Source organism: Hymenobacter terrenus (assembly GCF_000972495.1).
GTDB classification, from domain to species: domain Bacteria; phylum Bacteroidota; class Bacteroidia; order Cytophagales; family Hymenobacteraceae; genus Hymenobacter; species Hymenobacter terrenus.
The window spans coordinates 288,358-345,264 of record NZ_LATM01000002.1 but is presented as its reverse complement, the minus strand read 5'-3'; the positions used below and the strand labels follow the sequence as shown (position 1 = coordinate 345,264).

The window sequence follows — 56,907 nt, the reverse complement described above, 5'->3', positions numbered from 1 at the left end:
GGCAGGCCTTTCTTTTTCAGCTCACTTTGCAAGTCGCGGGCGGTAAAATCGATGCCCAGGCCGATGGCGTCGAAATAGGTGTGCGCAAACTGCTCGTCGATGTGGCGGCCGTTTTTGCTCACGCGCAGCACCAGTTCCAGCTCGTGATGAATGTCTTGCGAAAATTCCGGAATAAAGAACGGCTGACCGCGTTGCAGCAGCGCCGTTTCGGGCTTGAGGAAAATGACGGGCGCTGACGGTACCTCGTTATGCAGCTCGGCAATATGGTCGGCATAGTTGCGGCCGATGCAAATAATTTTCATGGTGGAAGGACGGGCGAAACAGAAAGAAGTCAAAACTACGCCCCGGTAATGGCTTGCGGCAACCAACTGGCTGGGTTTTCCACTTTCGCAATTTGCACTACCCGAACATTTATATGGGCTGCTGCCGTATAGACGGCCGCCACTACCTCGGTTCAGGCTCCGCCTAAGGTCAGCGCGGCTAAACGTGCGCCCTGCCTCGGCAGTTGCCCTTCTTTTTCCTACTCCAGTTTAGTCTCATGCTGAAAAAACTCACCCTCGTCGCGGCCCTGTCGTTTACGGGCGCCTGCACCACAGTGCCCATCACGGGCCGCAGCCAGCTCAGCCTGGTGAGCGACAGCGAGGTCAATTCCCTGGCCGCCACTCAATACCGCGAGGTTATCGCCAAGGGCCCGCTCTCTACCAACTCACAATACGTGAGCATGGTGCGACGCGTGGGCCAGCGCATTCAGGCCGGCGTTGAAACGTATTTCCGCCAACAAAATGCCCAGGACCAGCTCACCGGCTATAAGTGGGAGTTCAACGTTATTCAGGACGATAAGCAGCAGAATGCCTGGTGCATGCCCGGCGGCAAGGTAGCAGTATACACCGGCATCCTGCCCGTCACGCAGGACGAAACCGGCCTGGCCGTGGTCATGGGCCATGAAATAGCCCACGCCGTAGCCAAGCACGGCTCCGAGCGCATGAGCCAGAGCCTCATTCAGCAGCTGGGCGGCCAGGCCCTTTCCGTGGCCTTGGCCAACAACGCGCCCGCCACTAAGGAAATGGCCTTGCAGGCCTTCGGTGTAGGCTCGCAAGTGGGCCTGCTGAAGTACGGCCGCAACCAGGAAACCGAGGCCGACCATCTGGGCCTGATTTTCATGGCCCTGGCGGGCTACAATCCCGATGGCGCCGTAGCGTTCTGGCAGCGCATGGACGCCAGCGCCAGTGCCGCCGCGCCCCCCGAATTCCTATCCACTCACCCCTCCAACGGCACGCGCATCGCCGATATCCAACGGGAGCTGCCAGAAGCCCGCAAGTACTACAAGCCTCGCTAGAATGGGGCAGACAAAGCCCTTTCTTAGCTGCAGCTCTACAGCCCAGTTACATAGCACATTCACTACTATACTTATTTAATGATTAAATTGCATTTGCAACCAACACTCATTAAGTCATGTCCCCTTCGCCCATTCCCTCATTGAATATGAAATACTTTCCTCGCCTGCTCGGTTTAGGTTTATTAGGCCTATTGATAAGTTTGCTGGTCATGGCGTGCGAAACCACCAAGCATACCACCAACGAATTTGGCAGTCTCAATCCCATCGAAGGCGATGTAATTCTGCGGCCCGAAAGCCGACAAATCGTGCATTTCACCGACAGCTCGGCCGAGTACAAAACACCCCGCAGCGAATTGGCGCAGGCCTTCATCCGGCAGTTTGGCGACGGCACGGTAGTCGATAAAATTCTGGTGCGCAAGGCACCAATTGGCCCACAGGGCCCGGTGGTCTACTACCTCATTGGCGTGGGCCTGCGCAACGGCATGTTCCGGGCCATGGCCCTGCCCCTCACCAGTGGCGGCGACAATACGTTTTACCTCAGTCCCACGGCGGCCCGCTACACCATCACCAGCGTGCGGTGCCCGGCCTGTTTCTTCAACTTTGAGAATGGCCGCATCGTGGGCACCAGTTGCGGCGAAAACTCTACTGGCAGCAACTGTGACCTCAAAATAGACAGCAACAACTCCCTCTTCGCCTCCTCTCCCACCCCCTCCCGATGAGTACTTCCGGCAAATGGCTCCTGCGCCTCAGCCTCACGGCCCTGGCCTTGCTTATCACCACCGACCGACCACGGCGGCCCGCCCCTAAAACCCCAAAAAAGCCCGCCGAATAGCGGGCTTTTTTGGGGTTTTAGGGCTTGGCTAAGAATACGACAGCGCAAAGTCCCTGATGCGGGCGGCTAAGTCCGCAATATCAACCTTCTCGATGGGGTGGGGCGTGTTGGCTAATACTGCGTAGTGCGCTTGTGGCAAGTGCTCAGCTAAGACCTTGCTTGCGTTGCCCCTGTTGGCGGTCAGGTCGCCATCACCTATCAGTACCTGTACGGGCACGTGTAGCCCCGAAAAGTCGGCTGCTGCCAGAGGCGGGGCATCTCCTGCAGCAGTCATCAGGGCGGCAACGGCATGCACTAAGGCGGTCCAGTCAGCCGGCGCGTGGCGCTGGCGCAGCACCTCAACGAAGGCCGGTACTTTGGCCAGCATCTTCTCTGGGTCAAGCAGCCGTATTTCGGCCGCTGCCGATTCCGGCGACCAATCCAGCTTGGTACCCAAGGTGGTGATGGAAGCGAACAGGCCCGCTTCCCAACTGGCTGCCAGCAGTGCCGCGTAGCCGCCCATGCTATAGCCAAATACGTGCGCCGGCGCTGTTTCGTACTCCGCTAAAAAGGCTCGCACCTCCTCGGCAAAATGCGGCAAGCTAACTGTTTCAGTGTTCACTTCCCGCCCACCGTGGCCAGCAAAGGCGAAGGTCTTTATCGTGAATTGAGCAGCCAGCCTTTCGGCCAAGGGCTGCAGGGTATCGGGGCTCCCCAAAGCGCCGTGCAGCATTAATAGCGTTGGCTTTTCCATCTCAACCGGTGATTTCAGCCGCCAGAGCAGCCAAGTCTAGGCCATCGAACGTGCCCGACGACATAAGGAGCAGGTTGGCATTGGCCCACTCCTGCGCCCGCAGAAAAGCCGCCAGCTCCGCGCTATCGGTAATCACCCGGATATCGGGGCGCTGGAAGGCCTCGGCCACCGTAGCGGCGGCCAGCGGCGGCAGGCGCTTGTGTTCCAGTACGTGCGGATTGAAATACACCACTGCGACATCGGGCGCGTCGAAGCAGTGCGCGTACTGCGGCAAAAACGCCGGATTGAGGCTGCTGAACGTGTGCAGCTCCAGGCAAGCCACCAGCCGCCGCTTCGGAAACTGCTGCTTCAGGGCCGCAGCAGTGGCTTTCAGCTTGCTGGGTGCGTGGGCAAAGTCCTTATACACCACCGATGTGGCACCCTGCCGCACCAGTTCCAGCCGCCGGGCCGCACCAGGAAACGAAGCCACCGCTCTAAAGAAATCCTTGCCCTTAATGCCCAGCTGCTTGCACACCTCCTTGGCGGCCGAGATATTGCGCAGGTTGTGCTCGCCAAACACTTGAATGGGCACCTCTTCGTCCTTCTTGTTCAGCAGGAACGTGTGCCCGTCGCGAATAACGTGTTCGTGCGGCCCGTAGCCGATGTAGGTCACGTCGGGGTTGGTGGGCACGGCAATGAGTTGGGTTTGCTCGTCGTCGCGGTCGTAGATGAGCACACCAGCTTTGGGCGTCATATCGGCGAAAATACGGAACTGCTCGCGGTAGATTTCCTCGGTCGGAAACACGTTGATGTGGTCCCAGCTAATGCCGGAAATCACGCCGATGTGGTGCTGATAGAGGTGGAACTTGGGTCGCCGGTCTACCGGCGACGACAGGTATTCGTCGCCTTCAATGATGATGACCGGAGCATCTTCAGTGAGTTGCACCATCAAATCGAACCCGGCCAGCTGCGCGCCCACGGCGTAGTCGAACTGCCGGTTGTGGTAGCGCAACACGTGCAGAATACAGGCCGTAATGCTGGTTTTGCCGTGCGAGCCGCCGATGACGATGCGCTGCTTATCGCGGCTGGCTTCGTAGATGTACTCGGGGAAGGAATACACTTTTAGGCCCAGCTCCTGAGCGCGCAGCAGCTCGGGGTTGTCGGGGCGGGCGTGCATGCCCACAATCACGGCGTCGAGGTCGGGGGTGATGCGGCCGGCGTCCCAGCCTTCCTGGGCGGGCAGCAGGCTGGCCGCGGCCAGGCGGCCGCGGGCCGGCTCAAATATTTCGTCGTCGGAGCCCGTCACGTGGGCGCTGCGGCGGTGCAGGGCCAGCGCCAGGTTGTGCATGATGCTGCCGCCCACGGCAATCAAATGAATCCTTTCGGGTTGCTCGTTTCTAGTTGCTGGTGCCAAAGGAGTGGTTGCTAATTGTCGGTTGCTGTTGCCGGTTTCCAGATAGTTGGCTGTCACTTTTTAGCTGCTGCCGATGCAGTAGACTGACAACTAGCAACTGACGACCAACACCCGAAAACTGACAACTGAAATTGCCGGACCGCGAAAGTACAAACTCCTAGCTGCCGGGGGCATTCCATAGCCAAAAGAAACGATTTTACCAGCCAATCTTTTACCCGGCTTAGAGGTTAGCTTTGTGTACATCGTGGGCTGCCCGGTTTTCGAAACATTACCGTAAGCCTATTTCTCTGTTGCCCCAATACCCTGAGATTCTATGCAAGACCGGATGGACGACCGCCTGAAGCAATCCGCAGCCCGAGCCAAAGCGGCTTTGGCTAACCGCGGACCTGCCGGGCTCGTACCCTTCAATGCTAGCGCGGCCGGCAAGCTGCCGCCCCAGGCTCCCGAACTGGAAATGGCCGTTCTCGGTGCCCTGATGCTGGAAAAAGACGCGCTCACGTCGGTTATCGACTTGCTCAAGCCTGAGAGCTTTTACAAGGACAGCCACCAGCGCATTTACCGGGCCATCATTCGGCTGTTTGATAAATCAGAACCCATCGACCAGCTCACCGTAGTGCACGAGTTGCGCGAAATGGGCGAGCTCGAAGCCTGCGGCGGCCCCTTCTACGTGGCCAACCTCACGCTGAAAGTGAACTCGGCGGCCAACGTCGAATACCACGCTCGTATCATCACCGAAACGTCTATCAAGCGCGAACTGATTCGGATTTCGAGTGAAATTCAGCGCGACGCCTTCGAGGACACTACCGATGTTTTCAAGCTGCTCGACGATACCGAATCGGCCTTGTTCGAAGTATCCGAGTCGAACATCCGCAAGAACTTCGACGACATGCGCAGCCTGATGGGCAAGGCCATCAAGGAACTCGAAGAAAAGAAAAACCAGAAGGACGGTCTGACCGGTGTGCCCACCGGCTTCACAGCGCTGGACCGCGTTACGAGCGGCTGGCAACCATCTGACCTGGTGATTATCGCGGCTCGGCCAGGCATGGGAAAAACTGCCTTCGTGGTCTCAGCTATGCGCAACGCCGCCGTGGAGTTCAAGCGCCCGGTGGCCATTTTCTCGCTGGAAATGTCGTCGCTACAGTTGGTCAATCGTCTGATTTCAGCTGAAGCAGAGTTAGACTCTGACAAAATTAAAAAAGGCACGCTCGCCGACCACGAGTGGCAGCAGCTTAACCACAAGATTACCGACCTCTCGGCCGCACCGATTTACATCGATGATACGCCGGCCCTGAGCATTCGGGAGCTGCGCACGAAGTGCCGCCGCCTGCGCTCGCAGAAGGACGTGCAGCTGATTATCGTCGACTACTTGCAGCTGATGAGTGGCAACACCGACGGCCGCGGCGGCAACCGCGAACAGGAAATTGCCAGCATCTCGCGGGCCCTCAAAGGCATTGCCAAGGAACTGAACGTGCCCGTGCTGGCCCTGTCGCAGCTTTCGCGCTCAGTGGAAACCCGCGGTGGCGAGAAGCGCCCGCAGCTGAGTGACCTGCGTGAATCGGGCTCCATCGAGCAGGACGCCGACATGGTAATCTTCCTCTACCGCCCCGAGTACTACGGCCTCGACCAGGACGCCGAAGGCAACTCGACTCAGGGCGTGGGCGAGGTCATCATCGCCAAGCACCGGAACGGCTCGCTCGAAACCGTGCAGCTCAAGTTCATTGGCCGCTTCACCAAGTTTGCCGACCTCGACGGCGCTGGGGCCTTCGACACCAGCGGCTACCAGCCCATGGGCCTGCCCGCCAGCACCTTCGACAGCGAACCCAGCGGCGGCTACGCACCCAATACCATCCGTCTGGGCTCAAAAATCAACGAGTCGCCGGTGCCGTTCCCGAAGGGTAATATGAACACGCACGAAGACCCGCCATTTTAATACATGGAGCATCCAGTATCGCCCGCAAGCGTCGCGGTTGGCTTGCCGCTGTACTCGGCGCGGGCGATTCGGATGTTTTCCGTGTTACCCAGCTGCATTGTCGGCGGTGCTCTGACGGCACAAAACCTCCGCGATATAGGCCAGCGTAAAGCAGCGCGCAGGGCCTTGTGGGGCAGCATCAGCTACAGCATACTGCTACTGTGGCTCACCAGCTACATACCCAATTCGATGAGGAACGCCTGGATTCCGCTGGTCACCATCTACGTCGGAGGCGGATATGCGGGAGGTTCCGGCTTGGAAGCGTACTTCAGTCAATTTGTAGAAAATCGTGCTGGGTTCCCTGCCAAAAGCATCGTCAAGCCATTGGTCATTTGCTTGTGCATTTTCGGGCCGCTGTATGTCTTTATCGTTTGTGCACTCATGAGTATTCCGTGGTAGACTGGGCTTCCTGATTCTCATCCCCAAACCGGAGTTGTTTGCCTCCCCTTCGAAGCCGATATAGCTCGTTACTCCAGTGCCGAGGTGAGGTTGCAGGTACTATCGAAGCGTAGCAGCTCCGGGCTCATCTTGAAGCCCCGGCCGCCGAAGCTTTTGCTGTATAGCTCGATGTCGGCCGAAGGGCGACGCCAGCCCCCGCTGCTGCTTTCGGGGCTGGAAGAGTCGCTGGCTTCGAGTACGGCACCGCGACGCACGTGGAGGGCGGCGCACATTTTATCGGCGGTTTTCGCGGCATCGGCCAAGGCCAGTACGTCGGCTTCGCGGCGCAGGCTGTCGGCGCGGCTGTGCCCGTAGCTCAAATCCTTGATGCGGCTGATGCGGGTGGCCAGCAGCTCTTCGAGGTAGGGCGACAGGCGGCGCAGGTCGTTGACGCGGACCGTGACCGACTGCGAGGAGTTGAAGCCGGTGAAAACCTCCTTGCCGCGCACGTAGCCAAACTCCTTGTTCGAAGAAGTGCTGCTCACGCGTACGTCGTTGGGGCCGGGGGCGTAGCGCTTGGACATGGCCAGCACTTGGTCGACCACGGCTTGCACTTCCGCCACGGCATCCTTCAGCCGGGGGCGGGTGAATTCGGCATCCACCGTCAGCTCGGCGTAATCCGGATACACGGTCACGCTGCCGTAGCCCACGCTACGCACCTGGCGGAGTGGCGGAGCCGTAGCGGGCGCAGCCTGGCAGGCAGCTAAAGCAGCCAGTAAGAGAAAGGAGTAGCATTTCCACAAGGTCATCATACAGGCTGGCTTTAAAGCTGAAGTGCAATGTTAAGATTAAAATTGCTGACGTGGCCAAGCCTGCCGACGCCCGAAGACCGCGCAGTACTTTTGCCGCATGAGTGTTGCGCTGCTATTGCTGTGTTTTTTCGCCCTCCTGGCCGGTTTTATTGATTCCATCGTGGGCGGCGGTGGGCTGATTCAATTGCCGGCCATGCTGTTGCTGTTGCCCGGTGTGCCGGTGCCCACGGTGTTTGGCACGGGCAAGGTATCGAGCCTGGCGGGCACGCTGGCAGCCCTGCGCCGCTACCTCAGCGGCCCCGAGCAGTTGGCTGTGCGCTGGCGGGTTATTGCGCTCACAGCGCTGGTGGCGGGTGGATTCGCGCTGTTGGGCTCCCGGGCGGTGAGCCTGCTGCACAAAGAAGCCGTGCGGCCCCTGGTGCTGGGACTGCTGGTGATAATGGCCATTTACACCTTTTGGCGCAAGGATTTTGGTAGCCTTCACGCCCCGCGCCTGCGGGGCCGCCGCGAAATTGTCACGGGCCTGACTCTGGGTGCGGCCATTGGCTTCTACGATGGATTTTTCGGGCCAGGCACTGGCAGCTTGCTGTTGTTTGCCTTCGTGGGCTTGTTTGGCTACGATTTTATCGCGGCCTCCGCGTCCGCCAAGCTGGTGAATGTGGTCACCAACCTAGCCAGCCTGTTCTACTTCGCCAGCACCGGGCAGGTACTGTATAAAGTGGCCCTGCCCATGGCCGCGTGCAACATTCTGGGCTCCACCCTGGGCGCCCGGATGGCGCAACGGCATGGCACGGGCTTCGTGCGGGTGCTGTTTTTGCTGGTCGTCAGTGCCTTCATCCTCAAGCTAAGCTGGGATACGCTCACATAACAAGGTGCGCAGCTATTCCGGCTCCTCCCTCAGACGGCTTGCAGCTGGCGCTGTTTTTTACGGTTCTTACGCACCCGATTCAGCCACAAGATGGTGCCGGTGATGGGAAACGTGGCACCCAGCAGACTAATTACGAAAGCGAGCAGCTTGGTGGGCCAGCCAAATATCGCGCCCGTATGCACTGGCTTAAACAGGCCACGAATCCGCTGGCCCACCGGACGCTGCTCATAGGTTTGACTACGGATTACGCGGCCGGAATATTGGTCGAGATACACCTCGCTGGTAGCATTTTCAGCTATGGCACCGGGGCGCAAAATGGCTACCCGGATGCTGCCGGTAGACTCTTTAGGCAGTTGCAGAGCATACGATTCGGCAGCGGGCTCTTGCAGGCGCACCAGAGCCAGCACGGCATCGGGCCCAAAAGTCGTGGCCGGCGCAGTGCCCATGGCGGGCAGGGCCGAAAGCGGCGGCTCGGGCCGTTTCATCGGCGAATGAGTGAGCTTATTAATGCCCGCGCCAACCCAGTCGAACGACATCCCCACGCCCGTCAAAGCCAGAACAAACAAGAACAGTGAGGCATAAAACCCCAGCACAATGTGGAAATCATGGTTGAGACGCTTCCAGCCGCAACCCCATTTCACGCGGACGCGTGCCGTGAGGGCCTTGCGGGTAGCGGGCCACCACAGCACCAGGCCCGTACCCAGAATAAACAGGAAGATAGCGGCGCTCACGCCCATCACGAGCTTCCCGATTTTACCCGCCACCAGCCCACGGTGCAACTGCTCCACGGTGTGAAAGAATGAGTTGCGGGGATTCACTTCGCCCAGTATGGCAGCCGTATACGGGTTCACGTAAACCCGTGGACCACCTCCTTCGCCCTTGCCTTTGCCCTTTTCAGGGCCTTCGCGCATGTGGTTGGGGCTTGCCTTGGAGACGCTAGGATGGCCTTCACGGATAGCACCAGCCCGGTCGCCGCGACCTTCGCCCCTCCCGCCTTCACCGGGGCCGCCAGCCAGGCTTACCTCCACACTACGAGTAGGGTCGGCATATACTTTCAGCCCTCCGATTTTGGCTTTGGGCTTGTAGGTCTTTACCGCTTCTACCAACCGGGCCAACGGCAGGGGCGCCGTAGTGGCGGGTGCCACAAAGTAGCGCTCCGGGTGCCAGGCCTGCTCTATTTCCTTCTCGAAAGCCAGGATGCAGCCCGTCAGGCACACGAAAACAATGACTAGCCCCGAAGCCAGACCCAGGTAGAGGTGAATGCTCCGTATCACGGATTTAGCCGGATTCATGGGATTTCACTGATTATTGGTTGAGCGAACGAGTGCGTAGCGGAAGTTGATGGAAAGGGTGCGCAGTTCATAATTGCTAAACAGCCTCAACACGGATTACCGACGACCCAACACAAACGAGACGGTTGACCAACCGATAATCCGCAAAATCTGAGTAAGTGCGGTTAAATCCGTGATTAGAGCTTATAGCTCAGGGTGGCGGAGAAATTGCGCGGTGCGATGGGATTCACGCTATTGTCATCGTGCAGGTTATAGCTCAGCTCGTCGAGGAGGTTGGCCATCTTCAGGCGCAGCTGAACGTTGCGGTAGTTGTAGCCCAGCGAGGCATCGAGGAGAAAATAGTTGGGAACGGCGATGTACTTATTCACGTCACCGTTAGCGAAGGGCTTGCCATCCGTGGGGTTCACCAGGCGCGGGTTGCGGCCCGCCAGGCGGTCGCCCACGTAATAGCTCGTCACGCCCGCCGACAGGCCTTTCAGCCAGCCTGTGGTGGCGAGGCCCTGGCCAAAGTTGTAGAACAAGCTCAGGTTGGCGGTGTGGGCAGGGTTGTAGCGAAGGCGGCTGCCTTCGGCGTAGAGGTTGCTACGGGTGTAGGCGGTGTGGTTGTAGCTGTAGCCCGTAATGAAGGACCAACCTTGGTAGGGCTTGCTTTGCACATCCACTTCCATCCCCTTGCTGGTCACCTGGCCGGCCAGTTCCTGAGCATTGTTGGGGTTGGGCTTGTCGCTGGTAGGCAGAATGGTCTGGGCCTGGTTGCTGTTCACGATGCGGTAGGCCGTTACGTTGGCCGACAGTGCCCCCTGAAACAAGTCGTTCTTGATGCCCACTTCGTACTGGTCAATCAACGATGGGGGCAGGGCCTCGTTGTTCGCATCCACGCCCGAGTTTGGGGTAAAGGAGTTTGAGTACGATGCAAATATTGCTGATGTCTTGACGGGCTGGTACATTAGGCCCAGACGCGGCGAAAAGGCATTATCGTAGCGGCGATTCTCCCTAACAGTCACGGCCGGCGATGTGGCCGTCAGGCTGGGGTACGTATACACGTCGCTGGGGGTCTCCTGGTAGCTCCAGCGCACGCCGGCCAGCACTTTCACGTGCTCGATAATGCTAATCAAATCCTGCACGTAGAAGCCGGCACGGCGGGTATTGCCCAGCGTGCGGGTATTGTAGCGTAGGTCGTTGTAGCCGCTCACGGCCTTAGCGGGCTGGCGCAGGGCGAGGTTTGGATTGAAAATATTGAGCGAATCGAAAGGCTGGCTGATGTAAGTCAGGGCATTGGTATTGTACTGGTCGGCATCGGCGCCTAGCAGCAAAGTGTGGCCCACACTACCGGTGCGCAAGGTGGCCGTCAGGTCCAGCTGGGCCGTGTAGTAGTTCTCGGTGGTAGCGGTGCGCTGCAAGTTGCGCCCTAGGTTGCCGTAGCGAACCGACTTGGGCGAAACCGCCGCAAACGTGGTGGGCCGGGTGGCACTGCGCAGTTTGTTGTCGTAGCGCTGAAATCCGGCCACGGCCCGTACCTGCCAAATGTCGCTCAAGCGGCTCGACAGGGTGGCAGTGGCACTGGTTTGCTGAGTAGCGTTACGGGCGTCGGTGGTATTCAGAAAACGCGTGCGCGACTCCTGAATCTGGTAATTGATGGCCCCAATGCCAAAGTCCGGCGTGCGGTTGTCGCGCAGGTAGTCACCTTCCACCACCAGGCTGGTTCTGGGGCTGAGCTGGAAAAGCAGCGACGGGTTGACGTAGACTCGGTTCGACTGCACGACGTCGCGGAAGCTGTTGGCTTGTTCGTAGGTCCCGTTTAGGCGAAACGCTACTTTGTTGCTCTGGCCTACGGCGCCGTACACGTCAAACATGGGCTTCACGAAGCCAAAGCTGCCCACGCGCAAACCCACTGAGCCGCCCCGCTGAAACTGGGGCTTTTTGGTCACAATATTCAGTACGCCACCGGCCGCCACGTTGCCGTACAGAATAGCCGCGCTGCCCTTCAAAACCTCCATGCGCTCCAGCGAGCTGACCTCCGGCATGATGCCGTTGTTGAAACGGACACCGTTTTTAAAGGTATTGGCGCTAGTGTAAGCAAAGCCCCGGCTGGCAATTTCTTCCTGTGTGCCACCCGTCGCGCCCATCACGTACACACCGCTCACGTTGGTCAGCACGTCGCTCAGGCGCAGGGCCTGCTGCTGCTCCAGCACTTCGCGCTCAATGGTTACGGTGCTCTGAGGGTTGTCGAGGGGGGCAATGGGTAGCTTGCCCAAACTGGTGGGGCGCTGGTTCATGCTTTTAGTACCAGTCACGGTTACCTCGTTCAGTTGCTGCTCACCGCGCGCCAAGGTCAGCGGGGGGAATTCTGTGATTTGGCCATCCTTCACTTCCACCGGCACTTCCTGCGCGGCGTATCCAAGGCCACTCACCAGCAGCACATGCCAGCCCGCCGGGGCCTTCAGCTGAAAGCGGCCGTCCGCGGTCGGCGTGGTGCCGCGCCCACTCCCCTTTAGGCGCACCGAAACCTGGTCGGCCGATTGCCCATCAGCCAGTGTTATGCGGCCGGCGACTGTTCCGGCCGAACCATTACGATGCTCGTGCTGCCGATGATGGCCATCGGATTGCGCTAAACCAATAGCTGGTGCGAAAGTAGCAGCGAGAAGAAGAGTATGTAGAAGGTAGCGCATGGGCTTATTTAGAACGATTCAAAATATGCTGCAAAGGTGCGCGTTATTTAGAATCATTACAAATAAAATTTTTCACCCTAGCCTAAGTTCTTCGTGGCTATTCTGCCTTATAAGCCTTGGGCGCAAACCATAGCACTTTGATTATCAATAGAAATGCCCGGCTATTAGACCGGGCATTTATATTAGACAGCCTGCAGCGCAGATTAGCTAGACAACCCACAGGGAGACTGTGGCTGGCTGCGCTGCTACTTTATGAGTAACCACCTATTCAATAGCTCCGCAGCTAGCTGGCAACTAACTCGGTTTCCTGCTTGGCGGCTGTAGGGGCCAACGCAAAGGCTTCCGCCAGCAACTCGTAAGAGCGGAGCCGGTCCTGAAAATCGGCGGTGATGGTGACGGCCGTTATTTCATCCACGGCGTAGTCAGCCGCTATTTTGCTGAGCTGGGCATGCACCTGCTCGGCGGTACCACTTACCACGCGGCCGCGGTTGTGGCGCAGGTGGGCCTCATCTTCGGCCGAGAAGTGGTAGCTGCGCATCTCCTCCCGCGTAGGAAATGCGCCGCGCTCGCCCTTGCCGAAGCGAAGCAGCACTAGGTCCATGGCGGCGCGTAGCTCCTGTGCCTTGTCCTCGGTGTCGGCACAGAGGACGAACACGGCCACATTGGCCAGCGGCGCGGTCAGTTCCAGAGAGGGCCGGAACCGCTCGCGGTACTGGTGAACGGCCTGCGGGCCGCCGTGGCCATTGATAAACTGCGCGAAGGAAAACGCCATGCCCAGATGTGCCGCAAACAAGCCGCTCTGGCCACTAGAGCTCAGCAGCCACAACTCCGGCGCGGCGGGGGCCTGCGGAATGGCCATCACCCGCTCGTGAATGGTGTCGGGCACTTTTTCGTCGCGCAGATAGGCTTGCAGGTCAAGCAACTGCTCCACGAAATCCTGCTCGCTGAAGGTGTTGCTGGGGTTGAGGGCGTGGGCCGTGAGGCGGTCGCCGCCGGGGGCGCGGCCCATACCCAGGTCGATGCGGCCGGGAAACAGCGTCTCGAGCATGCGGAAGTTCTCGGCCACTTTCAGGGCGCTGTAGTGGGGCAGCATCACGCCACCCGAGCCCAAGCGGATGCGCTGGGTCTGGCTGCCGAGGTGGGCAATGAGCACCTCCGGCGTGGACCCGGCCAAGGTATTGGTACTGTGGTGCTCAGATACCCAAAATCGGGTGTAGCCCAGGCGGTCGGCTAGCTGGGCCAGCTCCACGGTTTCGAGAACGGCCTGGCGCGCCGTGGCCCCCGGCCGAATGGGGGACTGGTCGAGCACATTGAGGCGAAGTTTCGGGGATGTTGTCATGTTCACAAGGAATAGAAAGCTGAAACCGATGGAGTGGCCCAGCGGTTTCCCAGCGCCTTGCATTATCCTCATTATCCGACTACATCGGCCCGGCTTGCTTCATTACCTCAGCCTTTCATCCGGGCTTAATTGCCCACCAGTTTCTCCTGCCGATGGCGGCGCCGAAACTCCGTGGCCGTGCTTCCCACGCGCTGTCTGAAGGCTTTATTTAGGTGGCTTTCGTCGGTGAAGCCTACTTCGTCGGCAATCTGGGAAATGGTGAGGTCGCTGAACTGCAGGCGGGCTTTCACTAGGTTCAGCTTGTAGGAAAGGATATAATCCTTGATGGTTTCCCCCGTTTGCGTCTTAAAATACTGGCTGAGGGTGGTTTTCGACTTGTAAAACGCTTCGGCAATGGCTTCCAGGCGCAGCTTATCATTATCATAAATGTGCTGCTGAATGTAGCTGCTGATGTCGTACGCCAGGTTTTGGGGATGAGCCACGGTGAACTCCAACCGGTTGTTTTCCTGGATGGCGCGGGCCACCTGGTGCAGCAACAGTGCCACCAAGTGCTGCACCATCGCCTCGTGCAACACGGGCTGCTGCTCCACTTCGGCCATGAGGCGGTGCATGAGTTGCTGCATCCATTGCCGGTCGGCGGGCTGCCGCACCGGCTCCCCGTTGGTTTGGTTATGGTTTAGGAAGATATATTCCAGCTGCTTGTGCATAGAGCCGGCATCAGAGGCCGAAGAGCGGGCCGAGTTGCGGACGTACAGCTCCGTGACCACCAGAATGCAGAAGCGGCTGGGCTCGTGCACAACAAACGTGTGGGCATCGTGCGGAGTGAGCAGGTACAGGCTGCCCGGCCCGTAGGAGTAGCCGTTGCTGTTGATGGTGTGCGTGCCACGGCCCTTCAGCACGTAGATAATCTCCAAAAACTGGTGGCGGTGGGCCGGTAATTCCCACTCGTCGACCTCGTAAATCGTCAGGTCCAGCGCTTGGTGGGTGGATAGGGTAATCATGTGGTCGTTTCTACCGGTTATTCCGGCTTTTTTACCTGTTGCGGACCTGGGCATCGCCCGAATTTTGCATCATCGAAACGGACAAAATTTCCCCGTTTCACCAGCCCCGATGCACCGTTTGTTTTGCACCATTTTCCTGGCAGTAGCTACACTGTCAGCTTCCTGTGCCTCCGATTCGCAAGCCGTTCGCCCAGACAAGGGTCAAGTGTACGTCTTCGAAAGCGACGCCAGCGGATTCAACACGAAAACCGTTTTCTATGACGACGGCCAGCAGGTAGTTGCCTTCGACGCGCAATTTACCGAGGGAGCCGCCGACCAGGCCATCGCCTTCCTCAAGCAGAAAACCAGTCACCCCATCAAATATCTGGTAGTCACCCACCCCAACCCCGACAAATTCCTGGGCGTCCCGGCCTTCAAGAAAGTGGGGGCCACGGTCATCATGTCGGAAGAAACGGCCCGGCACATGCCCGCCGTGTACGACTACAAGAAGTACTACTTCGTAAACATCGCCAAGTCGTTCACCGATAGCTCCTTTCCCAAGCCCGTTACGGCCGACAAAACCTTCGCCGATACCTACACCATCCCAACTGCCGGCGGTGGCACCATCGAGCTGCGCGAGCTGCACCAGACCGGCATCTCCAGCAACCAGACGGTGGCCTACATCAAACAAGCCAACACGTTGATTGTCGGCGACCTGGTGCATCATCGTGCGCATGCCTGGCTGGAGGGTCCCATCGTGGAGGGCAAAGCTGCCTACCGCACCCAGCCCTGGGTGAGCGTCCTGCAAAGCCTGCAAAATCAATTCCCCACTACGGCCACCGTGTACGGGGGTCGTGGTGAAGCCGCACCGGCCGCGGTGGCCTTCGCCGACCAAATTAAATACCTCACGCAAGCCGAAACCATCACCCGGAGCTACGTCGAGTCGCTGCCCGGCAATTCGCTGACCGAAAAGAAGGCCAAGGTGGATTACGCAGCCCTCACAAAGGCTTTTGAGCAAGCCTTCCCCGGCTACGGCCTGAGCTACATGATAAGCTACGGAGCTTATGGACTGGTAGGCAGCTTATAATGACCGTGACATACCACGAGGCGTAGATTGCTAAGAAGTAATGGAAGACCAAGCGGGGTAGACTCGCTTGGTCTTTTTCGTTTTAGTATTTGAAGTTCCAGCCCGTCCTGCATTTCGGCAAACAAACGAGCCTCTTCTTGCTTAGCCACTCAACTTCTTAACTTATTCTGGAATGAGCGACCAAAACTTCGTAATCCTGTCAGTGGCGGACGGCACTGAAATGCGCGCCTACACGGCTTTCCCTTCCAGCACGGGTCCGGTGGCCGGCATTATTCTACTTCAGGAAGCTTTCGGCGTGAACCACCACATCCGCAGCGTAGCCGACCGGCTGGCGCAGGCGGGCTACGCCGTGGTCGCGCCCGAGCTGTTTCACCGCACGGCTGAGCCGGGGCTGGAAATCCCCTATTCAGATTTCGCCAGCGCAAAGCCGCATTTCAATGCCATCAACAGCGAAGGCCTGACCGCCGACTTGCAAGCGGCCCACAACTGGCTGACAACACAGCCGCTGGTGGTGGCCGAAAAAATCGGCAGCATCGGCTTCTGCCTGGGCGGGCGGGTATCATTTTTCGCCAACGCGGTGCTGCCGCTGGCGGCGGCGGTGTCTTACTACGGCGGCGGCACGCACCAGCTGAAGGACCGAGCCAAAGACCTGCACGCGCCGCACCTCTTCTTCTGGGGTGGCTTGGATGCGCACATCAGCAAGGAGGACATCACCCAGGTGACCGACGCGGTATCCGCAGCCGGCAAGCCGTTCATCAACACCGTCATTTCCTACGCCGACCACGGTTTCAACTGCGACGAGCGGCCCAGCTACAACGCCGAAGCTGCCGCCGAAGCCTGGGCGCTGACGTTGGCGTTCTTTAAGGAGAAGCTGGGGGCGTAAGGGAGTATCCAGAACATTTCACGGAACGTCATGCCGAGCACAGCGCCGCATGACGTTCTTTTTGCATTTATACACCTAAACAGCCACTGGCTCGGCCACTGCCTACCGCCCCAGGTACTGCGCCATGCTGCTGGCGAGGATAATCTGCAAGGCGTGATAGAGCATGAGGGGAAGCAAAATCAGCCCAGTGGCGGCGCTGGCTGGGAAGAGCAGGCTTGCCATCACGCTGCCATGTACCAATGACTTTTTGGAGCCGCAGAAAACAGCCACAACCTGGTCGGCACGCGAAAAACCCAACGTCCGGCTCGCGCTCCAGATGACGCCGAACACCACCAGGTACAGCCCCACCATGCCCGCACTCAGCTTTACAACGTCGGCGGGCTGGTAGCGGCTGAAAATACCCTCGGCGAATGAGTCGCAGAAAGCAGTGAAGACGATGAGCAGGATGGTGACTTGGTCGAAGATGCGCAGGCGGGCTTTTTGGCGCTCGGCGAAGACGCTAAAACGGGAATTGAGCAATATCCCCGCTCCTACTGGCAGCACCACTTGCCATAGCAACTGCCCTGCCAGGCGCCACAGCTGACTGCCTCCCGTGCCGGTGTGCAGAAACCAGCTTGTGAACAGCGGCGTGAGCAGAATGCCCAACAAGCTGGAAACACTGGCGTTAAAAATGGCCGCCAGCAGGTTGCCGCCCGCAATGCTCACCATCACCACCGACGTGGAAACCGTGCTGGGCAGCGCGCACAGAAAGAAAATGCTCTGCCAGAGCAAGTCCCCTTTTTCGGCTCCAAAAAATGGCCGCGCCAGCAGGGCCAGCGCCGGAAACAGTCCGAATGTGGCGAGCTGCACGAGCGTGTGCAGCCGCCAGTTGCGCATGCCGGCACGCAGCTTTTCGACACTCAACTTCAAGCCATAGAAAAAGAACACCAGGGCCACCCCCACGGTAGTAATGGTCTTCCAGGGCACGGGGCTGGCCTTGCTGCCCAGGCCGGGCTGGAAGTAGGCCAGCGCGACCACCCCAATCAAAGCCAGCAAAAACCAATCGAGGCCGGCACGGACCAGCAGGGTGACGAAGCGGTTGGGAGTGGACGCAGGAGTTATCGGTTGGCTCATGCGGCACATACGCCAGCGCAAAGCTTACGACCATGCTTCGGGCTTTAAAAAGGCGAAAAGTCAGCCTGGCTGGTGGCGCCTTACGCGCAGGGAGCGTGCCCAGGCTGCGACGACTTTCGCTGGACGTTCTTTACTGGTCGCCGGCCCCGCCACCGCCCAGGCCGGGCGGCGGAGTGCCCTGCACACCCTGCGCGTTGGGTACGCCCATTTTCTCTTCGCGTTTACGCTGGTACTTATCAAATTGCGCGGGGACCAGCACGTCTTTGATAGCGGAAAGGCGCGAGCTACTCACGCTTTCGATGACGCCGGCCAGCTTGCGTGGGTCGGTGCGGTAGCGGATGCGGGCTGACTCGACCGCATCGATGCTACGGCGGTTGATGACGCGCACTTTCTCGGTTTGCTGGGGCGAGAGGGCCAGGTTTTTCTGCATATTGGCCGTGAGGGCGTTGGTCTTGGCATCGATTACCTCATCGGAAGGCGGCGCGACGGCCGGCGGGGCTTCGGCTACCGGCGTGGTTTTGGTTTTAACGCTGGGCTGCCCCGCGGGCTTCACTTTGGTTTTGACCGTGACCGGGGAAGAGGATTGCGCCAGCACAACAGGCGCGGCCGCTAGCATTAGCAACGAAGAGAGCAACAACAGTTTCATCAGAGGGGGACGGGGAAACACTATCACAGAAAAGCGGGGGCAAGGGCGGGGTAAATATCGGGTGGAAAACCCTTCCCGCTGCCGCCCCAACGCGGTGTTAGCCACGTTTCGTGCCAGAGCAGCCCACAAAAACCGAGTACCGGGCGCGGCAGCGCAACCTTTAGGCCCCTTTTGGCATACAATCGACTATGAAACACGACAAACGCACCAACAAGAACTGGCTGCTGGCCGCCGGCCTGGGCGCTGCGGCGCTGGCCGCCACCCTCTGGGGCAACCGCCGCGGCTCCTACGACCTCAATGGGCGCGTGGTACTCATCACCGGCGGCTCGCGCGGGCTGGGCCTGGTGCTGGCCCGGCAGGCCGTGGCCGAGGGTGCCCGCGTTGCCATTTGTGCCCGCGACGAAGCCGAGCTGGCCCGCGCCCGCCAGGACTTGCTGCTGGTTGGGGCGGCCGAATCCGACGTACTCACCCTCGCCCATGACATCACCAACGAGGCCGCAGTGCGCACCATGGTAGCCGAGGTCGAGCGTCGTTTTGGCACCGTAGATGTGCTGGTTAACAACGCGGGCATCATCCTCGGGGGCCCGCTCGACAACATGGACTCGCGCGACTACAAAGACTCTATGGCCATTCACTTCTGGGCGCCGCTGCACGCCATGCAGGCGGTGCTACCCGGCATGCGCCGCCGGGGCGAGGGCCGCATTGTCAATATTTCGTCGCTCGGCGGCAAGGTGGCGCTGCCGCACATGGCCCCCTACAGCGCCAGCAAATTTGCCCTAGTGGGCTTGTCCGAAGGATTTCGGGCCGAACTCAGGCAACATGGCATCAGCGTGACCACGGTGTGCCCCGGCCTGATGCGCACCGGCAGCCCCGACCACGCCCTGGTAAAGGGCCAGCAGAAAAAAGAGTTTGCTTGGTTTACCATTGCCGGCTCGCTGCCTGGCCTCACGATGAGCGCCGAGGAGGCGGCCCGCCAAATCTGGAACGCCTGCCGCCGCGGCGATGGTGAAGTAATCCTCTCCCTGCCGGCCAAATTCCTGGCCGCTTTCCACGGTGTTCTGCCCGGCACCACCACCGACATCCTGAGCTGGCTAAACCGGGCCCTGCCCGCCACCGGCGAAAGTGCCGCCGCCAACGTGCGCCGCACCGGCTTCGAAAGCGAAACGAAAATTACCCGCTCGCCCCTCACCACGCTCACCCGCAAAGCCGCAGCAAAGAACAACGAGCTAAACCCCGACCCCCAATAGCCCAGCTTACCCTTCGGCCCGAGCCGTAGGCCCGGTAACCGCGCCCGTAAGTCCCTCCCCAAACCCGGTAGGTCTGTCCCCGCTGCCCGTATGCTCGGCTTCGGCACCAGTACGGGCAGCTTCTGCTCCCTAAAGGCCGTCAACCATGCCCGTAAGCTCAGAAACAGTTCCCGTACGCTCAGAAACAGCAATTTTTTAGCTTAATATTGTATTTTATTCAGTAAAACAATCTACAAGGCCTCGAACTGCTAGCCCCAACGGAAGGTCCCGTTGGGGCTGGAAGGAACAAAATCCTGAGGGGGCAGCATCCGGTAGACGAGCCCCACCAATGGGCGGCGCATCGGCTTCAAGCGGGCATAGGTCCTTATCCCGGCTACTAGTCGCACCCACAAAGCGACAAGGAACAACGAGCAGTAAGACCGAACATCATAGCATGAGTAGCACTTCGGCCCGCGCTGGGATAGTTGCGCCAGAAATTTCTGCGCGAGCCGAAGCACCGCTTTGGGAATACTAGAGCCTGGTGGGTGCATCTTCGCGCCATGCATTTCCCCGTTGAGCTTGCGCTGGGCCCGGCGCGTCTGCCCGTACACCTGCTGTGCGAAGCGCTGGCGTACACATTCGGCTACCGCCTCTACGCCCACTTGCGCGCCCGCAAGGCCGACCCCATCAGCAGCGCCCACCGCCAATGGATTTTTGTGGGTGCGGCCGCCGGCGCCCTGCTCGGCTCGCGGCTGCTGGGGCTGTTGGAGCACCCGGAGTTGCTGCTACACCCGCCCGGCGGCTGGCTCTACTATTTCACCAATAAAACCATTGTGGGCGGCTTTCTGGGCGGCCTGATTGGTGTAGAGCTGACCAAAAAGCGCTTGGGCATCACGGTTTCCAGTGGTGACCTCATGGTGTTTCCCCTGCTGCTGGGGCTGGGCATCGGGCGCATTGGCTGCTTCCTGAGCGGGCTCGAGGATGGCACTTACGGCACCGCCACGGCCCTACCCTGGGGCATCAATTTTGGCGACGGCATCCGCCGCCACCCCACCAACCTGTACGAACTCCTGTTTCTGGCAGCGCTGGCACTCTTGTTGGGGCTACTGGAACGGCGCGGGCCTTTGGCCGACGGGCGGCGGTTTCAGCTGTTTCTGAGCAGCTATTTGCTATTTCGGCTGCTGGTGGAATTTATCAAGCCCACGGCGGCGCTGCCGGGGCTGGGGCTCACGGCTATACAGTGGGCCTGCGTGGCGGGGCTGGGATATTATGCTTGGGCGTGGCGCAGAAACAACGGCTTACCGCTGGCTCAGTAAATACTTAACACCGCTGCTTTGGTCAGCTCCTATTCATTGGCAAAGTCCTTTTTTGCGTAGCACTTGTGAAGCCTTTCATGCTTTGCTTAAGCTATTTAATAACTGACTATACCCCCGTTTCTTATATTTTTCTCGTTGCCAGCACCTCGTTTCTACTTGGCGTTTTGCCCACCGGTATCAGGGTTTTAAAATATTTTTGGCTTTTCTCCGTCATAATTGATGCGCATTGGGCGACTGGCCTACGTATGCGCTAACGGAACTGCCCTTGCGAGGTGTGGTTCATTCTCCATTCTAAAAGCTTTTATGCGATTTTTTAAACTGCCGCTGGCCTTGGTGCTGTGTGGCCTGGCCCAGACTGGCGCTGCTCAGGTAGCTGCCGACTCTGCTTCCAAAGCGGCCACCTCTACCGGTGGCCCTAATAAAAAAAAGACTGGTAGGTTCGCCCGCTTGTTTGCGCCCAGCGAAAAGCCGAGCTTTATACCTTACCCATCCGTGTTTTCGCAGCAGGAAACCGGCTTGGCTTTCTCACTCAGCATGCTGCCAGTATGGCGCTTTGGCGAGGATACGACCACGCGCAAATCGAACGCACGACTGGGCGGCTGGATTAGCCAAAAAGGCCAGACTTCCCTGCAGATAACCCACAACATCTTTACAAAGGGCGAAAAAGTCTATCTGCTGGGTGAGGCTAGCTACTACGACGTAAACTACTTCTACTACGGCATCGGCAACAATACGCGTAAGGTTGACGAATCGCAAGTGGAGTACACGACGATTATTTTCAACCAGCGAGTAATGCCCCGCATTGCGCCCAATTGGTTTGCCGGATTACAGTACCGCTTCACCAACCTGCGCAACATCAAGTACGACGAGGCCGGCGAAGAAGGAGGGGCTAATAAGTTTCGAACCGATTTGGAGACCGGCCAACTATCGGCGCGCGAGGGTAAGGGCGGTAATACGTCAGGCTTTGGCCCGGCCGTGCTTTACGACGGGCGCGACAACGTGCTCGCCACCTACCGCGGCCAGTACCTGCACGCTCACGGCTTGTTTGTGGGCAAATATGCGGGCAGCGACTACTCATTCAACCGCTACCAAATTGATGCCCGGCACTTTCAGCCACTCTTTAACAATACCAATACCATTCTGGCGATGCAGTACCTCGGCCAGTTCCATACTGGCGGGAAGGTGCCATTCCGCGAGCTGAGCGCATTTGGAGCCGACCTGGGCGGATCCATCTACAATTACGCCACGCTCATGCGCGGCATTTACGAAGGCCGGTTCCGCGACCGGCAGATGATGACTTTTCAGGCCGAGGTTCGCCAGAAATTGTTTTGGCGCATTGATGGGGCCGTCTTTGGGGCGGTGGCGGAGGTCACGAATAAATTCTCGGACTTTTCCCTTAATGATACCAAATTCGCAGCTGGCTTTGGCGGTCGCTTCCGCTTCAACCGCCGCGACCGGCTGAATCTCCGACTCGATTACGGCATCGGCTCGGGCGGTAATTCCGGGGCGTACTTCGCAGTGGGCGAGGCCTTCTAGTGTATTAGCCGCACCGTTTTCTTTACCAATAATAGCCGGTATCGCACCCGATAGCGTCGGACCGAGCAGGGCGGCACATCGGCAATTCAAAGTTTCATTTTTGTAATTCCTAGAAGCCTGGGGGCGTCATTCGTAAGCGAGTGTTGCCTCCAGGCTTTATTGCTTCCGTTCAGCCGCAAAGTTGGGATATTTGATGCGCTTCAAGTCCCCTCTATCAAAGTTTGCATTACTTTTCGCCGAACATTTGTAGCAGCGCAAATACTCGTGCCGCTGCCGTCTAGGGCGATTATCGTCAGCGGTGAAACTTCGAGTAATAGAGCTTTGCATCATTTAAGGGTATTTCAACCGCTTTCTCAGCCATCACTATTTCTGTAAATTCAATGCCCGAACGTCCCTACACCTACTACGATTTCACGCTCAGCCTGTGCCCGCAGTGCCTGCGTCGCATCGAGGCCAAAATAGTCTTTGAGGATGGGAACGTGTTCATGCTCAAGCGCTGCCCCGAGCACGGGCGACAAAAGGTGCGCATCGCCACCGACATTGAGTACTATAAGGGCATCCGCAACTACGTGAAGCCTAGCGAAACGCCGCGCCGCTTCAACATGGCCACGCATTTCGGCTGCCCGTACGACTGCGGCCTATGCACCGACCACGAGCAGCATAGCTGCCTCACGGTCATCGAAATAACGGACCGCTGCAACCTCACTTGTCCCACCTGCTACGCCGAAAGCAGCCCCACCCACGGCCGGCACCGCACTCTGGCAGAAGTAGAAGCCATGGTGGACCTGGTGGTGGCCAACGAGGGCGAGCCCGACGTAGTGCAGATTTCCGGCGGCGAACCCACACTGCACCCGCAGTTCTGGGAAATCCTGGACATGTGCAAGCGCAAGCCCATCAAGCACCTAATGGTGAACACCAACGGCGTACGTTTGGCCAAAGACGAGGCCTTTGTGGCGCGGCTGGCCACCTACGCCGGCGCCTTCGAGGTATACTTGCAGTTCGACTCCTTCCGCGAAAACGTGCTGCTGACTATGCGCGGCCGCGACCTGCGCGAGGTGCGTCAGCAGGCCATTGAAAATCTGAATAAGTACAACCTGAGCACCACGCTGGTCGTGACCTTGCAAAAGGGCCTGAACGACGATGAGATGGGCGACATCATTGACTACGCCCTGAAGCAGCGTTGCGTGCGCGGCGTCACGTTTCAGCCCACCCAGGCAGCCGGGCGGCTCGATAATTTCAATCCGGAAACTGACTCGTTCTCACTCACCGAAGTGCGCCAGGGCATCATCGCCCAAAGCCCGGTTTTCACGGAGGCCGACCTGCTGCCGGTGCCCTGCAACCCCGACGCACTGGCCATGGCCTACGCCCTGAAGCTGGATGGCGAAGTCTTCCCCCTCACCCGCTACATCGACCCCGCCGAGCTGCTCACCAACAGCAGCAACACCATCGTGTACGAGCGCGACCCGCGCCTGCGCCAGCACATGCTCAAGCTGTTCAGCACCGCCAATACCGTGGATACGGTGGTACCGGAAATCAACCAACTGCTATGCTGCCTGCCGCAGGTTTCGGCACCGAATCTGGGCTACGAGAATTTATTCCGCATCATCATTCTCCAATTCATGGATGCGTGGAATTTTGATGTGCGGGCGGTGAAGAAATCCTGCGTCCACATCGTGAGCAAGGACCTGAAAATCGTACCATTCGAGACGATGAACATCTTTTACCGCGACGCGGAGAAACTGGCGCGGCTGGAAGAGCTGCGGGCCGAGCGCATCGGCATTATCTAATGGAAACACCCAACCCAGTTCCCCCCTCTCCTGTGACTTCGCGCTTCAAGCGAACCGGGGTCGTACCCGGTAGGGTTTGTCCCGCAAAAGACATATGAGGATTCCCCAATACGCGGTTATGTTTGATTATCTACCCATTGTACCCCAATGAAGTCCGACTCTAATCAGAAACCACCGGATGACAACCGCAGTTTGAAGATACCATTGCTCCTAAACGTGGGGCTGATACTGCTGCTAGCGCTGCTGGCGCACGGGTTTTCCAGTTTTAACACTCCCAACCATTACGACGAGGGTGAAGCTGCTCTGGTGTTGTTTTTTCTGTTAGTCGGTTTATTCCTTCTTGATGTAGTAGCCGTGTTCGTAGCGCTCCTGTTGGGTAAGCGGCCTTGGGTTCGGGGCTTTTTACTGGCGGGGCTGCTGGTGTTTTTAGTGGGCCTTGGCACCTGCGGGTATTCAGTAGAACACTTGCATTTGGGCGGGAATTAATGTTTTAAATAGGAACCCTTGGGAAGCGCAATATATTAAAAATCAGAACACAGCTGCTGTTTCTTGTGGAAGATGTAGGAAGATATTGCCTAGCCAATACCTTCCTACATCTTCCGTATCAGGTTGAAGCTTACCGTTACTTTATACAGCCTCTTGGGGGTGCAAAAGCTCGGTCAGCGTGGCCGGGTCGGCGTTGCCGCCGCTGATAATAAGCACGGTGTGCTGGCTGGGCGGCAAGGTGGCGCGGTGGCGCAGTAGCGCGGCCAGGGTGAGTGCGGCAGTGGGCTCAACCACCAGCCGGGCTTCGAGCAGAAAGCGGCGGGCCGCGGCGCGCAGCTCGGCCTCACTCACGGTCACGATGTCATCGGCGTACTGCCGCAGGTGGGCGAAGGTCAGCTCACTTACGGCCAGGGTACGGACCCCATCTGCTAGGGTACGGCTGGTCTGGGCGGCGGTCCACGCTATTATTCGGCCGGCCCGCAACGACTCCTGAGCATCAGCAGCCAGCTCGGGCTCTACGCCAACAACTTTCACACTCGGCTTCAAGGCTTTGAGGACCGCCGCTACCCCGCTCAACAAGCCGCCACCACCCACGGGGGCCAGCACCAACTCCACGGCCGGCAGGTCGGCGAATATTTCCAGGCCTACCGTTCCCTGGCCGGCTATTACGTGGGCATCGTCGAAGGGCGGGACCAGCACCGGTGGCTCGGCGTACCCGGCCAGCAGCTGGGCGGCTATCACCTCGCGCTTTTCATGGGCAGGGTCGTAGAGTACGACCTCAGCGCCCAGGGCCCGGGTGTTCTCAATTTTCACCCGGGGCGCATTGGTGGGCATGATGATGGTGGCGCGTATGCTCAGCTGCCGCGCCGCATAGGCCACGCCTTGGGCATGGTTGCCACTGCTGTAAGCCAGCACGCCCCGCGCCCGCTCCTCAGCAGTGAGCGCCATGAGGCGGTTGCCGGCGCCCCGGATTTTGAACGACCCGATTGGCTGTAGATTTTCAGGTTTGAGGTAGACCTGCTCGGGGCCTAACTCGGGCAGCATCATGGGTAGTAGAGGGGTGTGCCGGGCCAGGCTCCGCACCCGCTGCTGGGCCTGCTCGATGTCGGTTAACGTAATGAGTTGCATAGAAAAGGTAGTGTTGTTAAAGCCAACCGTTGGTGAAAGTTTATTTTGAGTTTGCAATCAAGTCGGCCATGCCTTCATCGTGTGGGCACTGCCGGGCTTCCAAGCCTTTCACCACTCCGGCCCGGTTGCGCTCTGGCTGATTTTGGCTGACTTTCCACTTGCCTTCCAAGCGGGTGATGGTTACTTCGATACCAACTACGGCAGGCAACAAGCTGTCGATAAACGAACCAGGGGCATCGGTTAGCTGCCAAGGCTCGGCACTGCTGGCCTCGTGCAGGGTCGTGAGCCGCTCCATTTGTTCACGCACCCATTGAGCGTCATCAATAATGCGCAGCGTACCGTAGGCGTGCACCACGGCATAGTTCCAGGTTGGAACCACCTTGCCGGTCTCCTTTTTGGTGGGGTACCAGCCCGGGGTGAGGTAGGCATCCGCCCCCTGGAAAATAATCAGGGCTTCCGTCTCGGGCTGAAAAGTGCGCCACAAGGAATTTGCTCTGGCAATGTGGCCTTGCAGCGTCCCATATGGCGACGGCTCGGCAGCCAGGAGTAGCGGAATATGATTGGCTACCAGCCCATTGGTCGTCGCGACAACCACACTGGCCAGTGGACAGGCCCGCATCAAGTCGTGCATTACATCGACGCGGGTTTCAGCAAAATGAGTGGGGATATACATCGTAACTGGTGGAGGGTGAAGTTTCCGGGTGTTTGTTCAGCCTGCCAGAGCGGGCGACACGAAACCAGCAAAATACTGACTAACAAAATTTACTGATTCTTTCTGCCGGGCCGGAGCACCAGTTCTAAGTCGACAGGAAAATAACGCCGCTGGGTTGGAACTTGTGCATGACGCCGGAAAAACAAGGACCGTAATGGAAACTCAAAGGTCTTATCTTCGGCAAAAGAAAACCAGATGCAATTTTTGCTTAATAAACCAGCTCAGTTTTGCCCGCTCTGTTCCGTTACCGCCAGCTAGCCAACGTATTTGCCCAACAGATTACTCAAGGCTTGCTACGTCCCGGCGACCGGCTGCCCTCGGTGCGCCAGGTGAGCCGCGAGCAGCAGGTGAGCCTGACCACCGTCTTTCAGGCGTATTACCTGTTGGAAGCCGATGGCCTGATTCAGGCCCGGCCGCAGTCGGGCTATTATGTGCAGGCGGCTCGCACCCCGCCAGGACTGCTGCCCACGCCCAGCCGACCGGCGATGGCACTGCACGACGTCTCCGTTACCCAAACCCTGCTCGGACTCGCCCAAAGCTGGAACCGACCGGGCCTCATTGACCTGGCCGTGGCCGTGCCGTCGCTGGCTTTATTGCCCCAAGCGGCTCTCACCAAATCTTTATTAGCCGCCGTGCGCGCCTTGCCCGACAGCGGCTTGAGCTACCCGGCAATGACCGGCAACGCTTCCCTCCGACGGCAGATTGCCCAACGCGCCAGCCAGTGGGGCAACGCCATCAGCGCCGACGAAGTCATCGTGACCAACGGCTGCATGGAAGCGCTGGTGCTGGCAGTGAAAGCCGTGACCAAGCCACACGATGTGGTAGCCGTGGAGTCGCCAACGTATCATGGGATTTTACGGGCGCTGGAAGGTATGGGCCTGCGTGTATACGAATTGCCGACCGACACCAGCACCGGCCCCGAGCTGCCCGCTCTGGAGCAAGCCCTCCAAACCACGTCCATCAAGGCTGTTGTGCTCACCACCACCTTCAGCAACCCGACCGGAGCCTGCATGCCCGCCGAGCACAAGCAAGCCCTGGTAGAGCTGCTAGCCCGCCACGAAATACCACTTATTGAGGACGACGTGTATGGCGACCTGCATTTTAGCGGCGTCCGCCCCGTCACGTGCAAAGCCTTCGACCGGCAGGGCCTAGTAATGCTGTGCTCTTCCCTCTCGAAAACGCTGGCGCCGGGCTACCGCGTGGGGTGGGTACTGGCCGGCCGGTTTCACGCCGCCGTATTAGCCCAGAAAATGATGCACAGCGGCCGGTCCGGGGCGCTCAACCAAGCAGCAGCAGCCGACTTTTTAAGCAGCGGCCGGTACGCCAAAAGCCTGCCTCGGCTGCGGGCTGCCCTACGCCAGCAAGTGGCCGCTTATCGGGAAGTGGTGCGCGCCCATTTCCCGGCGGGCACGCGCGTGAGCAACCCCCAGGGCGGCCTGGTTCTTTGGGTTGAGTTGCCCCCGGCTTATTCGGCCATGGAATTACTACGGCAAGCCGCCGATGCGGGCATCATTTTTTATCCGGGGACCGTCTTCACCACCCAGGAATTGTATGGCAATTGCCTGCGGCTGGCGTGCGGACAGCCGTTGGAGCCTCAGATAGCGCAGGCCTTGCAAGCACTGGGGAAGCTGGTGATGGGCCAGGCAAAAGGTGACTTGCCCGCAAAAAGCAAAGTTGATACTGCCCGGCTCAATTAGCTCCCGGTGCGGGCTGACACTTTGGACATGTGTAAGTGGCCCGGCCACCCACGTAATATTTATCGATTTTCACCTTGGCATGGCGCGGGCAGAAGGTGTGCGCGTCGTCGCTGCTGGGCGTGGCCGGCGTGTCCCATTCGCGGGCATGGATGAGAAAGGAGGCCGGAAAGTGGCGGTAATTAGCTTCCTGACTGATAGCGGTATTCAGCACCAGCTGCACGGCGGCATGCAGGGCCTCACCCTCTTTTTCGGTGAGGGAAACACCCAGCCGCTCGGGGTGAATTTTGGCCTGGAACAGCACCTCATCCACAATCCAGTTGCCGAGGCCGGCGGTAATGCTTTGGTCAAGCAGTAGGGGTTTCAGCAGCGTTTTGCGGCGGGCAAGCTTCTGGTGCAGCTCAGCGGCGCTGATGTCGAGGGCGTCGGGGCCGAGCTTCTTGGCTTGCTGGTGCGCGGCGGCACTATCGGCGAGCCGAATGCGGCCGAATTTGCGCGGGTCGATGAAAGCCAGGCGCAGGCCCGAATCTTCGAGGTGCAGGGCAACGCGGGTGAAGCGCGGGGCATCGGGCTCGTCGCGGTAGGCGCCCACGTCGCCGGTCATGCCGAAATGCAGGACCAGCACTTTCCCGTTATCCAGCTCCAGGAAGCAGTTTTTGCCCAGGCGGCTGGTGCCCGTAATGGTGCGGCCCAGCAAGCCGGCGCGGAGCTGGTCTTCGGGCGTGGCCAGCACGTGGGCATCGTTTACCTGCACGGCGGCAATGGTTTGACCCACGGCCAGTTCGTCAATAAAGCGGCGGTACGTTTCGACTTCGGGTAGTTCGGGCACAGACGGAAAGGATGGTACGGTTTAAGAACACTTGAAACATCATGCAGCGCACGGCGAAGCATGACGGCCTAACAGCCCAAACCTCAACCTAGTTGCAAAAACCTATTACCAATCCCCGCGCAATCTACCATCCAGCACCACCACACCCGTGCCGCCAATCTGCACCGTCTCAATAGCCTCCCGTGGGCCGCTGACGCGCACCAGCACCGTGCCGGCGCGGCCGAGGTCGTGCCCTTGCTCCGCCAAAAAATCAGGGGTATCGAGGTAGCCATAGTGCCACAGATACGCAGCCATGCCGCCCGTGGCCGAGCCCGTTACGGCGTCTTCGACCACATCAGGCGGGGTGCCGAAGTGGCGGGCGAAGGTGTGCCCCGCCGGTGTGGCCCCACCCAGGCAAAACAGGTGCGGGCTGAAGAAATCACTCCCGGCGCGGTAGCGAGCCAGGGCGGCAGGGTCGGCCACGTGGGCGCGGCGCAGGGCAGCAGGGTCGCGCACCAGCAGCATCAACTGGGGCGTGCCGGTGCTCACCGTTCGGATAGGTGCCCCCGGCAGCAGGTCGGCGGGCACGAGGCCGAACAGCGGCAATACCACCTCCGGGGCGTGGACCGCCCCAAATATGGGCCGGCGCTGGGTCATCCAAATCAACGGCGGCTCCTTGCCGATGGCCGGCAACACCTCGACCTGAATGGGGCCATGCAGCAGATGCAGCTTGATAACCAGCGGTTTCCCACCGACGGGCAGCTGCACCCGGCCGGTGTGGAGCAGGGCCGTGACGGTGGCAATAGTAGGATGCCCGGCGAGCGGAATTTCCTCAGCCGGCGTGAAAAAACGCACGGTGAATTCGGTGCTGCCGGGCGCGGCCCGGTCTACAAAAGCGGTTTCGGACTGGTTGAACTCGCGTGCCAGCTGCTGCCGGGTGGTGGGCGTCAGCGCGTCGGCGTCGAGCACCATGGCGCAGGGGTTGCCACGCAGGGGCTGGGTGGTAAAGGCATCGACGAGGAGGAAAGGCAGTTGCGGCATGGAGGTGGAAAAACGGTGGAATGCGCCGCGAAGGAACGGCTTACTCAGCAATCGGCGGAAGGCTTACTCTGCGCGGCATCTTTGTCGAAGCGCGAGACGCGGCGCGGGGTTACTCGGCGAAGGCTTGCAGCTTCTACTACAGGGCGCACCAAGATGAGCGTTGACCGGCGAGGTGACGCAGCGAAGGCTGCGTCCTACACTATTTGGGCGTTGAAAATGCAGGATAAAAAGGGCTGGCTGCATTTTAACCTTTAACTCTTGATTTTTAGTGATACATGAGCTTTTAAATACTTTCTTTCGGCCAGAAGCTTTTGGCGCCCCCGACGCGTCTTGTATAATCGAGGGCGTCCGATGCCCAGGCACTGCTACTATTCATGTCAGCCACTCCCGACCTCGACATCCTGCTTGCCCGCTGCCTCCGGCGTGAACCGGCGGCCCAACGGGCACTTTACCTTCGCTACGCGGGGCGGATGCTGGGCATTGCGCGGCGCTATGCCTACACGGTCCCGGAGGCGGAGGATATTTTGCAGGACGCATTCGTGAAGGTATTTACCCACTTGGGCGAGTACCGGGCCGGCGGCTCTCTCGAAGGCTGGATTCGACGCATTGTCGTGACCACGGCCATCAGCCACTGGCGCAACGGCCGGCTGCGCCACGCCAACGAGGCCCCTCCGCTCGAAGAAGTGCCGCGCTCGATAGTTATCGACGCCGTGGCCCTGGAAGGGCTGAAAGTGACCGAAGTACTGAAACTGATTGAGCGCCTGCCCCACGGCTGCCGCGTAGTGCTGCTGCTATACGCGGTAGATGGCTACTCGCACGGTGAAATCAGTGAGCTTCTTGGTATCCAGGAGAGTACCTCTAAAGCCCAGCTCAGCAAAGCCCGCAAACAGCTCGCCTTACTCTATAAACGTCAAAACGATTTCATCCGATTATGAGCTCAACCCCCGAAGAGGACCTGATAGACCAGTCGTTACGCGACGCTTTTCAGGACTACCACCTGCCACCCGTCGGGCACATGCACGTCTGGGCTGGTGTGGAGGAGCGAATTGCCTCCCTACCTACCCCAAGCAAAGGCCTCCCCTATCGACTGATAATTCCCATCACGGCGGTGTTAGGCGTGACGGTGGGCTGGCTATTGCCCCGCCCCGCCGCCTGGCAAAGCCCCCCGCCAGCGGCCCCCGCCGTGCCACCCGTCATGCGGGTCACCAATGCACCCGCCGCAACCTGGCCGGCGGCTCCCACCACGGATTCAGAGTCAAGACAAGCCAATACGGCGTTTGCCACCAAACTCGCTGAGGCGGCTGCGGTCATTAAGCCCAGTAACTCGAAACCAACGTCTAACCTACCCGCTCGAAAGCGCATGGCGGCAGCAACTATTGCTCAGGCCGGTAGCCCGGCGGCTCCCGCTGAAGCCACGCCCGACCCAGCCCTGCCGATTTCGTCTGATTCGGTGCCGAACAAGGAAACCGCAGCAGCCACAATCCCCAAGCCCCAGCCAACCGTAGATGGCGCCGACAGCACCCTGGTTGCCCCCGCCGGCGCCGTGGTTCCTAACCGGACTGCTCCCATTCCACTACACGCCGCCAATTCACCAGCCGCCCCCGAAGTCATCACCAAACGCGCCGCCAAAACTTCGAAGGAGGGGCGCAACGATGAGAAAATAGTATACCGCAAGCCAACTCACCGTCAGCCAGAAGGTAAAAACGGTATCCGCCGGTGGTTTTCGCACCTGACGCAAGGCCTCCACAAGATTTTCTAAGCGAATGGATTAACCCGCTACTCTTTATATAGCCACCTCTTTCTGCAGTCAATAGCTTATCTGATAGTTTGCTAACGTTTCTTATTATGATTTCATCTGAAAATGAGTTGCCCAGCCTACCTGTCCTCCCTAATTCTAGTGCCGCGAGCGATTGGCTCTGGCTGTGCGTTATGTTGCTCTTGTTGGTAGTAGGCCGGTCAGTAGGCCCTGGGCAGCGGAACACTGCGGCCAAGCCACGACCCACCCGTTTCCTCCAGCCATCATTAACCAATACCAGAGCCAGCAAGCCGACCGTGCACACCACCAATTTCCTGTCAGGAATAGCTAACCGTTAAGCCATAAGCCAACCCAGACTCAGTACTACAGCAGCCATGCACTACCATTTACGTAAAAGTGAAGCCATTAAAAAGGGGAGCTGATTCCAATAATTTAATTGGAATCAGCCCCCCTTTTATCGCGCATGGCGCAGCAAACGACACCGCCTGTTTTTCACTCAGCAGCAATTTAACGACTTTAAGAAGGGTCGTGCACTTTGGCTACGCGCTGGCCTTCTTTGTCGTACACATCGCCGCGCTCCGTGATGAACAGGCGGCGCTGCTGGCTATCGGTTAGCACGTAGGGAAACGTTTCATTGGTAGTACGCGTGATGCGGCCTACCACTTCGGCATTGTCCTCGTCATCCACGCGCACCACTTTCAGGGCGTTGGTCAGGTAGTAGCGCCGGGTGGGGTCGTTGCGGAATGTGAGCTGCCCCACGAGCCGCACAGCCTCGCCGTTGGACTGACTGATGGCCACCATTTCGCGGGCATTCTCGTCGGCTTCCACCGTAGGAAACAGGCGTACCGGCGTGCTGTCGTAGGTTGAAACGGGCTGCGGAGGGCGGCTCGCAGCGGCTACTACGGCCGGCACGGCCGAAGGAGCTGCCGTCCGGGCACTGGCGACAATCTGGCTATTGGCGCGCTGCCAACCCTGCCCAATAGCCAGGAGACGCGGCGCCCGGCCAGGGTGCGTGGCCGAGCCGCCGTCATCGGGCACGGTGGCCATGGCAGACTGCGCCTGGGCCAGGCTGGCGCCCAGCTTGCGTAGCACGAAACCCGAAAATTCATCGGCCTCCAGTTCATCGGCGGGCTGCGAACCGCCAGCGCGCAAGGTGTGCCCATTGAGGTGGTGGCCCATTTCGTGGGCCAGAATGCTGATGCCCGCCCAGTCGGTATGGCCGGCGCGGTTCACCGAACTCAGGAAATCGGGGTTGTAAAGCAGAAAGCGCTTGCCGTTGTAGACCACGGCGGCGGCGTTGTCAACGTCGCGGGTGGCGCGCAGCTCAAAGCGGGCTTTGAGGCCGACGGCGTCGGTAATCTCCCGGATAACATCGTTGGCCGCCAGCGCCGTTTGGGCCTGAGCGGGAGAAACAGTTAGCAACGGCAGCGCCAGCAGCGGAGCGGCCAACCGACTGAGAAAACGAGACAGAAAAGTCATATCGGAGGGGCAGGAAGTAAAAGACTGTGACCGCAACTGGTTGGCAAGCACAATGCCAGATTACGTCCGTTGTAACAAGGCATTAAGGCAAAATAGCCGGTGAAATAACGACACTACTAACGCTACCGGAATGCTGGCTTAAACCAGCAACGGCCGCGCCTTTTTTCCATTGTGCAAGCACCGACCAGAACCGTTTCATTAAGCGCATTCGGGGTTTGGGGATAACGATTTAGGCACCGTAGCAGTTCACTCAAGCAAGAGTCGTATCGGAGGCCAAACGGTTGCGTATGGTCCCGGCTTGTTTGGCGCCACAGTAGCTTTGCGGCCCTTGCTCCTCCGCCCTGTTTATTTCTCCATCCCGTCGATGAACCAAGCCCACATTCACCTTATTGTTAATCATGTACCGATTGTAGGCAGCCTGTTTGCCTTCGTGCTGTTGGGGGTGGGCTTGCTGCAAAAAAACAGCTCCCTGATTCGCGCCGGGCTGGTGGCCGTGCTGGCTGCGGGCCTGCTGTGCCTGCCCGCGCAGCTCACCGGCGAGGGCGCCGCCAAAGTGGTGCAGGACCTGCCCCGCGTGAGCCGCGCCCTCATCCAAAACCACGAAGCAGCGGCCGAGCAAGGCTTTTGGGTCCTGGAAGGCGCGGCGGGGCTGGCCCTGTTCAGCTTGCTGCTGCTGAAAAACGCCTCGCCGCGAGCCCAGCTACTGAGCGGGCTGACGCTGGTTGTTACGGCCCTTAGCTTCGGGCTGTTGGCGCGCGCCGGCAGCCTGGGCGGGCAGATTGTACACACCGAAATCCGCGAGGGCTTTGGCACGCCCGATGAGCTGTGATATCCAGTTGCCGGCGGCTCATTGGCACTGGCGATGAGCTACGCTAATGAGTATCCACCAACGAATAACTAGAAAATGGCTTTCCCTTTTTTTGGCGACGATAAATCAACCGTGGCGCGGCTATTATCGACGCTACCCCAAACTGGGCGGCTCGAATGGATTGGTGCCCGGCCCGTGCGGCGGCAGCCGCTCGTGCCAATGCTGGAAGCAGAGCTGAAAACCGACTCGCACCTGCTCAGTGACCACGCCCGCCCCAAGACCGGTGGCAAGCGGCAAGTAACCTTGATTCAGCACGAGCACCTGGCGGCGGTGGCCGGCTACCTCGGGCTTGGCGCGCCGGTGGACCCCAGCCGCCTGCGCCGCAACCTGGTGGTGAGCGGTCTGAACCTGCTGGCCCTGAAAAACCGCCAAATCCACATCGGCGACGACGTAATTCTCGACATCACCGGCGAGTGCCACCCCTGCTCGCGCATGGAAGAAGAGCTTGGGCCGGGCGGCTACAACGCCATGCGCGGCCACGGTGGCCTCACGGCGCACATTGCCCAGGGCGGCATCATTCGGGTGGGCGACGTGGTGCGGGTGGTGGCGTAGCGCTGGCTTCCAGGGAAACAATTATAGAAGGACGGCCGCCATTTGGATGATTTCCAATCGGCATTCCCTTGCACCTTATTTCCCCTGCCATGCGCATACCATTACTTTCGCTAGCCGTTCTCAAGCGGCATGGCCGCTTTATCGGCCCACTGCTTGGATTGGTGCTACTGAGCGGGCCGGCGGTTCGCAGCGTTATGTAAACACTCTTTGGCGGGGGCGTTGAGGGCGCGGCCCGGTGGCAGAGTGCGACAGGACCTGCATTTACAGAGGTGCCGCGGTGGAAGGTGCCTGAGGTTTGCGGACCTGAAAGACCGCACCAGAGTCCTCTTCCGTCGAAGGGCTGACGGCGGCGGGAGGGGCAGCCGTGGGAACGTCGTTGGAAGCAGCAGGAGACGAAATGGTGTCGGTGTCGTCGGCTGCATTGCCCATTTGCAGCGGGCCCGTGGCTTTGAGAGAGTCCAGCATCCGGTTTAGTTCGGCGCGGACGGCCGCCCGGCTATTGTAGGTTTTAGCGTCCCGGCCGGGACCGTTGCTGAAGCTATAAATTCCATCCCAGCCGGGCTGGGCAGCTTTGGCGTCATCGGCATGATATTGACGGATGTGCCGGGCCAACGTTTGTATCAGGGCCTGGCGGAGCAACAGGTCGTGACTTTCCAGCTGATTTTTGGCGGGATGTTCAGTGACCGTTTCGGTTTTTTGGCTGCAACCGGCCAGGAGCAGGCAGGCTAATAACAAGCGGCCGGTAGGGAGAGATGGCATAATACGGGATGACGTGATTAAAGAGGCAAGCAATAAATGTAATAGCCCTTATGAAATCTAAGTATAGAAAAGTACCGATGGGTGGTCCAGACAGATGCGATGCTGACGCGCACCTGTGCCGCGCGGCCGGCTGGGGTTCAACTGTTTTTTGCATCAGCCCCAATTGCCGCAAGCCACGTAGCGTTGTGCAAATGCCCTTTGGAGGGACATCGCGGGCGCGGGCCGGTGGCCAAGTAAATTGGGTCCTGCGCGCAGAAAGCTGGGCCGTTAAGAATAAATCAATATATTTAAAAAAGTTTTTCTCATTTTCACACCCCTACCCTACTATGTCTGATGTAAATCTGCTCAAAACTCGCTCGCAGTGCGTGGCGGCCAAATCCGCTCTCCTCGCTGAGGTGGATGGCTACCAGAACCGCGACCAAAACCTCGACTACCAGGACCGGGTGGCCGACCGCTCGGAAACCTCCGTGGCCGCGCGCCTGGCTACGGCCACCAGCCAACTAGCCTACGCCACTCAGGAGCTGGCCCGCCCCGACCTCTCCGATGCTGACCGCAAACGGTACAAAGCCCAGGAGATGACGACCCGCCATCTGAAAGAGCGCCTCGAAAACCGGGCCGAGGAAGAAGGCGGCACCAACGCCTTCCTGGCCGATGTGGACGCCGACCAGGTAGACGCGCAAGTTGCGGTTCTCACCACTGCCATCGCCGCCGTACAAGCCCACCACGACGGGCTGCCCGCTTAACCGGGCCCTACCTTAAAGCAAGAAACATTACCCGCGGCCCTCCGGTCGCGGGTTTTTTGTGGGTAATATTTCCACGAGGCTGGATATGGAGTCGGGCCAAAGCAGCTTCGGCGGCGAACGAAAGCCGGGCGGGTGACTCCGTGTGCCAGGTTCCGAACCCGAGCGAAAGCAGCCAGACAAAAGCGCGGCGCGGTTGCGGGTTTGCAGAGCACCGCGCTAGCGCACACCCTTTAGGAGTTGGCAACAAATTTTGTTCGTCACGAGTTTTTGTTGCCAACTTTGGCAACAAAATTTACTCGCCATCATTTTTTGTTGCCAACCTATGTTTCGCCCCGCCCTGCCGACCGACCCCCTACTGACGCGGGTGCGCCACTACTTGGGCATCTCGCAAGACGAGCTAGCTCGTTACCTGGGCCTGAGCAAGAGCCAGGTTAGCCGCCTCGAAACGGGCCTCCGCTCCTTCAATCCCGACGTGGCCGAGCAGGTCGATGCGCTGGCGCAGGCCCTGCCCGCCGTGCTGCCGCCCGCCAACGCCCTGCCCGGCCCCGACGACCTGGCCCCGCCCGACCCCGCTCCCCTCGAAGCCCGGCTCGACTACTGCCGCCATCACGCTCGCCGCCTGCGCCGGGCCCTGCGCCCGCTGGTGGCCCAGGCCACCCACGCCGCCCACTGGCGCGTGGCCCTACCCACCCTGCGCGCCGCCCTGCCGCCCGACCCCGGTGGCAACGAGCCGCCCGCGCACACCGGGCCGGGGCGTTGGGCCGCCTTCCTGGTCTGGTACCGCTGGCGCTGGCTCGCCGAGCGCCCCACGGCCTTATCGCCCGACCTCAGCGCCCGCTATCACCTGCTGCGCCTGCAGGCCGAAGCCCTCGAAACGGAAGCCGCCGCGCTGGAGCGGCTCCTCGCACGGCCCACCTAGGTGTATAGGCCCAAGGCGTGCTGGTATATTTCCGGACTAAAATTTCGCACATGGCTAACTATGAGATAACTATTTTGCGGCAGTGCCTGCACAGCTTTACAGCAGTATAGTCGCCATACCTGCATTTGCTCATATACATTTGCCGCAAATACAGCCTTTCCACCGTTTTTTACATGAAACAAACACACAGTTTTTTACTAGCTGGCTTCTTATTGACGGCCACTACTACGGTTGCCAATGCCCAAATCAGTTTTGGTCCACGCATAGGGCTAAACTCTGCTGTTGTTAAAGGAATTCGAGGAGAAGATGTCGCGAATGATTCCAGGTTCGGGTCACAAATCGGCCTAGTAGTAAATGTACAGTTTGGTAATCTGGCTATTCAACCAGCTATTCTCTATACTCAGAAAGGTTATCGGACGGAAGACGAGGTAATGGCAAATGGAATTACGGCCACTAGCAAAGCTTCAGCCAGACTGGACTACGCAGAAATTCCAGTAAACCTGGTATATAATGTAGGCAAAACGTCAGGATTTCAAATTTTTGCAGGCCCTTATGTAGGTTTTGGCATTGGTGGTAAAGTCAAGTTCGAACAAAAGATTTCTGACCCTAGTGGAAGGCTTTCGGACGAGACAAAAGAGGACATTGACGTGAAGTTTGCCAGCAAAGAAGGTAGCGATAATAAGGTATATATCCGCCGCTTTGATGTGGGTGCTAATGCTGGCATCGGCTACAAAACTGGCCCTATTCAAGCACAGCTCGGCTTTGGTTTCGGCTTCCGGGATTTAGCGCCAGAATATCCGGAGAGTACAAAAGCAACCAACCGTGTACTTCAGCTATCGTTGACTTACCTCTTCGACGCTAAATAACGACCCAGCAGCTTGTTTTCCAGCCCTGGTCGGTATTCCGACTGGGGCTGTTTGCGTTGCGGGAGGCAGGATTTGCAAGGGCTACCGTGCGTTAACGAAGCCAGTTGGATATTTTTTGAGCGTGGTTTGAAGGTCAAGCAGTAGGCGATTGAAGCCGTTTGTTGCTCGCTCATGCACTTATGGTGTTGCTGTTTATTTGGGCACGTCCACTAGCAGCTCGCTCTCAAAAATCTCGCCCAGAGGCCCGCCAAAGAAGTCTCCTACGTTGGTGAAGGCCACATAAGTCATGTTGGTTTCGAGGAACGAGTACATTGGGGCAATGCTCCCCGATGGCTGAACGCCCCCAACAGCTTTCGACGCAGAGCCCCACCTTTTGCATCCTCTTCGGAAAGGGTATAAGTAAAAAAACCTCCCGCCAAAGGCGAGAGGCTTTCCGAGCTATGAAAACAACTGTCCCCTATGGAGACACATGCAAACATACGTCGGGTACGTAAAGGTTGGATTGCGACAAAAAAATTAAGCCCCATCCATCCGTACAATTTTGGGGGTGAAAGAGCCGAGCACATCCACCAGGTCACGCTGATGGGCCATCACCTGGCGGATGTCTTTGTAGGCGGCAGGGGCTTCGTCGAGGCCGCCACCGAGTAGTTCCACCCCGTGGTCGCGCAACTCGCGGCGGAGCTGGCCTTCGCTGATTTGCGTTTTGGCCTGGGTGCGCGAGAGCCGCCGCCCCGCCCCGTGCGAAGCTGAGCTAAGGGAATCCCGCTCGCCCCGGCCCCGCACGATGAAACCGGGCGCCGTCATCGAGCCGGGGATGATGCCCAGCACGCCCTGGCCCGCCGGCGTGGCCCCCTTGCGGTGCACAATGGCCGTGCGGCCATCGGCCAACACCTCCTTCCAGGCAAAATTGTGGTGGTTTTCGACTTGCGCCAACGGCTTTTCGCCCAACGCCTGGCCGATGCGCCGGTGAATGTCGTGGTGGCAGGCCGAAGCGTAGTCGCCGGCCAGGTTCATAGCCGCCCAGTACTCCTGCCCTTCCTGCGAGTCGAGCGAGAGCCAGGCCAGGTGCCGCGCCTGGGGTGGCAGGGGGCATTTGTCCATGGCCACCTTGGTGTAGTGCTGGGCAATGGCCGCCCCCAGTCCCCGCGAGCCGCTGTGCGACAGCACGCCCAGGTACTGCCCCACGGGTAGGCGCAAGTCGTTTTCAGGGTCAGTGAGGTCAACCACCCCAAACTCCACGAAGTGGTTGCCCGACCCCGACGAGCCCAGCTGCTTCACCGCCGAGTCGAGCTTCTGACGCGCCACGGCGATTTCGCGAAATTCGGGCCGCTCGAAAATGGGGTCGTCCGTGTTCACCTTTTTGAAAACCTCCTTGTTGCCGAACTTGGTGTGGTGCAGCAGCATCTTACGCAGCTCGTCGCGGCGCTGCTCCAGATACTTTGGTGGCAGCTCAAACACCGATAGCGCCATCCGGCAGCCAATGTCCATGCCCACGCCGTAGGGAATCACGGCGTTGTCGGCGGCCAGCACGCCCCCGATGGGCAGGCCATAGCCCTGGTGGGCATCAGGCATGAGGGCACCGTCGAGGGTGATGGGCAGCTGCATGGCCACGTCCATCTGCTTGCGGGCGCCGTCCTCGATGAAGTCGTTGCCATAGCGGCGGTAGTCCTTTATTTCCGGGTTCAGGGCCACATCGCGCGAGGGCGTCGGCACGAGCTGCTCGGCCACCGGGCGCCAGTTTTCGTCGCGCACGTACTTGAAGGGGTCGTCCTTTATTTGCTTGAGCAGGGCCAGGGCGCTGCCCTTGTCCATTTTGCGAAATTCTTTCTGAGCCAGCACATCAAGGGCGTGGCCAATGGCAGGCCCTTCAGGAAAGCCGATTTTGCGGAGGTCGTTGCCGCGGAGTTGATTGGCCATAGTGGAGAAGTACATAGTGAAAGCACTGATGTACGAGGCGTCAAGGGCGATGTTATGCAAGAAAAAAGCCGCAACTGATACAGTTGCGGCTTTTCATTGATGCGCAAGGACGTCATGCCGAGCATCTCGCTTGCCGGAAACCTCACCCCCGGCCCCTCTCCAAAAGAGAGGGGAGCCTGGCGTTGAGTTAAGAGTTGAGAGTTAAAATGCAGGCGACTTTTAACTCATCACTCTTACCTGAGCCAGACCGGTGCCCCCTCTTTTTTGGAGAGAGGCCGTGCCCGGCAGGGGTCAGGGGGTGATGTTTCCGGCGAACGAGATGCTCGGCCGGACAGGCAGGCAAATGTTACGCCCCATCCATCCGCACGATTTTCGGCGTGAACGAGCCCAGCACGTCTACCAATTCGCGCTGGCTGGCCATCACGGTGTGAATGTCCTTATAAGCCATCGGCGCTTCATCAAGCCCGCCACCAATCAGCTCGATGCCGTGCTCCGCCAGGTGCTTGCGCACGCCCGATTCCGTCAATTCAGCTTTAGCCCGCGTCCGCGACATGAGCCGGCCGGCCCCGTGCGAGGCCGACGCCAACGACTCGGGCAGGCCGCGCCCGCGCACGATGAAGCCAGGGGCCGTCATCGAGCCGGGGATGATGCCCAGCACGCCCGACCCGGCCGGCGTGGCGCCCTTGCGGTGCACGATAACCTCACGGCCATCGGCCAGGCGCTCCTTCCAGGCGAAGTTGTGGTGGTTTTCCACCTTGGCCACGGGCCGCTCACCCAAGGCTTTCGCCAGCCGCTGATGAATCTGGGCGTGGCAGGCCGAGGCGTAGTCGCCGGCCAGGTTCATGGCCGCCCAGTATTCCTGACCAGCTTCGGTGTCGAGGCCGAGCCAGGCGAGGTGCTGGGCTTCGGTGGGCAGCTGGCACACGTCCTTGGCGAGGCGGGTGTAGTGCTCGGCAATGCCAGCGCCCAGGCCTCGCGAGCCGGAGTGCGAGAGCACGCCCAGGTATTGCCCGGCCGGCACGCCCAGTCCGTTTTCGGCTTCGGTAATTTCGACAATGCCGAACTCCACGAAGTGGTTGCCCGAGCCCGAGGTACCCACCTGCTCCGCCGCCTTATCGCGCTTGTTTTTCAGGAAAGGAATTTCCAGAAACTCCTCGCGCTCCAGCACGGCATTCGCCAGCCGCTGGCCCCGCTCCCAACCCCGACCGGAGCCGAAGCGGGTGTTGTCGAGCAGAATTTTGCGCAGCTCCTGCACTCGCTGCGTCAGGTACTTGGGCGGCAGGTCGAACACCGACAAGGCCATGCGGCAGCCGATGTCGACCCCCACAGCGTAGGGAATCACCGCGTTATCCGTCGCCAGCACCCCACCAATGGGCAGGCCGTAGCCGTGGTGGGCGTCAGGCATGAGGGCGCCGGCGACGGTCACCGGCAACTTCATGGCCGTTTCCATCTGATGAATCGCGCTCTGGTCGATGTGCTCGGCGCCGAACGCGACGTAGGGCTTGCGCTCCACCAAGCTGATGTGGCGGTTGGGCGGGGGCAGCAAGGCCGCCGCCGTATGGCTCCAATCCAAATGAGTGAGGTATTCTTTGGGATTGGCTAACAGTTGACCTAGCAGGGCTAGCTGGTCGGTTTGCGAAAGTTTTTTGAGGTGCTTGCGCTGCAATTGCGCGAGAGCAAGCCCAATGGCCCGGCCTTCTGGGAACCCGAGGGCACGAAGGTCGTTGCCGCGTAAAATATTGGCCATAACAATGGTGGTTGCACGAGAGTGAGGCGCCGTATTTGGCGTCTCGTCGTTGATGAAAAATAAATAAAACGAACCGGGCAACAGGCACGCCGCCCACATAATGTGCTCTACCAACTGAGCTACCGCCAGCCGAAGCCAACGGGCAGGAATCGAACCTGCGACCCCATCGTCCTGAACGAAATATGGCGGCGCTACGGCACCGGGCCGCTTTATCACACAAAAACCGGAACAACAGACGGCCCACGCAACGGGCACAAGGCCCGACTAATAGATCGGAGTAGCGCGAGCCTACGGCATCCGGTAAAAAACAAACTCGTAGCGCGAACTCGGCGAGTCCGCACGTTGAGCAACTTATGCACGGACTCGCAGAACCCGCGCAACCACCCCCTGCCGGGGCAACAAGCGCCCGGCCTCCTAGTCCCGCTCTAACCACTGAGCTACGGCTGCCGCCGGCGGGACTTGAACCCGCGTCCTGAACAATCACGAAGTATGGCCGGGCTACGACACCCGACAGGGGTTGGAAATAAAATATTGGGGCAAAAAGCGGCGGATGTTTTTACAGCGCGTCTACCATTTCGCCACGTGGTTTTTGAGCCCCGGACAGGATTCGAACCCGCACTCCTTGCGGAACTGTACCCGAAGTAGCATCCGCCTACGGCACCCAATACAAGCTTTTGTTTCCAAACGGGGCAACAGGCGCTCGGCCAATTGGCGCGGCCCTACCACTTTGCGGCGCCCTGCCTTGCGGCAGCACTTCGGGAGTCGAACCCGCGACCGCCCCTATTTGGAGCGAAGAAAGGCCCGGCTACGGCACCCATCTGGAAACATGTTTCTTGGCTTCATCCGCAAATTCAGGGCAACAAGCGGCTGGCGTGTCAACCGCAGCCGAAGCGGCGGAAGGGGAGTCGAACCCAACTAAACTACTCATGGAGCAATTCTTTCAACCAGCGAAGTATCGCCCGCCTACGGCACCTGAACCGTGCGGATTCAGCCGAGTTGGGACGGGCCACGTCTGTGGCACCGTCCCGGTCGGCGACTGCCCCAATGGGCAGCCGTCTTCCTCATTCCGGCAGTTAAAATGAAAACGATTATTAGAAAGATTTTAGTATACGTTCAAACGCTTGTAGGGTGGCATGAGGCGGCTTGGGGTCATACACCGCGAAATCGAGGCGGCGAAATCGACCCCGAATACTGGGCTCGGCCAAGGCTTCGGCAAACAATTCGGCAATCTGGATGGCGTCGTTGGCAAACACGCCGCAGCCCCAAGCACCCAGAATCAAGGTCTCGATACCGTTTCGGGCGGCAGCGGCCAGCACCAGCCGGAGGCGGCGCCGCATGGTGGGCACCAGCTCCGGTAACAGTTCCGGGTTGTTACGCTGCAACGCCCCGGCATTAACGGCGGGGGCGGTGAGCACATCGAGTTGGAAGGGCTCGGCCAGCCACTCGCCGGCTTCGCCCCGGAACACCGGCACGCCCGGCGAGTAAATGAAGTAGTCGCTGTAGAGGCCTGTGCTTTCGGGGCGGGCGTTGTGGGCATACATTTCCCGAAACTGCGCCAGGCAAGGGTACAAACCCGACGACCGCGCCAAGCTTTCTTCCTGCGCCTGGCTGCCGCCCAGGAAGCCACCGCCCGGATTGCGGGCCGAAGCAAAGTTCAGGCAGCCCACCCGGTCCCCGCCACCGGCCAGCGCCGCGGCGGCTTGCAAGGTAGTGGCGGCGTACACGCGCACTTCCGCCGGTGCTCCGCCGGGTTGGTCAAACTCCCGCAGTAGGTCGTCGGCATCGGCGGGCCGGTAAAGTCGGCTGCCGGCCTCGGCGGCCCGCTGGGCTGCGGCCAGCACGACAGGCTGGTTACTTGCCGATTGGTACACGCCTTGCTCCAGCACGGTGAGCGTGCTTTGGGCAATGCGTAGTCGAATGTCACGGTTCATGAGTAAATCGAATTTGTTGGCTAGCGACCCGGGAACGACGGCCGCTTTAATCATTGTAGTGTCATTCCCGGGGCAGCTTTCTATTGAGTCAGCTGGTTGTTTGCGAGCGTATAAGCAAGGGCAACAACCGGCCGGCCACGTTGAGCGAAGGGAATCGAACCCTCACCGCCGAAACGGCCATCCCAGAGCACCCGCGAAGTAGGCCCAGCCTACGGCACCTTGCCGCTGCGGCGGCCGGAGGTTCCGCTTTATTGTCCGGCCGCTTTTCAGTTGATTTAGAATTGAATTTTCTCGATTTCGGTGAGCGCTGAGCCGCCGTTGTCCAGCGCCGTGAGCACATCGAAAATCTTGTCGGACCAGCCGGCGATGAGGGCCACGCCCGTTTCAGGGCGCACCTCCAGCGGGGCAGTGCCGTGCCCGGCCAGGTCGAAAAGATAGAGGCGGGCATTGGGGGCCACACTGCGACGGTACGCGGCCCATTCCTGAGCTATAGTGCCGCCGTCGGCATTGCTATTCCAGAGCTGCACATCGGTAAAAATCATCACCTTGTCCACCACATCACGGCGCTGGCGCAGGTCCTGAATTACGAGGTGGCCATTGGTGCTGTAGCCCACCTCGCCTTCGCGGCGGTAGAACTCCTCTACGTTGCGCAACACCGGCCCGCGGGGCAGGCTGATGCGCTTCCACGTATTGCCGAACATGCCGGCCACCACGTTTTGGCAACGGCTCTGGAGCAACATCCCCAGCACCAGGCTCACGTCGTAGAGTAGCACTTTGCTACGCGGCGAAATAGGCTGCTGCATGGAACCCGACACGTCGCAAGCCACCACCACGCGGGTTTCGGCACCGAAGCCACGCAGGTTGGCCGCGCTGTGTGCGATGGCCTCTTCCAACGCCGCAAGCACCGCCGCCACGTAGCCGCTCGACAAGGTTTTTACCTCCCGAAAGGCCGCCAGGAAGCGGAAGGGCAGCTGCTTGCTGCGCGCCACGGCGGCCCGATTGGCCAAAGTGGCACACACCTGCGTGATGGCAGCTGCCGACACGTTGGCTTCGAGGATGTTGCGCAGGTTGCGCAACAGGGCCATGTAACCCAGCTTGCCGCTGGCAATGAGCGTTTCCCAGGTGCGGGCCACGGCGGCGGCTCGCTCGGCGGGGTTGGCGTAGGCTTGCTGGCCGACGGCCGACAGCTCGGTTTCCCAAGTGTAGGGCGTGGGCAGTTCGCCGCGCACCAGTTGGTTGAACAGCGCTTGCTGAGCCTCATCTTTCGCGTTTGGGTGAACCAGGAACAGCGCATCACGCAAGCGTACGGCCCCGTCGCGGTCGTACTTGGCCAGCTGATACCCATCGAAACGGTTGAAGCTGAGCGCCAAGCCTTTTTGCAGCTGCTTAGAGACGCGGTTGAGGATTTTGGGGCCGCTGCGGCCGTTGGCCTGCGCGTAGAAAGCCAGCAACTCCGTGATTTCGTCGGGGCGCTGCACCACGCGGGCTACCAGACGGCTCACCAGGTTATCGCCACGGTGCAAGCGAGCCAATTCTACACACAGCACCAGCGGCACCGAGCGCAAGTTGAGGCTTTCACGGGCATATACTGCCAATTGCGCCACAAAAATGGGGTCGTTCTTAGCCACCAACTCCCGCAAACGCTGCAGGCGCGTATCGGCTTTCTCGTAGAACTGGTCGCTGAGCGCGGCGGTAGCCACGGCGGCGTACAGCTCCACCTGGGGCGTGAGCGTGAAGGCAGCTGCGCCTTCGTGGTTGACGGTATCGGCGCCGTTTCGGGAGAAGAAGTTAAAGCGCATGGTGAAGTGTTGAAAAGGTTGCTATTTATTCTATTGATGCGGCTGGGGTGAGGTACATGCCCTGCTATTCCCAAGCAACGCCAACGTGCTTCGACAGCACCAGGCGGGCTTGGTTGAGCCACTGAATTATCCAGACGTGCTCCTGAGGGGTCATCCAGCGGTTGTATTTACCGCGCACCTGCACCACGGTGCGGTTGGCCGTCACTTCGATGGTCAGGCCGCGGGTGCCGTCCACGGTCAGTGAGAAAATTCCGCAACGGCCCGCCAGGCACGATTGCAGATAAGTGGCCACGCAGTTGCGTTGCGCGTTGCCTTCGTCCTGCAGTTGCGCAGCGGTGGTGAGCTGCTCGATGCGCACCGGCCCGGCCAGGAAATTATCCACCGGCAAACCCGCCCAGCGGCTATTGCCGGCCTGGTTAGCGCCGCCCGATTGGCGACGCGCCCGGGCTTGGCTGTGATGCCATTGCTCGGTTTGGGCCAGCACGGATGCCATGCTGCGGCCCTTGAGGGTGAAGCCCGGCTGGGCCGGCTCCGGCCCGATGCCGACGCTGCGCTTCTGATGAATCCAGTCGCAGACGGGACCAAAATGGCGCGGGTCGACCATGGGCGAAGCGACGAAAAAGTCCACCACGCTCAGCCAGAAGGCATCATCGACCAAAGCGGCGCGGCCCAGGCGCGATTCCATTACCACGCCCCACCAGGCCAGCGCATCGCGGGCGGCGAGCTGAGCATAGCGCAAGGCTTCGCGGAAGGTGCAGCCGGCGGGCGCTTCCCGCATGCCGTGCTCTAGCCGTTTACTGATGGGCACGGGCAGCCGGGAGAAGCTGCGCAGCGAATGTCCCTGCCCGAGGTGCAGGGTCAAATCGGGCAGACTCACGCCATCTTCCACCAGCGTTGGGCGCATCCAAGACTCAATCAGCCAGTCCGGCGCGTTACCGTAGCGGTCGAATAAGTGTCGGACCAGACTGGCCAGTTGCCGGAATACGTTGCTGCTTTTGGGCTTCCAGTCGGCTACTTCGCGCACCCGCCTGGCGTATCGGCTGGCCAGGGCGCCTACATTTGGGGCCAGTTCGGGGCGATGCAGCAGCCCGGTGCGCTTGGTCGCCAAGGCCCGCAATGCGCCAAGGATATTGCCCTTCTCTGCACTGGTACGGTCCACTACGCACGCCGCGTACAGTTGTGCCAGGGCCGAATCGACGCCCAATGCTTCGTAAAGCGCATGGGGCGAACCGAAGGAAAACATGTATTCTACTTGCTTAGACTGGGGCCAATTGCGCCAGTCAACGTGTCGCGAGAGCGCGACACCGGCCTCCTTCCAGCGGTAAGCTTCCTCCGAAAGTGGTTTATTACGGTTTGCCATAAAGCGGGGGCCTGCCCGCAGACAGCGCCTAGCCTAAAAGTGAGTATTGGAAGGTGGGCGCACGCAACTGGCGGCCCGATTTCAGCCTTTTCCGAGGCCGCAACAGGTGCGGCAAATGGGCCGCTGGCTCGAGCGGTGGGCCCGCAACAAGGGACCGATAAGCGGGAGGAGAAGCTAAGAAACGTATGGCTAAAAGGGGATGAGAATGAAAAAAGGGCAGGTTTTAATTCTTGTAACTAGCGAGCAGTAATTACCTAACCAGAAATTCGGCATTGATTCAATTTGAATTAAACGCACGTTTCCTGTTCAAATAAAAACGTGTTTTATTTGGCAATTAGTGATACGAAAAAGCCCGGCTTTTGCGGGCCGGGCTTTTCTATTTCGCGTGAGTTACGCCGGGATTACCGACGCGTCCAACAAAGAAGAAAAGCACGGTCGCACCGTTTCAACGAGCCGCAATCGGGCCGACGCTGAAGCTGCTTGGGCAGGTAACTGGGGCGGATATTGTGCATGGGTTGAATGAAATAAGCGGTTGACGAACCGGTTAACAACAAAAAACCCGAGCGTTAGAGGCTCGGGCGGTGTCGGGTTTCAGCGTGGGCTGAAATCAGGCAAACGTACCGAGCGGGAGCAACCATTCTGGCTGCATCTTATCCGAATTACTGGTTAATGTTAGGTGGCGGTACATGGTCGTTTGCTTTTGTTGCGACAAAGGTTGATGATTAATTTTTAAGGCGCAAATTAATTTTCGAATTAATTATTAATTATTTTCGAAAAGCGTGAAATCACGTCAATTATAGAAATTTTCGTGTCGAATTAAAATCCAACCGGGTAGTCATTGGCTTCAACCTGTCTAATAGCTTTGCAGTAATTACAACGATATGCCGCGCCTCGCCACTTCCGACCACTATACGCTGGATTTACCCGAAGGGCACCGGTTTCCAATCGCCAAATATGCCCTCATAAAAGAGCAGCTGCTGTGGCAAGGCATCGCCGGCCCGAAAGATTTTTACGAGCCAGGCCTATGCGCCGAGGAGGACATTCTGCGGGTGCACACCACCGAATATTGGCATAAGGTGCGCGACTTACAGCTGTCGGCCGCTGAAGTGCGGCGCCTGGGCCTGCCGCAGAGTCCGCAGCTGGTGCGTCGGTCACTGAGCAGCAGCGCGGGCACCTTGCAGTCGGCCTTGCAGGCACTGCGCGAGGGAGTTGGCCTTAACCTGGCTGGCGGCACCCACCACGCCTTCGCTGACCGCGGCGAGGGCTTCTGCGTGCTAAACGACCAGGCCATTGCCGCCGCGCATTTGCTGACACACGGCTTGGCAAAGCAAATTTTAATCGTGGATTTGGACGTGCACCAGGGCGATGGCACGGCAGCTATTTTTCAGAAGGAACCCCGCGTATTTACGTTTTCCATGCACGCCGGAGCTAATTATCCGCTTCGCAAGGAGCAGTCTGATTTAGATGTTGCGCTGGAATTAGGCACCGGCGACGATGAATACCTACGGCGGCTGCGCGATACGCTGCCGGCATTGCTATCTCAAGTGCAGCCCGATTTCATCTTCTACCAGGCCGGCGTAGATGTGCTGGTCACCGACAGGCTCGGCAAGCTGGGTCTGACGCTGGCCGGCTGCCGGCAGCGCGACGAATTAGTGCTAGGCCTATGCCACGCCCGCCAGATTCCGGTAGCTGTGAGCATGGGCGGCGGCTACTCTGAGCGGCTAGCCGATATCGTCGATGCACACTGCAACACGTTTCGGGTGGCTTTTGAACTGTGGCCGTAGTAGTTGGACAGAGCGGTAAATACCTCGCTCCCACCTGCCCGCACTGATACGTTGCCACTGTTCTTACCTTTGTAAGTCAATGAAAAACCCTGATTCGGCGCACCCCACACCCATTATTATACCCGTTCGACTTAATGAGAAACCGCTTGGCTCATCCGCTCAGCAGGCTTTTCGGCAAGCCATTCTGGACGTAGAAAACCTGCGGGAACGGCTGCGCGACCTGCGCGCCGAACAGGCCGAAGCCCGACGGCGCTATTGGCAGCAGGTGGGCCCGGCCGCCACGGCAGTAGTGGCGGCGCGGCGCAGCTTATTTCCCTCATTGGAAGAGGCGCTGCTGCTGGGCTACTTCAGCCGCTTGGAAGAGCAGCAGATTATGGAGTTAATTCTGGGCAATGCGCGGGCGCTGGAAGAGCGGTTTGGGGAGGATGAAACCGCCATAATCCGTAAGTACGCCCCGGCAGGACGAGGCAATAGCGCGGCATCTAAAGTCAACGACAAGAACGAAGGAACTGCCCAAGCCGAAGCAGACTTCACCCCCGACCCGACCCAGCCGCCCCATGAGCAAGCGGCCGCCGCGGCCCAGGCTCGGCGCAAAACCAAAGCCCAACGCCAACAGGAAGCCACCGAGCAGGCTGCCAGAGCCGACCAAAAACAACTCGAAGCCAATACCAAAACCATCTACCGCCAACTGGCCCGTACCCATCACCCGGACCTCGAACGCGACCCCGAAAAGCAAGCCAACAAAACCGCGCAAATGCAGCGCATTACCGAAGCCTACGAGGCCGACGACCTCTACACGCTACTGCAGTTGCTGGCCGAATCTGGTCCCGCCGATGCCGACTCCGACGATGTGCTAAGCCGCTATACCCGCGCCCTGCTCCAACAGCAAATTATCCTGAAGCAGGCAATGAACGAGGTAAAATATGGCCCCAGCGGCTTCCAAGGTGCTTCGGCTAAAAAGCAGGAGGCCGAGCTGCGTCAACTCAAACGCGACCTGCGCGCCGAAGCCGAGTACGTGCAGCACGTAGGTGCACTGCTGCGAGCGCCCGATGGCCTGCGCAGTGTGCTCCGGCAATTAGCCGCCGAAGGCTTGGATAGTATCTGAGTAAAACGTTGACTTGGCCGAAGCATCTTTACCGCAGCCGCAACTGTACTAATGCCTAGGTATTAGCTGCGCATAGTGGCGAGGCCGCAGATTGGCTTGATTAAGCAATAAAGGCCACCGCCGATTGCACTACGGCCACATCACGCAGGATGCGGTTGTGGCCCAGCCCCTGCGTAGCGTGTAATACTGCTCCCGGCCAGGCTGCAACAATCTGCTTGCCTTCTGAAAACGGCACGATTTCATCGCCTTCATCGTGGATAATCAACACTTTTTCGGCGCCAATACTAGGCCCCGTTGCGGCGGCAGCGAAAGAATCGGCTGGGCGGCCGGTGATTTGCTCGATGTGCAGGACAAACCGTTTTACCAAATCATTGGACAAGTATAAAAAATCGGCGAAGCGCGCGGCTACCGCACGCGGGCTCACGGGCGCACTAAGCAGCACCAGCCGTGGCAGCAAGGCGCCAGGCGGGCGCACCGGCATGCCCGCCACCGACGCAGCCCCGAACGAATGGGCTACAATGGCGCGCACCTCCCCCACCGTGTCTATCACCGCCTGCACGGCTCCGGCGAAGCTCGTGAGCGTTGCCAGCCGCCCACCCGAAGCGCCGTGCGCTGGTCCGTCGAGGGCTACCACGCGGTAGCGGGCCTCCAACAAAGGCTGCACCCAGGCTCGCCAGAAACTAGCGCGGTGCTCCCACCCATGCACCAATACCACGGCCGGCGCGGCAACCGGGCCCCACTCGTACACGGCCACGGGGCCCGTTTCATAGGCCACGGTGCGCCGCCGAGCGTCGACCAGTGCGAGTGCTTCCCAGGCTTTGACAGGCAGGCGTCGCGGCGTGCAGAATAGCCGCCAGGCTTGCCGAAATGCCACTGTCGGCGCCACGGCCCACAGCGCTTTCAGCTGCCAGCGCAACCACCGCAAGCCGGCTGGCGGGGAGGGATAACGAATTTGCGGGGCGACGGGCACAAGCGGTTCAGCCATAAATAAGTGGTGAGCGGGGGAATAGGTATTGATCATGGAAATACCCGAAAAGAATTGTGGTACATGTTTGGGCGGGGCCGGGGCAACTCAGCACCGCAAACGAATAATTTCCTTTCTTTAAATCACCACAAGGGCTAAAGCAGCGGATTCTATGGCTGGAAGAGCTCCAGCCGTACTTGATTCACGATGACCTGAAACGGGGTTTCGTCGTGCACGCGGGCTACTTGTAGCGCCCCCGCCAGCGTGGTTAGCACTTGCAAGGCCTTGGCGGCCGGGCTACCCACGAAGCGCATGGTGCCGGTGGCCCGGCCCACGGCCAACACCTGGGCCAGCCACTCCGTCAGCTCGCGGTTGAACGTGCGCAACTCCGCCTGCATGGAGGTGGGCAGGGTACGAAAATCAGCCGCCAAGGCTCCGAACAAGCACACGCGTCGATCATGACTGAGGTGGCCGTCATATACCGCAAGCAGAGCTTCAAACTGCTGATTTGGGGGCAAATCGGCTACGCGGGGCAAATCGCGCCACTTGCGCAGGCGGCGCAGCTGCCGGGTCACCAAGGCCGTGCCGAGGTCGTCTTTGCTAGGATAATGGTAGTGAATGGCAGCGGGCTTTACGCCCAACTCGCGGGCCAAGTGCTGGTAGCTAAAGGCATTGAAGCCCCGCTCCAGCAACAGTTCCTCGGCCAAGTCGAGAATGCGGGTACGGGTATCAGGAGGAAGTGAAGCAGAAGGGACTTGGGTTGGCATAACACGACAAATGTACAACTTACTTACTAATTAGTAAGTTTTGTTTTGAGGCAAAAAAACACCCTCCTCGTGTCCGAGAAGGGCTTTTTCTAGAAAGCTATGATGATTGGCTTATTCCTCTGACCCCAGCCCCAGAGCAGCAACGGCAGCTTGCACGGCGTCTACGCGGTAGGCCGGTGCAGTAGCAGGCGCTTGGAGTAGACGTAGCAGACGGCGGTATTTGGTGCGGCCTTCGGCGAGCATTTGTTCACTGACCTCGATGGTGAAAACGCCAAAAGGCTCGACTTTTTGCACTCCTACCAAGAGAAACCGTTCCGCTCGTAAAGCATCGGTATAGAAGGCGGCTTGGCGGTCATAGTCATAAGCCGAGCACTGCCAGAGGAAATGGTCGGCATCGCGCGCCATGGTAGTTTTAAAGTCGATGATGGTGAAAGGCTGGTCGGGCTGGTCCACCACGAGGTCGGCACGTAGCTTACAGAGTGTGCCGGTTTCGGGCTCAGTGAAGAGGACACTCGTTTCGGGAATGCCCTGGGCCAGCAGCCCAGCCAAATGGGTGTTGAGCTTCACTCCATCAACCAGCCACCACACCAGTGTATCATTCAGGCCAGGCTGCCCAGGCACGTAATCATCTGGTTCGAGCAGGGCAGTATGGAAGGCAGTTCCAAAGCTCAGCGCCCCCTCGTTGGAAGTGGCTTGGGGCCGCGGTGGGCGGCCATCAAGGGCGTCGCGCAGGCGCGAGAGGTCCGAATTGGCAACGGCGGGCAGGGCCCGATAGGTGTCGTAGTCAAGGCGCAGCAGGTCGGGACGACGGAAGGGAATAGTGGAGTCGGGCATAATAAAATAGTAACAACGAAAGCCCTATAATTGCTCCACTCAAACTCCACTTTGGCCAAGGGATAGCGACATTACAGCACGGTGCATACTTGGGGACAGCGGGCCGTATGGGCCTGATTTCGGATTGTGAGCAGGTAGAGGCGCCAAGTATCGCGTCTCTACCTGCTCATTTAGTCAGCTCTGTCGTATGGCTCCTGCTGTTCAACGAGGAGACGCCAAGTGTAACGTCTCTACCTCATTCCACGGGCCATAACCTACCCTTTTACAGCACCAAACAGCGCACTTCGCTCCTTCCAGCGCTGAATTTTACCTGCGATTTCAGCTAGCCCAGGGTTATGAATACTACCAAGGTGCGTAGTGTGAAATTCGCGGTGCGGCACATAGCTGCCATCTTCCACAGCCCGGCCCACCTGCTGGTATGCATCGCGAAACGGCACGCCTGCCAGAATCAGCTGATTGATATTTTCGACCGAGAAAATAGGGTCATACTTAGCCTGCTCAATCACACCCGCTTTAATCTTGATTTCGGGGAGGGCAAACAATAGAATGTCCAATAAATCAGCAAACTCCATCATTGGCCCAAACAGCAGTTCCTTGAGCAACTGAAAGTCGCGGTGGTAGCCGCTGGGCAGGTTGCTAGTGGCCAAAATAATATCGTTGGGCAGCGCCTGGAGGCGATTGGCATGGGCGCGCACCAGTTCAAAAACGTCAGGGTTTTTCTTGTGCGGCATGATACTGGAACCAGTGGTAAACTCCTTAGGCAGCGTCACAAAGCCTAGGTCCTGGCTGTTGTAGAGCACCAAGTCGTACGCGAGCTTGCCCAGCGTGCCAGCCGCACCGGCAATGGCAAACGCCAAGGTTTTCTCGGTTTTACCGCGCAGCATCTGGGCACCTACGGAACTCACCGCTACACCGCCAAAGCCCATTTCCCGCGTCGTCATTTCCCGGTCAATCGGGAAACTACTCCCGAAACCTGCGCCCGAACCCAGCGGATTCTGGTCAGCTACGATGTGTGCGGCTTCAAAGACCGCCAAATCAAGCAGTAAATGCTCGGCATAGGCCGAAAACCACAAACCGAAGCTGCTCGGCATTGCCGCCTGAAAGTGCGTGTAGCCCGGCAATAAATCTGCTTGGTGGAGGGTTGCTTTCTGAAGCATTACCTCCACTAGCGCTAGGATTTTAACGGCAATCTGCTCTGTGTAGTCTTTAATGAACAACTGAATAGCAGTCAATACCTGGTCATTGCGCGAGCGGGCCGTGTGGATTTTCTTTCCCGCATCGCCGTATTTCTCAGTGAGGTAGTACTCTATCTTCGAATGCACGTCTTCAAACGCTGCCTCAATCTGAAACGTGCCCGCCGCAAGTTGCGCCAATAACTCGTCTAAGCCCTGAATTAGCTGCGCCTGCTCTTCCGCCGATATCAGACCGACTTTTGCCAGCATATTGGCTTGAGCTTTGGAGGCCAGCATATCAAATGGCGCGAGGTGCATGTCCAGCGCCCGGTCCTGGCCCACGGTAAATTTCTCGATGGTATCGTTTACCGAAAATCCTTTTTCCCAAATCTTCATAGCGCAAGGTTTTGCCAAGTTAAAATCAAGTCTTGCAAGGTATATATTAGTAAGCAACCATAGCCAATTACAATTTACCTAAAGGCGATGAACACTTATTTAAAATTAAAAAAATAGCGCTACTTACTTTTCAAACTTAGCGAAGCTTTGCGCGTCGAGGTCTGTCAGTAATTCAATGTAATCTCGAATACCAGCGCGTATCTCACTCACCAAAATATATTCATCGGGACTATGCGAGCGGGCACTATCTCCTGGCCCTATTTTCAGGGTTTCAAAGGGCATCATAGCTTGGTCCGATAGCGTTGGTGAGCCGTAAATCTGCTTACCCATTGCCACACCTTTGCGCACCAACGGGTGGTTTTCGCTAATACTTGAAGAATTAAGGTGCGTGGAACGCGGCACTATTTCCGACTTTATATTAGCCCGGATGATGTCGATAATTTGCTGATTTTGGTAGAGCTCATTCGTTCGTACATCTACCACGAACTGGCAGCGGTCGGGCACCACATTATGCTGTTGGCCAGCCGTTATTTGCGTCACGGTCGTTTTCACTGGCCCGAGCAGCGGCGACACCCGCGGAAACTGATATTGACGCAGCCACTGAATATCGTCCAACGCTTTGTAAAGGGCATTTTCTCCCTCATCACGAGCCGCGTGGCCGGTTTTGCCGTGGGCAGTTGCATCGAGCACAATCAGTCCTTTTTCCGCAATTGCAAGGTTCATATTTGTTGGCTCTCCTACTATTCCTAAATCAATATGGCCTAATTCCGGCAGCACACTTCTAATTCCATTTGCACCCGAAATTTCTTCTTCTGCTGTTATGGCGCAAATTAAATTAAATTCGACAGTTTTATTCTGAAAATAGAGAAAAGTAGCCAGCAAGCTTACTGCCGCAGCACCTGCATCGTTACTACCTAATCCTATTAATTTATCGCCTTCAAGTGTGGCACCAAAAGGTAAGTAATTCCACCCAGCTCCGGCTCTCACCGTGTCGTGATGCGAGTTGAGGAGGACAGTGGGCTTTGCTGAATCAAAATGGAGTGCTATAGCCCATACGTTATTGTGCTTGCGGTTGACGGCTACGCCTTGCGCCACCAGAAAATCCTGAATTAATGTGGCCGTATCAGCTTCTTCCCTCGAAAAAGAAGGCGTTTGAATCAGTTGAATTAATAACGCTATTGCTTCATCGGTGAGCTGGTTGACTAACTCAGACATAATTCCGTTTTTAACGTGCCATTAATACGAAGCGCGTGCTGAACAATCACTCTTTTCACACCAAAATTCAACGCCTCAAAAGCATTCTCTAATTTGGGTAGCATACCGTCGGCAATAACTCCCCGTTGTTTTAATTCAAGATATGTAGTTGGAGTAATCTTTGAAATCACCGAGTGGTTGTCATCAATATTTGTCAAAACTCCATTTTTCTCAAAGCAAAAATGGAGTTCAACCGCATATTGAGGGCTTAATGCTTTAGCAACCGATGCTGCGATAGTATCGGCGTTGGTATTGAGTAATTGTCCGGTGCCGTCGTGGTTAATTGGACAAAATACGGGCGTTAATCCGAGCGCTAAAAACTGGTGAACGATGCTGGCATTGATACTAGCCTCGTCGAGGTCGCCCACAAAACCGTAATCTACCTCCCGTACCGGGCGCTTCCGAGCCCGAATCACATCAGCATCGGCACCACTGAGCCCTAATGCATTAACTCCCAGGCTTTGTAAAGCTGCGACTATCTGCTTGTTGGTTTTGCCCGCGTAGAACATCGTCACAATGTCCAGTGTAGCCGCGTCGGTAATGCGGCGGCCGTTCACAAGGCGCGGCGCAATACCAAGGTTGGTCATCATCTCGCTGGCCCCTTTGCCGCCACCGTGCACCAGTATTTTGGGGCCGCTTATTTCCGAAAATAGCCGTAGAAATTCCAGTAAATCCGGCTCGTGGTCAATTATACCGCCGCCTATTTTAAATATTTTTAACTCAGACTTCATCACTAGTTCATAGTAAGCGTAATTGCAGGGCTGGTGACAGTTATTTCAAAATAACTGCGTGATTTCTTGCAGGCAAAAGTAGGAGCTTTTACATTTGCAGCAGAATTGAACCTCTAGGTTAGGACACTCGTTTAAGCGTCCAAATCACTATTCCCCCGCCATGGCCCTCCTGGTTTATCCGTCTGCTTCGCTTCTTTCCGCCGCCTGGCCGGGAGTAGCTGGTGTGTGCGAAACCGCCTGCGCCTTGGTGCGACGACCCTAGCGGCTTCAACAGCCGCATGTTGGCCCCTTGGCCAGCCCTTTTGAGCCGGGCTAGTATCCGCTCACGCTTACCGACAGATTTTGGGCTTTAGCAGGAATTACACGCAGCAAACGTGTGTCCGGACAGCCGCGTATCTATCCCTAAGTTTCTAATTAACAATGACTATTCGGGTTGCAACGGCAGCGGACGCTCAGTACGCTGATTTATTATGTCAATGGTACGTCGAGTCGGCCAAAACACGGGGCACGGGCATCGCCAAGCGCGAGCCAGCCTACGTGGCCCAAAAGATGGCTAGCGGCGACAGCGTTATCGCCTTTGTCGAAGACGAGCTAGCCGGTTTCTGCTACATCGAAACGTTTGACGATAAGACCTTTGTGGTCAACTCCGGGTTGGTAGTTAATGCCGGCATTCGCAAGAGCGGCGTGGGCCGGGCCGTCAAACAGGCCGTGTTCGACCTGTCGCGCTCGAAGTACCCTACGGCCAAAATCTTCGGCATTACCACCAGCTTGGCCGTGATGAAAATCAACACCGAGCTAGGTTATAAGCCCGTGACATTCTCGGAGTTGACTGCTAGTGAAGATTTCTGGAAAGGCTGCAAGAGCTGCAAGAATTACGGCATCCTGATGGAAAACGAGCGCAAAATGTGCCTCTGCACTGGCATGTTATTCGAGGCGTCCAACACTCCTGTACAACTCCAAATCCCCAGTTTTTCGGCCGATAATCAATCTATTTCCCCTGACTCCGCATCTGATTCTGCATCATGAAGAAAAAAGCCATACTAGCCTACAGTGGCGGCCTCGATACGTCGTTTTGTGCCGTGTATTTGTCTCGGGATTTGGACCTGGAAGTTCACACTGTTATTGTGAACTCAGGCGGCT

General features: G+C 58.7%; 51 protein-coding genes (2 of these 51 cut by a window edge). 24 read left to right on the top strand and 27 right to left on the bottom strand.

The window, feature by feature from the left end:
* Positions 1-302 carry the 5' end (the start) of a fumarylacetoacetate hydrolase family protein gene (locus WX88_RS05965; protein ID WP_046243398.1) on the bottom strand. Its footprint begins 313 nt before the window's first position, so the window shows 302 of its 615 coding nt (coding positions 1-302); its start codon is at positions 300-302; its stop codon lies off the left edge, out of view.
* A 236-nt stretch (positions 303-538) separates the two neighbouring features.
* Between WX88_RS05965 and WX88_RS05960 the strand changes: the two genes are divergently transcribed.
* Positions 539-1,336, top strand: coding sequence for a M48 family metallopeptidase (locus WX88_RS05960; RefSeq protein ID WP_046243397.1), 798 nt, complete (start codon positions 539-541; stop codon positions 1,334-1,336).
* A gap of 146 nt (positions 1,337-1,482) precedes the next feature.
* Entirely contained in the window at positions 1,483-2,055 is a 573-nt protein-coding gene (locus WX88_RS05955; RefSeq protein ID WP_156175960.1) for a hypothetical protein, read from the top strand.
* A gap of 141 nt (positions 2,056-2,196) precedes the next feature.
* Here WX88_RS05955 and WX88_RS05950 read toward each other — a convergent pair whose 3' ends face one another.
* Entirely contained in the window at positions 2,197-2,901 is a 705-nt protein-coding gene (locus tag WX88_RS05950; protein WP_046243395.1) for an alpha/beta fold hydrolase, read from the bottom strand.
* 1 nt (position 2,902) lies between these two features.
* Entirely contained in the window at positions 2,903-4,294 is a 1,392-nt protein-coding gene (locus WX88_RS05945) for a UDP-N-acetylmuramate--L-alanine ligase (RefSeq protein WP_262489820.1), read from the bottom strand.
* A gap of 313 nt (positions 4,295-4,607) precedes the next feature.
* On the opposite strand from WX88_RS05945, the gene dnaB reads away from it, so the two are divergent.
* A complete protein-coding gene (gene dnaB, locus WX88_RS05940) occupies positions 4,608-6,224 on the top strand; it encodes a replicative DNA helicase (RefSeq protein WP_197076687.1) in 1,617 nt (538 codons plus the stop codon).
* A 3-nt stretch (positions 6,225-6,227) separates the two neighbouring features.
* Entirely contained in the window at positions 6,228-6,662 is a 435-nt protein-coding gene (locus tag WX88_RS05935) for a hypothetical protein (RefSeq protein ID WP_046243394.1), read from the top strand.
* 68 nt (positions 6,663-6,730) lie between these two features.
* Here WX88_RS05935 and WX88_RS05930 read toward each other — a convergent pair whose 3' ends face one another.
* Entirely contained in the window at positions 6,731-7,453 is a 723-nt protein-coding gene (locus WX88_RS05930; protein ID WP_082115867.1) for an SIMPL domain-containing protein, read from the bottom strand.
* A gap of 97 nt (positions 7,454-7,550) precedes the next feature.
* On the opposite strand from WX88_RS05930, the gene WX88_RS05925 reads away from it, so the two are divergent.
* Positions 7,551-8,321, top strand: coding sequence for a sulfite exporter TauE/SafE family protein (locus WX88_RS05925; RefSeq protein ID WP_046243392.1), 771 nt, complete (start codon positions 7,551-7,553; stop codon positions 8,319-8,321).
* 29 nt (positions 8,322-8,350) lie between these two features.
* Here the strand turns inward: WX88_RS05925 and WX88_RS05920 are convergent, their stop codons facing one another.
* The 4 genes from WX88_RS05920 to WX88_RS05905 form a co-directional block, all read right to left on the bottom strand.
* Positions 8,351-9,613 carry a PepSY-associated TM helix domain-containing protein gene (locus WX88_RS05920; protein WP_046243391.1) on the bottom strand — a complete coding sequence of 421 codons (1,263 nt, stop codon included), beginning with the start codon at positions 9,611-9,613 and terminating at the stop codon, positions 8,351-8,353.
* A gap of 176 nt (positions 9,614-9,789) precedes the next feature.
* On the bottom strand, positions 9,790-12,282 hold the full coding sequence (locus WX88_RS05915; protein WP_052732391.1) for a TonB-dependent receptor: 2,493 nt from the start codon (positions 12,280-12,282) through the stop codon (positions 9,790-9,792).
* A gap of 283 nt (positions 12,283-12,565) precedes the next feature.
* On the bottom strand, positions 12,566-13,621 hold the full coding sequence (locus WX88_RS05910; RefSeq protein WP_046243390.1) for an LLM class flavin-dependent oxidoreductase: 1,056 nt from the start codon (positions 13,619-13,621) through the stop codon (positions 12,566-12,568).
* 125 nt (positions 13,622-13,746) lie between these two features.
* Positions 13,747-14,622, bottom strand: coding sequence for a helix-turn-helix domain-containing protein (locus WX88_RS05905; protein WP_046243389.1), 876 nt, complete (start codon positions 14,620-14,622; stop codon positions 13,747-13,749).
* Between the two features lie 109 nt (positions 14,623-14,731).
* On the opposite strand from WX88_RS05905, the gene WX88_RS05900 reads away from it, so the two are divergent.
* Positions 14,732-15,688, top strand: coding sequence for an MBL fold metallo-hydrolase (locus WX88_RS05900; protein WP_046243388.1), 957 nt, complete (start codon positions 14,732-14,734; stop codon positions 15,686-15,688).
* A 172-nt stretch (positions 15,689-15,860) separates the two neighbouring features.
* On the top strand, positions 15,861-16,571 hold the full coding sequence (locus tag WX88_RS05895) for a dienelactone hydrolase family protein (protein WP_046243387.1): 711 nt from the start codon (positions 15,861-15,863) through the stop codon (positions 16,569-16,571).
* Between the two features lie 102 nt (positions 16,572-16,673).
* Here WX88_RS05895 and WX88_RS05890 read toward each other — a convergent pair whose 3' ends face one another.
* On the bottom strand, positions 16,674-17,684 hold the full coding sequence (locus WX88_RS05890) for a bile acid:sodium symporter family protein (protein ID WP_046243386.1): 1,011 nt from the start codon (positions 17,682-17,684) through the stop codon (positions 16,674-16,676).
* A gap of 130 nt (positions 17,685-17,814) precedes the next feature.
* Entirely contained in the window at positions 17,815-18,330 is a 516-nt protein-coding gene (locus WX88_RS05885; RefSeq protein WP_052732390.1) for a hypothetical protein, read from the bottom strand.
* Between the two features lie 188 nt (positions 18,331-18,518).
* Here WX88_RS05885 and WX88_RS05880 point away from each other — a divergent pair, with 188 nt between their 5' ends.
* From WX88_RS05880 to WX88_RS05860, 5 genes are all read left to right on the top strand, one after another.
* Positions 18,519-19,577 carry an SDR family NAD(P)-dependent oxidoreductase gene (locus WX88_RS05880; protein WP_046243385.1) on the top strand — a complete coding sequence of 353 codons (1,059 nt, stop codon included), beginning with the start codon at positions 18,519-18,521 and terminating at the stop codon, positions 19,575-19,577.
* 539 nt (positions 19,578-20,116) lie between these two features.
* Positions 20,117-20,872 (top strand): prolipoprotein diacylglyceryl transferase, encoded by a 756-nt coding sequence (locus WX88_RS05875; RefSeq protein WP_046243384.1) that lies wholly within the window; start codon positions 20,117-20,119, stop codon positions 20,870-20,872.
* Between the two features lie 303 nt (positions 20,873-21,175).
* Positions 21,176-22,408, top strand: coding sequence for a BamA/TamA family outer membrane protein (locus WX88_RS05870; RefSeq protein ID WP_046243383.1), 1,233 nt, complete (start codon positions 21,176-21,178; stop codon positions 22,406-22,408).
* 380 nt (positions 22,409-22,788) lie between these two features.
* Positions 22,789-24,195 (top strand): radical SAM protein, encoded by a 1,407-nt coding sequence (locus tag WX88_RS05865; RefSeq protein ID WP_046243382.1) that lies wholly within the window; start codon positions 22,789-22,791, stop codon positions 24,193-24,195.
* 147 nt (positions 24,196-24,342) lie between these two features.
* Positions 24,343-24,681, top strand: a complete 339-nt coding sequence (locus tag WX88_RS05860; protein WP_046243381.1) for a hypothetical protein — start codon at positions 24,343-24,345, stop codon at positions 24,679-24,681.
* A 141-nt stretch (positions 24,682-24,822) separates the two neighbouring features.
* Here the strand turns inward: WX88_RS05860 and WX88_RS05855 are convergent, their stop codons facing one another.
* Both WX88_RS05855 and WX88_RS05850 read right to left on the bottom strand, forming a co-directional pair.
* Positions 24,823-25,809: a threonine ammonia-lyase gene (locus WX88_RS05855; RefSeq protein ID WP_046243380.1), complete on the bottom strand. Its 987-nt coding sequence runs from the start codon at positions 25,807-25,809 to the stop codon at positions 24,823-24,825.
* Positions 25,810-25,849: 40 nt separating this feature from the next.
* Positions 25,850-26,482: an FMN-binding negative transcriptional regulator gene (locus WX88_RS05850; RefSeq protein ID WP_046243379.1), complete on the bottom strand. Its 633-nt coding sequence runs from the start codon at positions 26,480-26,482 to the stop codon at positions 25,850-25,852.
* Between the two features lie 266 nt (positions 26,483-26,748).
* On the opposite strand from WX88_RS05850, the gene WX88_RS05845 reads away from it, so the two are divergent.
* The gene (locus WX88_RS05845; protein WP_052732389.1) at positions 26,749-28,218 is read left to right on the top strand and encodes an aminotransferase-like domain-containing protein; all 1,470 of its coding nucleotides are present in this window, start codon (positions 26,749-26,751) and stop codon (positions 28,216-28,218) included.
* On the opposite strand, the gene mutM is transcribed toward WX88_RS05845, so the two are convergent.
* Complete coding sequence (gene mutM, locus WX88_RS05840; protein ID WP_046243378.1) at positions 28,211-29,044, bottom strand: DNA-formamidopyrimidine glycosylase; 834 nt, start codon at positions 29,042-29,044, stop codon at positions 28,211-28,213. The genes WX88_RS05845 and mutM overlap by 8 nt on opposite strands.
* A 105-nt stretch (positions 29,045-29,149) precedes the next feature.
* On the bottom strand, positions 29,150-30,064 hold the full coding sequence (locus WX88_RS05835; protein ID WP_046243377.1) for a PhzF family phenazine biosynthesis protein: 915 nt from the start codon (positions 30,062-30,064) through the stop codon (positions 29,150-29,152).
* Positions 30,065-30,438: 374 nt separating this feature from the next.
* On the opposite strand from WX88_RS05835, the gene WX88_RS05830 reads away from it, so the two are divergent.
* Entirely contained in the window at positions 30,439-30,999 is a 561-nt protein-coding gene (locus WX88_RS05830; protein WP_046243376.1) for an RNA polymerase sigma factor, read from the top strand.
* The gene (locus WX88_RS05825; RefSeq protein WP_046243375.1) at positions 30,996-31,823 is read left to right on the top strand and encodes a hypothetical protein; all 828 of its coding nucleotides are present in this window, start codon (positions 30,996-30,998) and stop codon (positions 31,821-31,823) included. The genes WX88_RS05830 and WX88_RS05825 overlap by 4 nt, the downstream gene beginning before the upstream one ends.
* A 513-nt stretch (positions 31,824-32,336) precedes the next feature.
* Here WX88_RS05825 and WX88_RS05820 read toward each other — a convergent pair.
* Positions 32,337-33,299 carry a M48 family metalloprotease gene (locus tag WX88_RS05820; protein WP_046243374.1) on the bottom strand — a complete coding sequence of 321 codons (963 nt, stop codon included), beginning with the start codon at positions 33,297-33,299 and terminating at the stop codon, positions 32,337-32,339.
* Between the two features lie 328 nt (positions 33,300-33,627).
* On the opposite strand from WX88_RS05820, the gene WX88_RS05815 reads away from it, so the two are divergent.
* A complete protein-coding gene (locus tag WX88_RS05815) occupies positions 33,628-34,128 on the top strand; it encodes a hypothetical protein (RefSeq protein ID WP_156175958.1) in 501 nt (166 codons plus the stop codon).
* 75 nt (positions 34,129-34,203) lie between these two features.
* The gene (locus WX88_RS05810; RefSeq protein WP_046243372.1) at positions 34,204-34,719 is read left to right on the top strand and encodes an MOSC domain-containing protein; all 516 of its coding nucleotides are present in this window, start codon (positions 34,204-34,206) and stop codon (positions 34,717-34,719) included.
* 261 nt (positions 34,720-34,980) lie between these two features.
* Here the strand turns inward: WX88_RS05810 and WX88_RS05805 are convergent, their stop codons facing one another.
* On the bottom strand, positions 34,981-35,478 hold the full coding sequence (locus tag WX88_RS05805) for a hypothetical protein (RefSeq protein ID WP_046243371.1): 498 nt from the start codon (positions 35,476-35,478) through the stop codon (positions 34,981-34,983).
* 326 nt (positions 35,479-35,804) lie between these two features.
* On the opposite strand from WX88_RS05805, the gene WX88_RS05800 reads away from it, so the two are divergent.
* The 3 genes from WX88_RS05800 (at position 35,805) to WX88_RS28590 (ending at position 38,006) form a co-directional block, all read left to right on the top strand.
* Positions 35,805-36,221 (top strand): hypothetical protein, encoded by a 417-nt coding sequence (locus WX88_RS05800; protein ID WP_046243370.1) that lies wholly within the window; start codon positions 35,805-35,807, stop codon positions 36,219-36,221.
* Positions 36,222-36,543: 322 nt separating this feature from the next.
* Positions 36,544-37,140, top strand: coding sequence for a helix-turn-helix domain-containing protein (locus tag WX88_RS05795; protein WP_046243369.1), 597 nt, complete (start codon positions 36,544-36,546; stop codon positions 37,138-37,140).
* A gap of 173 nt (positions 37,141-37,313) precedes the next feature.
* Positions 37,314-38,006, top strand: a complete 693-nt coding sequence (locus tag WX88_RS28590) for a porin family protein (protein ID WP_156175957.1) — start codon at positions 37,314-37,316, stop codon at positions 38,004-38,006.
* Positions 38,007-38,522: 516 nt separating this feature from the next.
* Here WX88_RS28590 and WX88_RS05785 read toward each other — a convergent pair.
* The 5 genes from WX88_RS05785 to WX88_RS05765 all read right to left on the bottom strand — a co-directional run bounded on the left by WX88_RS05785 (position 38,523) and on the right by WX88_RS05765 (position 46,643).
* On the bottom strand, positions 38,523-39,923 hold the full coding sequence (locus WX88_RS05785; RefSeq protein WP_046243544.1) for an RtcB family protein: 1,401 nt from the start codon (positions 39,921-39,923) through the stop codon (positions 38,523-38,525).
* A 346-nt stretch (positions 39,924-40,269) separates the two neighbouring features.
* Positions 40,270-41,670 carry an RtcB family protein gene (locus WX88_RS05780; protein ID WP_046243543.1) on the bottom strand — a complete coding sequence of 467 codons (1,401 nt, stop codon included), beginning with the start codon at positions 41,668-41,670 and terminating at the stop codon, positions 40,270-40,272.
* A 1,091-nt stretch (positions 41,671-42,761) separates the two neighbouring features.
* Complete coding sequence (locus WX88_RS05775; RefSeq protein WP_046243542.1) at positions 42,762-43,601, bottom strand: TIGR02452 family protein; 840 nt, start codon at positions 43,599-43,601, stop codon at positions 42,762-42,764.
* A 275-nt stretch (positions 43,602-43,876) separates the two neighbouring features.
* Positions 43,877-45,400 (bottom strand): TROVE domain-containing protein, encoded by a 1,524-nt coding sequence (locus WX88_RS05770; protein WP_046243367.1) that lies wholly within the window; start codon positions 45,398-45,400, stop codon positions 43,877-43,879.
* Positions 45,401-45,464: 64 nt separating this feature from the next.
* Entirely contained in the window at positions 45,465-46,643 is a 1,179-nt protein-coding gene (locus tag WX88_RS05765; RefSeq protein ID WP_197076686.1) for a PcfJ domain-containing protein, read from the bottom strand.
* Positions 46,644-47,641: 998 nt separating this feature from the next.
* Between WX88_RS05765 and WX88_RS05760 the strand changes: the two genes are divergently transcribed.
* Together WX88_RS05760 and WX88_RS05755 are read left to right on the top strand one after the other, a co-directional pair.
* A complete protein-coding gene (locus WX88_RS05760; protein ID WP_046243365.1) occupies positions 47,642-48,544 on the top strand; it encodes a histone deacetylase family protein in 903 nt (300 codons plus the stop codon).
* A gap of 79 nt (positions 48,545-48,623) precedes the next feature.
* Positions 48,624-49,649 carry a J domain-containing protein gene (locus tag WX88_RS05755; RefSeq protein ID WP_046243364.1) on the top strand — a complete coding sequence of 342 codons (1,026 nt, stop codon included), beginning with the start codon at positions 48,624-48,626 and terminating at the stop codon, positions 49,647-49,649.
* A 100-nt stretch (positions 49,650-49,749) separates the two neighbouring features.
* On the opposite strand, the gene WX88_RS05750 is transcribed toward WX88_RS05755, so the two are convergent.
* From WX88_RS05750 to argB, 6 genes are all read right to left on the bottom strand, one after another.
* A complete protein-coding gene (locus WX88_RS05750) occupies positions 49,750-50,634 on the bottom strand; it encodes an alpha/beta fold hydrolase (RefSeq protein ID WP_197076685.1) in 885 nt (294 codons plus the stop codon).
* A 149-nt stretch (positions 50,635-50,783) separates the two neighbouring features.
* A complete protein-coding gene (locus tag WX88_RS05745) occupies positions 50,784-51,380 on the bottom strand; it encodes a TetR/AcrR family transcriptional regulator (RefSeq protein WP_046243363.1) in 597 nt (198 codons plus the stop codon).
* A gap of 111 nt (positions 51,381-51,491) precedes the next feature.
* Positions 51,492-52,214 carry a PD-(D/E)XK nuclease-like domain-containing protein gene (locus tag WX88_RS05740; RefSeq protein ID WP_046243362.1) on the bottom strand — a complete coding sequence of 241 codons (723 nt, stop codon included), beginning with the start codon at positions 52,212-52,214 and terminating at the stop codon, positions 51,492-51,494.
* 254 nt (positions 52,215-52,468) lie between these two features.
* On the bottom strand, positions 52,469-53,782 hold the full coding sequence (gene argH, locus WX88_RS05735) for an argininosuccinate lyase (protein WP_046243361.1): 1,314 nt from the start codon (positions 53,780-53,782) through the stop codon (positions 52,469-52,471).
* A gap of 123 nt (positions 53,783-53,905) precedes the next feature.
* Positions 53,906-54,997, bottom strand: a complete 1,092-nt coding sequence (locus tag WX88_RS05730) for a M20 family metallo-hydrolase (protein WP_046243360.1) — start codon at positions 54,995-54,997, stop codon at positions 53,906-53,908.
* The gene (argB, locus tag WX88_RS05725; RefSeq protein WP_046243359.1) at positions 54,985-55,767 is read right to left on the bottom strand and encodes an acetylglutamate kinase; all 783 of its coding nucleotides are present in this window, start codon (positions 55,765-55,767) and stop codon (positions 54,985-54,987) included. The genes WX88_RS05730 and argB overlap by 13 nt, the downstream gene beginning before the upstream one ends.
* Before the next feature lie 420 nt (positions 55,768-56,187).
* On the opposite strand from argB, the gene WX88_RS05720 reads away from it, so the two are divergent.
* Positions 56,188-56,793 (top strand): GNAT family N-acetyltransferase, encoded by a 606-nt coding sequence (locus WX88_RS05720; RefSeq protein ID WP_046243358.1) that lies wholly within the window; start codon positions 56,188-56,190, stop codon positions 56,791-56,793.
* Positions 56,790-56,907: the start of an argininosuccinate synthase gene (argG, locus tag WX88_RS05715; RefSeq protein ID WP_046243357.1), read on the top strand. The gene runs 1,073 nt beyond the window's last position; the window shows 118 of its 1,191 coding nt (coding positions 1-118); the start codon lies at positions 56,790-56,792; the stop codon falls past the right edge of the window. The genes WX88_RS05720 and argG overlap by 4 nt, the downstream gene beginning before the upstream one ends.

What these genes read in the sequence shown, in the direction of transcription:
- WX88_RS05960 (WP_046243397.1), top strand. Translation starts at nt 539, where the DNA reads ATGCTGAAAAAACTCACCCTCGTCGCGGCCCTGTCGTTTACGGGCGCC.
- WX88_RS05955 (WP_156175960.1), top strand. Translation starts at nt 1,483, where the DNA reads ATGAAATACTTTCCTCGCCTGCTCGGTTTAGGTTTATTAGGCCTATTG.
- WX88_RS05950 (WP_046243395.1), bottom strand. Translation starts at nt 2,901, where the DNA reads ATGGAAAAGCCAACGCTATTAATGCTGCACGGCGCTTTGGGGAGCCCC.
- dnaB (WP_197076687.1), top strand. Translation starts at nt 4,608, where the DNA reads ATGCAAGACCGGATGGACGACCGCCTGAAGCAATCCGCAGCCCGAGCC.
- WX88_RS05935 (WP_046243394.1), top strand. Translation starts at nt 6,228, where the DNA reads ATGGAGCATCCAGTATCGCCCGCAAGCGTCGCGGTTGGCTTGCCGCTG.
- WX88_RS05930 (WP_082115867.1), bottom strand. Translation starts at nt 7,453, where the DNA reads ATGATGACCTTGTGGAAATGCTACTCCTTTCTCTTACTGGCTGCTTTA.
- WX88_RS05925 (WP_046243392.1), top strand. Translation starts at nt 7,551, where the DNA reads ATGAGTGTTGCGCTGCTATTGCTGTGTTTTTTCGCCCTCCTGGCCGGT.
- WX88_RS05920 (WP_046243391.1), bottom strand. Translation starts at nt 9,613, where the DNA reads ATGAATCCGGCTAAATCCGTGATACGGAGCATTCACCTCTACCTGGGT.
- WX88_RS05915 (WP_052732391.1), bottom strand. Translation starts at nt 12,282, where the DNA reads ATGCGCTACCTTCTACATACTCTTCTTCTCGCTGCTACTTTCGCACCA.
- WX88_RS05910 (WP_046243390.1), bottom strand. Translation starts at nt 13,621, where the DNA reads ATGACAACATCCCCGAAACTTCGCCTCAATGTGCTCGACCAGTCCCCC.
- WX88_RS05905 (WP_046243389.1), bottom strand. Translation starts at nt 14,622, where the DNA reads ATGATTACCCTATCCACCCACCAAGCGCTGGACCTGACGATTTACGAG.
- WX88_RS05900 (WP_046243388.1), top strand. Translation starts at nt 14,732, where the DNA reads ATGCACCGTTTGTTTTGCACCATTTTCCTGGCAGTAGCTACACTGTCA.
- WX88_RS05895 (WP_046243387.1), top strand. Translation starts at nt 15,861, where the DNA reads ATGAGCGACCAAAACTTCGTAATCCTGTCAGTGGCGGACGGCACTGAA.
- WX88_RS05890 (WP_046243386.1), bottom strand. Translation starts at nt 17,684, where the DNA reads ATGAGCCAACCGATAACTCCTGCGTCCACTCCCAACCGCTTCGTCACC.
- WX88_RS05885 (WP_052732390.1), bottom strand. Translation starts at nt 18,330, where the DNA reads ATGAAACTGTTGTTGCTCTCTTCGTTGCTAATGCTAGCGGCCGCGCCT.
- WX88_RS05880 (WP_046243385.1), top strand. Translation starts at nt 18,519, where the DNA reads ATGAAACACGACAAACGCACCAACAAGAACTGGCTGCTGGCCGCCGGC.
- WX88_RS05875 (WP_046243384.1), top strand. Translation starts at nt 20,117, where the DNA reads ATGCATTTCCCCGTTGAGCTTGCGCTGGGCCCGGCGCGTCTGCCCGTA.
- WX88_RS05870 (WP_046243383.1), top strand. Translation starts at nt 21,176, where the DNA reads ATGCGATTTTTTAAACTGCCGCTGGCCTTGGTGCTGTGTGGCCTGGCC.
- WX88_RS05865 (WP_046243382.1), top strand. Translation starts at nt 22,789, where the DNA reads ATGCCCGAACGTCCCTACACCTACTACGATTTCACGCTCAGCCTGTGC.
- WX88_RS05860 (WP_046243381.1), top strand. Translation starts at nt 24,343, where the DNA reads ATGAAGTCCGACTCTAATCAGAAACCACCGGATGACAACCGCAGTTTG.
- WX88_RS05855 (WP_046243380.1), bottom strand. Translation starts at nt 25,809, where the DNA reads ATGCAACTCATTACGTTAACCGACATCGAGCAGGCCCAGCAGCGGGTG.
- WX88_RS05850 (WP_046243379.1), bottom strand. Translation starts at nt 26,482, where the DNA reads ATGTATATCCCCACTCATTTTGCTGAAACCCGCGTCGATGTAATGCAC.
- WX88_RS05835 (WP_046243377.1), bottom strand. Translation starts at nt 30,064, where the DNA reads ATGCCGCAACTGCCTTTCCTCCTCGTCGATGCCTTTACCACCCAGCCC.
- WX88_RS05830 (WP_046243376.1), top strand. Translation starts at nt 30,439, where the DNA reads ATGTCAGCCACTCCCGACCTCGACATCCTGCTTGCCCGCTGCCTCCGG.
- WX88_RS05825 (WP_046243375.1), top strand. Translation starts at nt 30,996, where the DNA reads ATGAGCTCAACCCCCGAAGAGGACCTGATAGACCAGTCGTTACGCGAC.
- WX88_RS05820 (WP_046243374.1), bottom strand. Translation starts at nt 33,299, where the DNA reads ATGACTTTTCTGTCTCGTTTTCTCAGTCGGTTGGCCGCTCCGCTGCTG.
- WX88_RS05810 (WP_046243372.1), top strand. Translation starts at nt 34,204, where the DNA reads ATGGCTTTCCCTTTTTTTGGCGACGATAAATCAACCGTGGCGCGGCTA.
- WX88_RS05805 (WP_046243371.1), bottom strand. Translation starts at nt 35,478, where the DNA reads ATGCCATCTCTCCCTACCGGCCGCTTGTTATTAGCCTGCCTGCTCCTG.
- WX88_RS05800 (WP_046243370.1), top strand. Translation starts at nt 35,805, where the DNA reads ATGTCTGATGTAAATCTGCTCAAAACTCGCTCGCAGTGCGTGGCGGCC.
- WX88_RS05795 (WP_046243369.1), top strand. Translation starts at nt 36,544, where the DNA reads ATGTTTCGCCCCGCCCTGCCGACCGACCCCCTACTGACGCGGGTGCGC.
- WX88_RS28590 (WP_156175957.1), top strand. Translation starts at nt 37,314, where the DNA reads ATGAAACAAACACACAGTTTTTTACTAGCTGGCTTCTTATTGACGGCC.
- WX88_RS05785 (WP_046243544.1), bottom strand. Translation starts at nt 39,923, where the DNA reads ATGGCCAATCAACTCCGCGGCAACGACCTCCGCAAAATCGGCTTTCCT.
- WX88_RS05780 (WP_046243543.1), bottom strand. Translation starts at nt 41,670, where the DNA reads ATGGCCAATATTTTACGCGGCAACGACCTTCGTGCCCTCGGGTTCCCA.
- WX88_RS05775 (WP_046243542.1), bottom strand. Translation starts at nt 43,601, where the DNA reads ATGAACCGTGACATTCGACTACGCATTGCCCAAAGCACGCTCACCGTG.
- WX88_RS05770 (WP_046243367.1), bottom strand. Translation starts at nt 45,400, where the DNA reads ATGCGCTTTAACTTCTTCTCCCGAAACGGCGCCGATACCGTCAACCAC.
- WX88_RS05765 (WP_197076686.1), bottom strand. Translation starts at nt 46,643, where the DNA reads ATGTTTTCCTTCGGTTCGCCCCATGCGCTTTACGAAGCATTGGGCGTC.
- WX88_RS05760 (WP_046243365.1), top strand. Translation starts at nt 47,642, where the DNA reads ATGCCGCGCCTCGCCACTTCCGACCACTATACGCTGGATTTACCCGAA.
- WX88_RS05755 (WP_046243364.1), top strand. Translation starts at nt 48,624, where the DNA reads ATGAAAAACCCTGATTCGGCGCACCCCACACCCATTATTATACCCGTT.
- WX88_RS05750 (WP_197076685.1), bottom strand. Translation starts at nt 50,634, where the DNA reads ATGGCTGAACCGCTTGTGCCCGTCGCCCCGCAAATTCGTTATCCCTCC.
- WX88_RS05745 (WP_046243363.1), bottom strand. Translation starts at nt 51,380, where the DNA reads ATGCCAACCCAAGTCCCTTCTGCTTCACTTCCTCCTGATACCCGTACC.
- WX88_RS05740 (WP_046243362.1), bottom strand. Translation starts at nt 52,214, where the DNA reads ATGCCCGACTCCACTATTCCCTTCCGTCGTCCCGACCTGCTGCGCCTT.
- argH (WP_046243361.1), bottom strand. Translation starts at nt 53,782, where the DNA reads ATGAAGATTTGGGAAAAAGGATTTTCGGTAAACGATACCATCGAGAAA.
- WX88_RS05730 (WP_046243360.1), bottom strand. Translation starts at nt 54,997, where the DNA reads ATGTCTGAGTTAGTCAACCAGCTCACCGATGAAGCAATAGCGTTATTA.
- argB (WP_046243359.1), bottom strand. Translation starts at nt 55,767, where the DNA reads ATGAAGTCTGAGTTAAAAATATTTAAAATAGGCGGCGGTATAATTGAC.
- WX88_RS05720 (WP_046243358.1), top strand. Translation starts at nt 56,188, where the DNA reads ATGACTATTCGGGTTGCAACGGCAGCGGACGCTCAGTACGCTGATTTA.